Source organism: Pseudoxanthomonas sp. (genome assembly GCF_002863005.1).
Lineage (GTDB): Bacteria > Pseudomonadota > Gammaproteobacteria > Xanthomonadales > Xanthomonadaceae > Pseudoxanthomonas_A.
Window position 1 is genome coordinate 54,617 of record NZ_PKDG01000008.1, and the last position, 57,353, is coordinate 111,969.

50 protein-coding genes, 2 pseudogenes and 1 riboswitch (2 of these 53 running past the window's edge) are annotated in these 57,353 nt (G+C 67.4%); of the genes and pseudogenes, 32 read left to right on the top strand and 20 right to left on the bottom strand.

What is annotated here, in order from left to right; all coding sequences use genetic code 11:
* Positions 1–406, bottom strand: the 5' portion of a protein-coding gene (gene pdxH, locus CYU89_RS01385) for a pyridoxamine 5'-phosphate oxidase (protein WP_296278427.1). Its footprint begins 197 nt before the window's first position; the window shows 406 of its 603 coding nt (coding positions 1–406); its start codon is at positions 404–406; its stop codon lies off the left edge, out of view.
* A gap of 32 nt (positions 407–438) precedes the next feature.
* Between pdxH and CYU89_RS01390 the strand changes: the two genes are divergently transcribed.
* Positions 439–1,269 (top strand): kinase, encoded by an 831-nt coding sequence (locus tag CYU89_RS01390; RefSeq protein WP_296278428.1) that lies wholly within the window; start codon positions 439–441, stop codon positions 1,267–1,269.
* Between the two features lie 141 nt (positions 1,270–1,410).
* Here the strand turns inward: CYU89_RS01390 and CYU89_RS01395 are convergent, their stop codons facing one another.
* Positions 1,411–1,614, bottom strand: coding sequence for a dodecin family protein (locus tag CYU89_RS01395; protein WP_267791749.1), 204 nt, complete (start codon positions 1,612–1,614; stop codon positions 1,411–1,413).
* A 102-nt stretch (positions 1,615–1,716) separates the two neighbouring features.
* Here CYU89_RS01395 and CYU89_RS01400 point away from each other — a divergent pair, with 102 nt between their 5' ends.
* The 6 genes from CYU89_RS01400 to CYU89_RS01425 are packed head-to-tail and all read left to right on the top strand — an operon-like array spanning position 1,717 to position 5,869.
* Positions 1,717–2,259, top strand: a complete 543-nt coding sequence (locus CYU89_RS01400) for a shikimate kinase (protein ID WP_296278429.1) — start codon at positions 1,717–1,719, stop codon at positions 2,257–2,259.
* Positions 2,256–3,359 carry a 3-dehydroquinate synthase gene (aroB, locus tag CYU89_RS01405; RefSeq protein ID WP_296278430.1) on the top strand — a complete coding sequence of 368 codons (1,104 nt, stop codon included), beginning with the start codon at positions 2,256–2,258 and terminating at the stop codon, positions 3,357–3,359. The genes CYU89_RS01400 and aroB overlap by 4 nt, the downstream gene beginning before the upstream one ends.
* Before the next feature lie 9 nt (positions 3,360–3,368).
* Entirely contained in the window at positions 3,369–3,623 is a 255-nt protein-coding gene (locus CYU89_RS01410; protein WP_093300856.1) for a WGR domain-containing protein, read from the top strand.
* 18 nt (positions 3,624–3,641) lie between these two features.
* Entirely contained in the window at positions 3,642–4,712 is a 1,071-nt protein-coding gene (gene hemE / locus CYU89_RS01415; RefSeq protein WP_296278431.1) for a uroporphyrinogen decarboxylase, read from the top strand.
* 31 nt (positions 4,713–4,743) lie between these two features.
* Positions 4,744–5,382 carry a hypothetical protein gene (locus tag CYU89_RS01420; protein WP_296278432.1) on the top strand — a complete coding sequence of 213 codons (639 nt, stop codon included), beginning with the start codon at positions 4,744–4,746 and terminating at the stop codon, positions 5,380–5,382.
* A gap of 4 nt (positions 5,383–5,386) precedes the next feature.
* Complete coding sequence (locus CYU89_RS01425) at positions 5,387–5,869, top strand: hypothetical protein (protein WP_296278433.1); 483 nt, start codon at positions 5,387–5,389, stop codon at positions 5,867–5,869.
* Between the two features lie 6 nt (positions 5,870–5,875).
* On the opposite strand, the gene CYU89_RS01430 is transcribed toward CYU89_RS01425, so the two are convergent.
* Together CYU89_RS01430 and CYU89_RS01435 are read right to left on the bottom strand one after the other, a co-directional pair.
* On the bottom strand, positions 5,876–6,838 hold the full coding sequence (locus CYU89_RS01430; protein WP_296278434.1) for a hypothetical protein: 963 nt from the start codon (positions 6,836–6,838) through the stop codon (positions 5,876–5,878).
* Positions 6,835–10,410 carry a hybrid sensor histidine kinase/response regulator gene (locus CYU89_RS01435; RefSeq protein ID WP_296278435.1) on the bottom strand — a complete coding sequence of 1,192 codons (3,576 nt, stop codon included), beginning with the start codon at positions 10,408–10,410 and terminating at the stop codon, positions 6,835–6,837. The genes CYU89_RS01430 and CYU89_RS01435 overlap by 4 nt, the downstream gene beginning before the upstream one ends.
* A 144-nt stretch (positions 10,411–10,554) precedes the next feature.
* Between CYU89_RS01435 and CYU89_RS01440 the strand changes: the two genes are divergently transcribed.
* The 3 genes and pseudogenes from CYU89_RS01440 to CYU89_RS01450 all read left to right on the top strand — a co-directional run bounded on the left by CYU89_RS01440 (position 10,555) and on the right by CYU89_RS01450 (position 12,357).
* On the top strand, positions 10,555–11,187 hold the full coding sequence (locus CYU89_RS01440) for a YceI family protein (RefSeq protein ID WP_296278566.1): 633 nt from the start codon (positions 10,555–10,557) through the stop codon (positions 11,185–11,187).
* Positions 11,184–11,750: pseudogene (locus CYU89_RS01445) on the top strand (cytochrome b); the annotation flags it as partial. The gene CYU89_RS01440 and the pseudogene CYU89_RS01445, both read left to right, overlap by 4 nt.
* Before the next feature lie 46 nt (positions 11,751–11,796).
* Complete coding sequence (locus CYU89_RS01450) at positions 11,797–12,357, top strand: YceI family protein (RefSeq protein ID WP_296278436.1); 561 nt, start codon at positions 11,797–11,799, stop codon at positions 12,355–12,357.
* Here CYU89_RS01450 and CYU89_RS01455 read toward each other — a convergent pair.
* Both CYU89_RS01455 and CYU89_RS01460 read right to left on the bottom strand, forming a co-directional pair.
* Positions 12,326–12,940, bottom strand: coding sequence for a hypothetical protein (locus CYU89_RS01455; RefSeq protein WP_296278437.1), 615 nt, complete (start codon positions 12,938–12,940; stop codon positions 12,326–12,328). The genes CYU89_RS01450 and CYU89_RS01455 overlap by 32 nt on opposite strands.
* Positions 12,941–13,041: 101 nt before the next feature.
* Positions 13,042–13,269 (bottom strand): glutaredoxin family protein, encoded by a 228-nt coding sequence (locus CYU89_RS01460; protein WP_296278438.1) that lies wholly within the window; start codon positions 13,267–13,269, stop codon positions 13,042–13,044.
* A gap of 71 nt (positions 13,270–13,340) precedes the next feature.
* Here CYU89_RS01460 and CYU89_RS01465 point away from each other — a divergent pair, with 71 nt between their 5' ends.
* The 4 genes from CYU89_RS01465 (at position 13,341) to CYU89_RS01480 (ending at position 19,723) form a co-directional block, all read left to right on the top strand.
* Positions 13,341–14,723, top strand: a complete 1,383-nt coding sequence (locus CYU89_RS01465) for an L-serine ammonia-lyase (protein WP_296278439.1) — start codon at positions 13,341–13,343, stop codon at positions 14,721–14,723.
* A 5-nt stretch (positions 14,724–14,728) separates the two neighbouring features.
* Positions 14,729–15,136: a DUF4279 domain-containing protein gene (locus CYU89_RS01470; RefSeq protein WP_296278440.1), complete on the top strand. Its 408-nt coding sequence runs from the start codon at positions 14,729–14,731 to the stop codon at positions 15,134–15,136.
* 450 nt (positions 15,137–15,586) lie between these two features.
* Positions 15,587–18,664, top strand: coding sequence for a ligand-binding sensor domain-containing diguanylate cyclase (locus CYU89_RS01475; RefSeq protein ID WP_296278441.1), 3,078 nt, complete (start codon positions 15,587–15,589; stop codon positions 18,662–18,664).
* A 90-nt stretch (positions 18,665–18,754) separates the two neighbouring features.
* The gene (locus CYU89_RS01480) at positions 18,755–19,723 is read left to right on the top strand and encodes an alpha/beta hydrolase (protein ID WP_296278567.1); all 969 of its coding nucleotides are present in this window, start codon (positions 18,755–18,757) and stop codon (positions 19,721–19,723) included.
* 6 nt (positions 19,724–19,729) lie between these two features.
* Here the strand turns inward: CYU89_RS01480 and CYU89_RS01485 are convergent, their stop codons facing one another.
* From CYU89_RS01485 to CYU89_RS01495, 3 genes are read right to left on the bottom strand one after another with little or no spacing between them, the layout of a single operon-like run.
* Positions 19,730–20,806, bottom strand: coding sequence for a homoserine dehydrogenase (locus CYU89_RS01485; RefSeq protein WP_296278442.1), 1,077 nt, complete (start codon positions 20,804–20,806; stop codon positions 19,730–19,732).
* Entirely contained in the window at positions 20,803–22,026 is a 1,224-nt protein-coding gene (locus CYU89_RS01490; RefSeq protein WP_296278443.1) for an O-succinylhomoserine (thiol)-lyase, read from the bottom strand. The genes CYU89_RS01485 and CYU89_RS01490 overlap by 4 nt, the downstream gene beginning before the upstream one ends.
* Positions 22,023–23,024 (bottom strand): homoserine O-succinyltransferase, encoded by a 1,002-nt coding sequence (locus CYU89_RS01495; RefSeq protein WP_296278568.1) that lies wholly within the window; start codon positions 23,022–23,024, stop codon positions 22,023–22,025. Before CYU89_RS01495 ends, CYU89_RS01490 begins: the two co-directional genes overlap by 4 nt.
* A 132-nt stretch (positions 23,025–23,156) precedes the next feature.
* Positions 23,157–23,273, bottom strand: a riboswitch (SAM riboswitch).
* A 114-nt stretch (positions 23,274–23,387) separates the two neighbouring features.
* On the opposite strand from CYU89_RS01495, the gene CYU89_RS01500 reads away from it, so the two are divergent.
* The 6 genes from CYU89_RS01500 to CYU89_RS01525 all read left to right on the top strand — a co-directional run bounded on the left by CYU89_RS01500 (position 23,388) and on the right by CYU89_RS01525 (position 30,314).
* The gene (locus CYU89_RS01500) at positions 23,388–24,482 is read left to right on the top strand and encodes a phytase (protein ID WP_296278444.1); all 1,095 of its coding nucleotides are present in this window, start codon (positions 23,388–23,390) and stop codon (positions 24,480–24,482) included.
* A 2-nt stretch (positions 24,483–24,484) separates the two neighbouring features.
* Entirely contained in the window at positions 24,485–25,405 is a 921-nt protein-coding gene (locus tag CYU89_RS01505) for a M23 family metallopeptidase (protein WP_296278445.1), read from the top strand.
* Between the two features lie 73 nt (positions 25,406–25,478).
* Positions 25,479–27,095, top strand: a complete 1,617-nt coding sequence (locus CYU89_RS01510) for a peptide chain release factor 3 (protein WP_296278446.1) — start codon at positions 25,479–25,481, stop codon at positions 27,093–27,095.
* Positions 27,096–27,283: 188 nt separating this feature from the next.
* Complete coding sequence (locus CYU89_RS01515) at positions 27,284–27,481, top strand: hypothetical protein (RefSeq protein WP_296278447.1); 198 nt, start codon at positions 27,284–27,286, stop codon at positions 27,479–27,481.
* 103 nt (positions 27,482–27,584) lie between these two features.
* Positions 27,585–28,277 (top strand): hemolysin III family protein, encoded by a 693-nt coding sequence (locus CYU89_RS01520; RefSeq protein ID WP_296278448.1) that lies wholly within the window; start codon positions 27,585–27,587, stop codon positions 28,275–28,277.
* Between the two features lie 87 nt (positions 28,278–28,364).
* Positions 28,365–30,314 (top strand): AsmA family protein, encoded by a 1,950-nt coding sequence (locus CYU89_RS01525; protein ID WP_296278449.1) that lies wholly within the window; start codon positions 28,365–28,367, stop codon positions 30,312–30,314.
* A 6-nt stretch (positions 30,315–30,320) separates the two neighbouring features.
* Here the strand turns inward: CYU89_RS01525 and CYU89_RS01530 are convergent, their stop codons facing one another.
* The 3 genes from CYU89_RS01530 to mtgA are packed head-to-tail and all read right to left on the bottom strand — an operon-like array spanning position 30,321 to position 32,522.
* Complete coding sequence (locus CYU89_RS01530) at positions 30,321–30,749, bottom strand: CBS domain-containing protein (RefSeq protein WP_296278450.1); 429 nt, start codon at positions 30,747–30,749, stop codon at positions 30,321–30,323.
* Complete coding sequence (locus CYU89_RS01535) at positions 30,709–31,746, bottom strand: glycosyltransferase family 2 protein (RefSeq protein ID WP_296278451.1); 1,038 nt, start codon at positions 31,744–31,746, stop codon at positions 30,709–30,711. Before CYU89_RS01535 ends, CYU89_RS01530 begins: the two co-directional genes overlap by 41 nt.
* Entirely contained in the window at positions 31,743–32,522 is a 780-nt protein-coding gene (gene mtgA, locus CYU89_RS01540) for a monofunctional biosynthetic peptidoglycan transglycosylase (protein WP_296278452.1), read from the bottom strand. The genes CYU89_RS01535 and mtgA overlap by 4 nt, the downstream gene beginning before the upstream one ends.
* 51 nt (positions 32,523–32,573) lie before the next feature.
* Between mtgA and CYU89_RS01545 the strand changes: the two genes are divergently transcribed.
* The 4 genes from CYU89_RS01545 (at position 32,574) to CYU89_RS01560 (ending at position 37,339) form a co-directional block, all read left to right on the top strand.
* Entirely contained in the window at positions 32,574–33,866 is a 1,293-nt protein-coding gene (locus CYU89_RS01545) for an aspartyl/asparaginyl beta-hydroxylase domain-containing protein (RefSeq protein ID WP_296278453.1), read from the top strand.
* Positions 33,863–34,744: an Hsp33 family molecular chaperone HslO gene (locus tag CYU89_RS01550; RefSeq protein WP_296278454.1), complete on the top strand. Its 882-nt coding sequence runs from the start codon at positions 33,863–33,865 to the stop codon at positions 34,742–34,744. The genes CYU89_RS01545 and CYU89_RS01550 overlap by 4 nt, the downstream gene beginning before the upstream one ends.
* Positions 34,745–34,863: 119 nt before the next feature.
* Positions 34,864–35,727 carry a hypothetical protein gene (locus CYU89_RS01555; protein ID WP_296278569.1) on the top strand — a complete coding sequence of 288 codons (864 nt, stop codon included), beginning with the start codon at positions 34,864–34,866 and terminating at the stop codon, positions 35,725–35,727.
* Between the two features lies 1 nt (position 35,728).
* Positions 35,729–37,339, top strand: coding sequence for a tetratricopeptide repeat-containing sulfotransferase family protein (locus CYU89_RS01560; protein ID WP_296278455.1), 1,611 nt, complete (start codon positions 35,729–35,731; stop codon positions 37,337–37,339).
* Here CYU89_RS01560 and CYU89_RS01565 read toward each other — a convergent pair.
* From CYU89_RS01565 to sucC, 8 genes are all read right to left on the bottom strand, one after another.
* The gene (locus tag CYU89_RS01565) at positions 37,333–38,931 is read right to left on the bottom strand and encodes a methyltransferase regulatory domain-containing protein (RefSeq protein WP_296278456.1); all 1,599 of its coding nucleotides are present in this window, start codon (positions 38,929–38,931) and stop codon (positions 37,333–37,335) included. The genes CYU89_RS01560 and CYU89_RS01565 overlap by 7 nt on opposite strands.
* Before the next feature lie 22 nt (positions 38,932–38,953).
* Positions 38,954–40,498 (bottom strand): tetratricopeptide repeat-containing sulfotransferase family protein, encoded by a 1,545-nt coding sequence (locus tag CYU89_RS01570; protein WP_296278570.1) that lies wholly within the window; start codon positions 40,496–40,498, stop codon positions 38,954–38,956.
* A 100-nt stretch (positions 40,499–40,598) separates the two neighbouring features.
* Positions 40,599–43,220 carry a TonB-dependent receptor gene (locus CYU89_RS01575; protein ID WP_296278457.1) on the bottom strand — a complete coding sequence of 874 codons (2,622 nt, stop codon included), beginning with the start codon at positions 43,218–43,220 and terminating at the stop codon, positions 40,599–40,601.
* Between the two features lie 314 nt (positions 43,221–43,534).
* A complete protein-coding gene (locus CYU89_RS01580; RefSeq protein WP_296278458.1) occupies positions 43,535–44,428 on the bottom strand; it encodes a DUF4097 family beta strand repeat-containing protein in 894 nt (297 codons plus the stop codon).
* 10 nt (positions 44,429–44,438) lie between these two features.
* Positions 44,439–44,921 (bottom strand): hypothetical protein, encoded by a 483-nt coding sequence (locus CYU89_RS01585; protein WP_296278459.1) that lies wholly within the window; start codon positions 44,919–44,921, stop codon positions 44,439–44,441.
* Positions 44,918–45,496, bottom strand: a complete 579-nt coding sequence (locus tag CYU89_RS01590; protein ID WP_296278460.1) for a sigma-70 family RNA polymerase sigma factor — start codon at positions 45,494–45,496, stop codon at positions 44,918–44,920. The genes CYU89_RS01585 and CYU89_RS01590 overlap by 4 nt, the downstream gene beginning before the upstream one ends.
* Positions 45,497–45,605: 109 nt before the next feature.
* Positions 45,606–46,484, bottom strand: a complete 879-nt coding sequence (sucD, locus tag CYU89_RS01595; RefSeq protein ID WP_056878046.1) for a succinate--CoA ligase subunit alpha — start codon at positions 46,482–46,484, stop codon at positions 45,606–45,608.
* A 27-nt stretch (positions 46,485–46,511) separates the two neighbouring features.
* Entirely contained in the window at positions 46,512–47,681 is a 1,170-nt protein-coding gene (gene sucC, locus CYU89_RS01600; protein ID WP_296278461.1) for an ADP-forming succinate--CoA ligase subunit beta, read from the bottom strand.
* Positions 47,682–47,881: 200 nt separating this feature from the next.
* Here sucC and CYU89_RS01605 point away from each other — a divergent pair, with 200 nt between their 5' ends.
* The 8 genes and pseudogenes from CYU89_RS01605 to coaE all read left to right on the top strand — a co-directional run.
* Positions 47,882–49,504, top strand: coding sequence for a HAMP domain-containing sensor histidine kinase (locus CYU89_RS01605; protein ID WP_296278462.1), 1,623 nt, complete (start codon positions 47,882–47,884; stop codon positions 49,502–49,504).
* A 201-nt stretch (positions 49,505–49,705) separates the two neighbouring features.
* On the top strand, positions 49,706–51,109 hold the full coding sequence (locus CYU89_RS01610; RefSeq protein ID WP_296278463.1) for a sigma-54 dependent transcriptional regulator: 1,404 nt from the start codon (positions 49,706–49,708) through the stop codon (positions 51,107–51,109).
* A 682-nt stretch (positions 51,110–51,791) separates the two neighbouring features.
* Positions 51,792–51,905: pseudogene (locus CYU89_RS01615) on the top strand (prepilin-type N-terminal cleavage/methylation domain-containing protein); the annotation flags it as partial.
* Between the two features lie 434 nt (positions 51,906–52,339).
* Positions 52,340–52,687 carry a prepilin-type N-terminal cleavage/methylation domain-containing protein gene (locus CYU89_RS01620; RefSeq protein WP_296278464.1) on the top strand — a complete coding sequence of 116 codons (348 nt, stop codon included), beginning with the start codon at positions 52,340–52,342 and terminating at the stop codon, positions 52,685–52,687.
* Positions 52,688–52,786: 99 nt separating this feature from the next.
* Positions 52,787–54,526 carry a type IV-A pilus assembly ATPase PilB gene (gene pilB, locus CYU89_RS01625; RefSeq protein ID WP_296278465.1) on the top strand — a complete coding sequence of 580 codons (1,740 nt, stop codon included), beginning with the start codon at positions 52,787–52,789 and terminating at the stop codon, positions 54,524–54,526.
* Positions 54,527–54,805: 279 nt separating this feature from the next.
* Positions 54,806–56,065 carry a type II secretion system F family protein gene (locus tag CYU89_RS01630; protein ID WP_296278466.1) on the top strand — a complete coding sequence of 420 codons (1,260 nt, stop codon included), beginning with the start codon at positions 54,806–54,808 and terminating at the stop codon, positions 56,063–56,065.
* A gap of 3 nt (positions 56,066–56,068) precedes the next feature.
* On the top strand, positions 56,069–56,932 hold the full coding sequence (locus CYU89_RS01635; protein ID WP_296278467.1) for an A24 family peptidase: 864 nt from the start codon (positions 56,069–56,071) through the stop codon (positions 56,930–56,932).
* 50 nt (positions 56,933–56,982) lie between these two features.
* A protein-coding gene (gene coaE / locus CYU89_RS01640) for a dephospho-CoA kinase (protein ID WP_296278468.1) crosses the window boundary here: on the top strand, positions 56,983–57,353 show its 5' portion. Its footprint extends 247 nt past the window's final position; 371 of the gene's 618 nt are visible here — the first part of the coding sequence; it begins with the start codon at positions 56,983–56,985; its stop codon lies beyond the right edge, outside the window.

The window sequence follows — 57,353 nt, forward strand, 5'->3', positions numbered from 1 at the left end:
CCTCGCGCGAATCCAGCGTCTCGGACTGGATCGATGCCCAGGCACCGAGCTGGCTCTGGCGTGGACGCGAGGCGAAGTATGCGTCGGCCTCTGCGTCGTCGACCGGCTTCACCCCGCCCTCCACGCGCACTTGGATGCCGGCCTCACGCAGGCTGCGCCACAGGAACAACAGCGCGGCGCGCGGATTGTCGTGCAGTTCGCGGCCCTTCTGGCTGTGCGTGTGTGTGTAGAAGACGAAGCCGCGTTCGTCGAACGCCTTCAGCAACACCGTGCGCGCGGACGGGCGGCCGTCCGGCGTGGCGGTGGCCACCGTCATTGCATTGGGTTCGACTTCGGTGCCTGCGGTTTTCGCTTCACCGAACAGCGTGGCGAACGTGGACAGGGCCTCGGCGTACAGATCGGTCATGGCATCGCAACGGCAGCGCCCGCATCCCGGGCATGCGCTATTGTCGCGCGATGACGACACCCGTGCATCCCGAGGGTTTCCCAGCGCTGCTCGTCGACGACGCGCTGCGGACGGCATGCGCATCGCGGGCGAGCCCTCCGGTGTTCGCCATCACCGGTCTGCAGGGCAGCGGCAAGTCGACGCTGGCGGAGCAGGTCGCGGCCCGGGCGCGCGGCGAAGGCCTGCGCGTGGCGGTGCTGTCGCTGGACGACCTGTACCTGACCCGCGCGCAGCGGCAGCGGCTCGCGGCCGAGGTGCATCCCTTGTTCGCCACGCGTGGCCCGCCCGGCACCCACGATGTGGCGCTGGGGTGTAGCATGCTGGATGCGTTGCGCCATGGCGAAGAGGTGATGCTGCCGCGCTTCGACAAGCTGGCCGACGACCGCGCGTCCGACGACGCCTGGATACGGATCGACGGCCGCGTCGACTTGGTGCTGTTCGAGGGCTGGTGCCTGAAGGCGGTGCCCGAGGACGACGCGGCGCTGGCCACGCCGATCAATGCGCTGGAGCGCGAAGAGGACGCGGGCGGCCGCTGGCGCCGCCATTGCAACGACGCCTTGCGCAACGATTACCCGGCGCTGTGGTCACGCATCGATGCGCTGTGGTTCCTGCAGCCGCCCGGCTTCGAGATCGTGCGGACCTGGCGCTGGGAACAGGAGCAGGCCCTCGTTGCGCGCGACCCGCAGCGGACCGGCATGGACCGCGCGCAACTGGACCGCTTCATCCAGCACTACGAACGCACCAGCCGGCACCTGCTGGCGACGCTGCCGGCGATCGCCGAACGCACGATCGCGCTGGACGAAAGCCGCTACCCGCTGTTGTAGGAGCGACGTCAGTCGCGACCGCAAGGCTTGGCGAACAGAAGAACCCAACGTTGGGCGCGTGCGTAGGCTGCCGATGAACTCCAGAACCCCGCAGGTCAGCGGTCGCGACTGACGTCGCTCCTACAGGAGATCCGCGCCCCCTCACTCCACCACAAAGCTGATCCGCAGGTTCACGCGCCACTCGGTGACGTTGCCGCCGTCGTCGGTGACGACCTTGATCTCGTTCACCCAGGCGCCCTTGATGTTCTTCACGGTCTCGGAGGTCTTCTTCAGCCCTACCTTGACCGCGTCTTCCATGCTGGTCTTCGATGATGCGTTGACTTCGATGATCTTGGCGACGGACATGGCTTGCTCCTCGATGGCCGGCACGGTGCCGGAGGGCCACCCTAGTCCCGGCCGTGTTAAGTCCACGCCACGTGTGCGGGCGGTGCTAGCATCTGGGGCATCATGAATCCGGCCCCCAACCTGATCCTGGTCGGCCCCACGGGGGCCGGCAAGACGTCCATCGGCAAGCGCGTCGCCGAGCGCTTCGGGCTGGTGTTCGTGGATGCCGACCAGGCCATCGTCGAACGCACCGGCGCCAGCATCGCGACGCTGTTCGAGCATGTCGGTGAGGTCGGCTTCCGCGAGCGCGAGAAAGCCACGTTGCATGAACTGCTGGCGGGCCACGGCCAGCTGATCTCCACCGGCGGCGGTGCCGTGCTTGACGCCGACAACCGGGCGCTGATGAAACAGCGCGGCTATGTGGTCTACCTGCAGGTCAGCGTGGACGCCCAGCTGAAGCGCCTCGGCCGCTGCGCGAACCGTCCGCTGCTGCAGCGCCCGGACCGCGAGCAGGTGCTGCAGGAGATGGCCACGCTGCGCGAACCGCTGTACCGCGAGATCGCCGATCTGGCCCTGGACACCGACGGGCTGACCCCCCCGGACGCCACCGCCCGCCTGACCCAGCTGCTGGCGCACCGCTGGCAGCCCATCGAAGAGAACGCATGAACCACGCACGCACCGTCGATGTCGGCGGCGAGATTCCCTACACCATCACCATCGGGCCGGGCCTGCTGGGCGACGGCGCCGCGCTTGCGCGCCATGTGCGCGGCCGGCACCTGCTGCTCGTCAGCGATTCGCTGGTGGCGCCGCTGTACGCCGGCACAGTACGCGAGGCCCTGCATGCCGCGCGTCCGGACCTGGCCATCGGCACCTTCATTCTGCCGGCGGGCGAAGAGTCGAAGACGCTGGCCCACTTCGGCCATGCCATCGAGGCGCTGGCGACGCTGGGCGCGACGCGCGACGCGTGTGTGGTGGCGCTGGGCGGCGGCGTGGTCGGCGATCTGGCCGGGTTCGCGGCGGCGTGCTGGATGCGCGGCGTGGATTGCGTGCAGGTGCCCACGACGCTGCTGTCGATGGTGGATTCGTCGGTGGGCGGCAAGACCGCGGTCGACATCCCGCAGGGCAAGAACCTGGTGGGCGCGTTCCACCCGCCGCGCGCGGTGTTCGCCGACACGGCGGCGCTGGCCACGCTGCCCCCGCGCGAACTGCGCGCCGGCCTGGCCGAAGTGATCAAGTACGGCGCGATCCGCGATGCGCGCTTCTTCCAGTGGCTGGAACAGGAACGCGCAGCGCTGCTGGCGATGGATAGCGAGGCGCTGGCCCTGGCGATCGCCGCCAGTTGCGAACACAAGGCGGAGATCGTGGCGCGTGACCCGCTGGAGAAGGGCGAACGCGCCCTGCTGAATTTCGGCCACACCTTCGGCCATGCCATCGAGACCGAACAGGGCTACGGCGGCCTGGGCAACGACAACCTCAACCATGGCGAGGCGGTGGCGGTGGGCATGGTGCTGGCGGCGCGGCTGTCCGCGGAGCTGGGCCTGGCGCCCGCCGCGGACACGGACCGCCTGGAAGCCTTGCTGGCGGGCTACGGCCTGCCGGTCCGGATGCCGGCCGGCCTGGCGCCCGAGGCCCTGTTGGCCCGCATGCGCCTGGACAAGAAGAATCTCGCCGGACGCCTGCGGCTGGTGCTGTGGCGCGGGCTCGGCCAGGCCGAGGTGGTGCCGGACGTGGACGAAAGCCGCGTGCTGGCCGTGCTGTCCGGCTAAAATGCCGCCATGCGCGTCTTCCTCCAGCAACGCCCCGACGCGGGCGAAGCGCCCCGCTACGTCCAGCTGACCCTGCAGCCCGATCTTTTCGGGGGATGGGAGCTGTTGCGCGAAACGGGGCAGATCGGCGGCCGCGCCACGCTCAAGCGCGAGCAGTACCTGCTGCAGGACGAGGCCAATGCGGCTTTCGAGAAGGCTCGCGACAGCCATCTCAAGCGCGGCTTCCAGTTGATGTTCGCCCGCGGCGCCGACGCGCCCAAGTAACCCTTCCCCGGAACCACGATGACCGCTTCGAAGAACGATCGCTTCCTGCGCGCGCTGCGCCGCGAACCCGTGGATTGCACGCCCGTCTGGCTGATGCGCCAGGCCGGCCGCTACCTGCCGGAGTACCGCGCCACGCGCAAGGACGCCGGCAGCTTCCTGGCGATGGCGAAGAACCCGGAGATCGCCTGCGAGGTGACGCTGCAGCCGCTGCGCCGCTACGACCTGGATGCGGCGATCCTGTTCTCGGACATCCTGACCGTACCGGACGCGATGGGACTGGGGCTGTACTTCGTCGAGGGTGAGGGCCCGAAGTTCGAACGCACCGTGCGCAGTGCCGCCGACGCCGCCAAGCTCGGCGTGCCGGACATGGAAACCGAACTGCGCTACGTGATGGATGCCGTGCGCGTCATCCGCCGCGAGCTGGACGGCAAGGTGCCGCTGATCGGCTTCTCCGGCAGTCCGTGGACGCTGGCCTGCTACATGGTGGAAGGCGGCGGCAGCAAGGACTTCGCCCGCATCAAGGCGATGGCGCTGAACGAACCGGCCGCGCTGCACCGCCTGCTGTCGGTCAACACCGATGCCGTGATCGCGTACCTGGCCGCGCAACGCGCTGCCGGCGCGCAGGCGCTGCAGGTGTTCGACACCTGGGGCGGCGTGCTGAGCCCGGCGATGTACCGCGAGTTCTCCCTGCCCTACCTTCAGCGCATCGCGCATGAACTCGACCGTGGCGAAGGCGCGGAGCGCACCCCGCTGATCCTGTTCGGCAAGGGCACCGCGGCCTACCTGGAAGACCTGGCCGCCACCGGCGCCGAAGGCGTGGGCGTGGACTGGCTGGTCGAACTCGGCGATGCCGCTCGCCGCACCGGCGGTAAGGTCGCGCTGCAGGGCAACCTGGACCCGGCCACGCTGTATGGCTCGCCCGAGGCGATCCGCCACGAGGTCCGCCGCGCGCTGGACAGCTACCGCGACGGCAACGGCGGTTCGCGCGACGGTCACGTCTTCAACCTCGGTCACGGCATGTCGCCGGACATGAACCCCGATCACGTCGCTGTGCTGGTGGACGAAGTCCACGCCTACAGCGCGCGCTGACGCCGTCCTGCCCCACCCGTGGAGTGACGCAATGGAGCGCCGCCCCCTGCTCGCCTTCACCGCCGGCCTGTTGCTGGCGGTCAGCGCCCACGCCCATACGGACGAAAGCGGCGCGGCGCGCGTCCTGCACGTCGCCGGTGGCGACTTCCCTGCCCTGGTGATGGTGGTGCCGCCGGACGAACACGCCGCGCGCAGCGTGGCGGACGCCATGCCCGGCTGCGACCGCATCCGCGCCCGCCGCCTCGACGAACTTGCGCCGGGATGGCGGCAGCGGGTGGCACGGATCGACCTGGACTGCGAAGACACCCTGGCCGACGACGCGCAGGACATGCTGACCGCCGTGGCCGCACGCGCGCTGCTGCATCCCGGACGCGTGCAACTCGCCGGCCAGCCGGTGGTGGAGGTCCGGCTGATGGATTCGCAGCGTTGGGGCGACCACCAGTATGTGGTCGCGTCGACCTACACCGAGGCCGCCCCGGTGCTGAAGGCCTTCGTGGAGGACGCCTGTCGTGCGCGTGTGCTCGCGGAGGAATCGGCTCCGGCCACCTGCACCATGCTGCAGGCCGACGACGGGTACTTCCTGCCTGCCGGCGATGCCGGCGGCATCTGGATCCATGCCGACAGCGACGACGCCACGCGCACGCTGTACGTCGAAGCCTGGGCGGACTGAGCCGGTGCGCCGCCTCTTGCTGCTGGCGCTGTCGGCGTGCCCCGCCATCGTGATCGCGGGGGATGCGGATCGCTTTGCCGGTGACTACGGTCATGACGCCACCGCCACGGCGGATGAGGTCGTGTGGACGGTGGTCGCGGTCGGCGACCAGTGGCGGATCGTGCGCACGGCCGATGGCGAGGCACAGGCGGCGCACCGCCTGCAGGCGCGTGGGCGCGCGACGTTCTGGGACCGCATGGGGTGGCCCGCGGACACGGCCACCGACGCGGACTGCCTGAGCTGGGGGGAGAAGCCGGCATCGCTGGCCGACCTGCTGGCCGACCCGCCCACCTCGGCGACGGCACCCGGCGACGAGGCCGGACTCGGCGTGCTCTGCCACGTGCCGCCCGCGAGCCGGGCGCGCATCGAATGGCTGGCCAGCCATGCGGGCGACTGGTTCTATTACGACCCTGTCGCGGGGGTCATGGACGTTCGCCGCCTGCGCTGAACGCCCTCACCCCAGACCCGACCGCGGACTCCGCAGGCGCGGCGTGGTGCCGTCGGTACGATCGGCCGGCAGGCGGTATTCGAAGCGGATCTCGCGCATGCCGTCGGGCACGGTGATCTCCATCGCGTCGGGCGCCACGCAGCGGCCGCGCAACAGGTCGCGGACCGCTTGTGCTTCCTGCCGCAGCGTCTCCGCCTGGTCCTTCCGCGCGATGACGGCCGGACGCAGGTAGACCGCATCGTCGGCGATCCACATCTCGTCCTCGCGCCCCTCATGGGTGCTGGCCAGGACGGTATCGGGCCGGGCGTCGCCATTCGGCATGCCGCGCACCTGCAGCACCTGTCGGCAGCGCCCCGTATTGAGCACGCGGACGTCCGCCGCGAAGCCGGCGAGGAACGCCTCGGCCTGGCGCTGGACCTCGTCGTCCGACGTACTGTCGGCTTCGACGCTGTAGCGCACCTTGATGAAGTAGAGGTCGCGGACGGTCATCGCGAGCGCCGAGCGATAGCGCTTCTCGCGCATCGGGACTTCCATCGCGAACGAGCGCGCCTTCACCGCCATGGCGCCGAGCATGTCCTGTCCGCCCACCGGCGCGGTTTCGAAGGTACGGCTTTCGCCGAGCCGCACCTCGCCCGCGTTGCGACCCCGCGCGATCTGCACGATCTCGTCGACCCCCTGCTGGAACGCACGCTCGAACACCGGATCGAACACGACGCCGGCGGGATACAGGTACAGATCCATCCAGCGGTCCGGCTGGCGCGAGTCCTGGTAGCGCACCGACACGCCCAGTTCCTGCTGCTCGTAACGCTTCTCGCCGATCGCCTCCCAGCCCTGCACGCGCAGCGGATACAACGCGCGGGTCGCGGTGATGTAGTCGCCCAGCAATGGCGGTTCGGGCATTTCCGCACGCGCCGTCGCGGCCAGCAGGCCGAACGCGAGCACACCCAGGCAGCGGCTGAACGCCCTCACGGCATGTCCTCCTGTACTCCGGATGCCCCGCGCGCGACCTGCGCCGCGATCACGGCAGCCAGCATGTCGCCGGTGACGGGCTTGCGCACGAAGTCGTCGAACCCGGCCTGTCGCGCCAGCGGCTCGGCTTCCGCATCGGTGCGTGCGGTCAGGGCGATCAAGGGCGTGGTCATGCCGTGCAGCCGCAACTGGCGGGCCAGCGCCATGCCGTCCAGGCCCGGCAGGTCCAGATCGAGGAAGGCCACGTCGAATACCGTGGTCACCACCTCCGTCAGCGCGGCCAATCCATGCGGCGCATGCGTCACGCGGTGGCCGCGCGCGCGCAGCAGCCCCGCCACCACCTCGGACACGGTCACATCGTCTTCGACCAGCAGGATGTCCAGCGTGCCGACATCGACCGGGGCCGATACCGCTTCGGCCGGCGTCGCGTCCCCGGCCGGGTCGGTCGCGAGCGGCTGCAGCGCGGGCAGGTCGACCGAGAAGCGCGTGCCCTTGCCCGGAGCGCTGTCCACGTCGATGCGCCCCCCCATGGCGACCGCCAGTTCCTGGCAGATCGCCAGGCCCAGCCCGCTGCCGCCGTAACGCGCCGTGGTCTGCGCGCCTTCCGCCTGTTCGAACCGACGGAACAGCCGCGCCTGCTGTTCGGCGTTGATGCCGGGGCCGGTATCGCCCACCGTCAGCCGCACCCCGTGCGGCGACAGCGGCACCGCGTGCAGGGACACATGGCCGGCCTCGGTGAACTTGATCGCATTGCCCAGCAGGTTGAGCAGGATCTGCCGCAGCCGCAGCGGATCGCCACGCACCAGCCGCGGCACGCCCGCGGCGACGCCGTCATGGAACGCGAGCCCGCGCTTGCCCGCCACCGGCCCCATCAGCGCGACCACGTCGGCGAGCAGCGCATGCAGGTCGAACTCCACCTGCTGCAGCTCCAGCTTGCCCGCTTCGATCTTCGCCAGGTCCAGCGCATCGTTGACCAGCCGCAGCAGGTGCGTGCCCGCCCGCTGGATTGCATCGGCATAGCCGCGCTGGCGTTCGTCCAGCGGCGTGGCCTGCAGCAGCTCGGTCATGCCCAGCACGCCCGTCATCGGCGTGCGGATCTCGTGGCCCAGCGTGGCGAGGAAGCGGGTCTTGGCCAGCGAGGCCTGTTCGGCCAGTTCGCGCTTGTGTTCGGCCAGCTGCCACGCACTGCGGCGACGCACGCGCCGGCGATACGCCGCCGCGGCGAAAAGCAGCAGCAGCACGCCGACCACGGCAAACATCGCCATGCCCCACGCACTGCGCCACCACGGTGGCAGTACGTGCAGGGACAGCACCAGTTCGCGCGATGCATTGCCGGCGGCGTCGTAGGCCTGGACGCGCAGCCGGTAGCGGCCGGGCGTCAGCGCGGAGAACACGCGCTCGCCGCTGGCGCCCTGGTCCATCCAGCCGCTGTCGAAGCCCTCCAGCAGCGAACGGTAGCGGTTGCCCAGCGGATTCTCGTAGCTCAGCAGTCTCGTGCCGACGAGCAGTTCGTGGTCTTCGGGCTGCAGTTCCAGTGGCTGGTCTATCCGCAGGTGGACCACGTCGTCGCCGCGGCTCACCTGCAGGCTGTCCAGCACCAGGTTGGGAGTCACCGGTTTCGGATCCGGCAGCTGCGTGTCCAGCAGCGCGACCGAACCGTCCGCTGCGGTGGTGGCCAACAGGCCGTCGGCGGTCATCAGCAGGCCGCGGTCGTTGAGCTCCTGGCTCAGCAGCCCTTCGCGCACGCCGAAGTTGCGCAGCAACGCGCGCGATCCCTGCAGGTTGGGATCGATGCGGAACAGGCCACGCCGGGTGCCCAGCCAGACCCGTCGCTGCGGATCCACGGCCAGCCCCGTCGACTCGACCGCCGGCAATCCCTGTTCGGCCCCGATCAGCCGTTCGCGTACCCAGCGGCCGCCCTCGCGGCGCCACGCCTCCACGCCCGAGAGGCGATGCAGCCACAGCCGATCGGCATGCTCGAACGCGAATGCGTACACCCGCTCGCGACCCATCGCGCCCTGCGTCACGAACCGGCCTGCCGCCGCATCCCAGACCATCATGCCGGCGGCGCCGCCGAGCCAGACGTGGCCGTCGGGCGCCACCGCGATGCCTTCGATGTCCGGCAACCCGCCGCCGTCCTCCTGCTTGGCGACCGTGCGAAGCACGCGACCGCTGGCGATGTCGCGCTGCTGCACGCTGCCCATCTGCGAGACCAGCCACAACGTGTCGTCCGGTGCCTCGACCAGCCAGTCGATGGAGGTATTGTCGGGAACGGCGTCCTCGCCCTCCTGCCCCCACTGCCGCGAGGCGCCGGTGCGGGGATCGATCCGGATCAGGCCGCTGCGATGGCCGATCCACAGGTGCCCCCGGCGATCCTGCCGCAACGAGGTGAGCCGCAGTTCCCCCAGTGCCGCGGCATGGTGCGGCAACGGCACGACATGGCCGCTGCGCGTGTCCAGGCGTTCGACCTTGCCCGTGCTGCTGGCGATCCAGAGGCCGTCGGCGCCCGCCTGCGACAGGCCGCGGTAGAGTCCGCCGCCCAGTCCCTGCGCCGACGAGAAGGCCGCGATGCGTCGCCAGTCCGAACGCAGGTAAGCCAGCCCGCGCGTGGGTACCGGCACCCACAGTCCACCGTCCGGCAGCGCCAGCACGGTCTGCAGCACGCGGCCGATGCCCACGTTCTGCGCGTCGTAGTTCACCGGCGCCGGCGCACGATCGCCTTCGGTGCGCCAAAGGCCGCCCTGGCTGGCCAGCCAGTACTCGCCCTGGCCGTCGCTGGTCATCGCGATCAGCGCATTGGGGCGCGCGAACATGGGCGACCACGGCGGCGACACCCAGCGCCCATCAGGCGTCCAGCGATGCACGCCGTCGGCCGCGCCGACCCACATCGCACCGCCGTCGGCGGTCACCGAGTAGATGATCAGGCCCTCGCCGCCCGGCAGCGCCAACCGACGCAGCCGGCCATCTTCAAGACGCGCCAGGCCGCCCATGGTGCCGACCCACAGCGTGCCCCGCGCGTCGAAGGCCAGCGACAGCACGTTGTCGGACGGCAGGCCATCGCTTCCCTCGGCCGCCGCCGCGAAGCGGGTGATGCGACCGTCGGCGGCGAGCCGGTGCAGGCCGCCGCCGAACGTGCCGAACCAGAGTTCGGCGCCGCGGCTGGTGATGGCGAACACGTCATCGCTGCCCATCTGCGGGTACTGCGCCTGGCGGTAATGGCGGAACCCGCGACGGTCGACATCCATCATGCTGAGTCCGCCGTTCTCGGTCGCCACCCAGATGCGGTCCGCGGCGTCGATGTGCAGCGCCTGCACCACGTTGCCGGGCAGCGATGCCGGATCGGCGGGATCATGCCGCCAGACCTTGAAGCTGACGCCGTCGTAGCGCGCCAGGCCATCCCACGTGGCGACCCACAGGTGGCCCGCGCGATCGCGGGCGAGCGCTGGAATGGTGGTGGACGGCAGGCCATCGCCCGCACCCAGCAGGCGGAAGCGGGGAATCTCGGGTACCGCAGCCGGCGCGAGCACGGGCGCGCACAACAGGCAGAACAGCAGCCACCAGCACGCACGCATCGCCATTCCTGCCCGCCCCTCGTTCCCTGGTCACCCCTGCCGGGCATCGTCGCAACGGACCGTTGCAGGCGCAAGCGGGGTATCTTCATGGGCCGGCCCCTAGAATCCGTCCCCATGCCCGGATCGACCCCCCGCCGCCTGCTGGTGCGCAGCCTCTGCCTGCTGGCGCTGCTGCCCGCACTGGCCTCCGCGCGCGACGCGCGCGCGGAATACCGGCTGGACCCGGTGCACACACGAGTGATGTTCGCGATTTCGCATGCCGGCTTCTCCCATGCGCTCGGCACCGTGTCGGGGAGCACCGGCACGGTGGTGTTCGACCCCGATGACTGGACGCACGCGCGTGTCGATGTGCGCGTGCCGATCGCGCGCATCGACCTGGGCGATGCCGACTGGAACAAGGCGACGCTGGCGAAGTCGTTGCTGGACGCGGAAGCGCACCCCGACGCGCGCTTCGTCTCCACGCGAATCGAGCCCGTCGATGCGACGCATGCGAAGGTGCATGGCGACCTCAGCCTGCGCGGCGTGACGCGCGAGATCGCCCTCGACGTCACCCTCAACGCCGCCAAGCGCCATCCCATGCCGCCGTTCCGTCGCACGGTCGGCTTCTCCGCCACCACCACGCTCAGCCGCGCCGATTTCGGCATCACCGCGTGGAAGTCGGTGATAGGCGACGAAGTGACGCTGCGCATCGAAGCGGAAGCGACCTACGATGGCAAGGCCGACGACGCCGATGCCGCGCCGCCCCCTTCCCCCTCGCCACAGGAGCCGACGCGATGACCCTCAAGAACACCGACGAGCGCTGGGGCGCCGTCAGCCAGCTGTTCCATTGGGTGATCGTGGTGCTGATCCTGGTGATGGCCTACCTGGGCCTGACCATGGGCGACCTGCCCAACGGGCCGCGCAAGATCGACATCTATGCGCTGCACAAGTCGATCGGCCTGACCATCCTGGCGCTGGTCGTGCTGCGCGTGCTGTGGCGCATGTATGCCGGCACGCCCTCCCCGGTCGCCGGCACGCCGACGTGGCAGCAGCGCGTGGCATCGGTGACACACTTCCTGTTGTACGCGCTGCTGTTCGCCATCCCGCTGTCGGGCTGGGTGCTGAACTCGTCCGCGGGCTATCCGCTGCAGTGGTTCAAGCTCTTCAACCTGCCGGCGATCACGGGCCGCAACGACGGCGTGCACGAAGCGGCCGAAGGCGCGCACGAGCTGCTGTTCTGGGTGCTCGTGGCGCTGGTGCTGGCGCACGCCGGCGCCGCGCTGTACCACCACCTGTTCCAAGGCGATGCCACGCTCACCCGCATGCTGCCAGGGCGCCGCAGGGCCCTTGCGCCGGCACCGGCGGCAGTGCCTGCTCCCTCTTCCCCCACTCCGCAGGATTCTCCCGATGAAAACCCCTGATCGTGCACGCCTCGCGCTCGTCTCCCTGTTGCTCGCCACCGCAGGACACGCGGCAGCGGCCGACTACGTACAGGCCCCCGGCTCGACGCTGGTGTTCGCCAGCAACTACCAGGGCGAAACCTTCACCGGCAAGTTCGGCAGCTTCGCCACCACGCTGAGCTTCGACCCCAAGCAGCTGGCCACCAGCAAGCTGGACGTCGCCATCCAGCTGGCCGGCACGCAGACCGGAAACAAGGACCGCGACGACACGCTGGTGTCGAGCGATTTCTTCAACGTGGGCAAGTTCGCGCAGGCGCGCTACACGGCGACCAAGTTCCGCGCGCTGGGCGGCAACCAGTACGCGGCCGACGGCACCCTCACGCTGCGCGGCGCCAGCAAGCCGGTGACGCTGACGTTCACCTGGACCCCCGGTGCGCAGCCGGTGCTGACCGGAAAGGCGACGGTGAAGCGGCTCGACTTCGGCGTCGGCGGCGGCGACTGGGCGGACACCTCGACCATCCCGAACGACGTCGCGATCAGTACGAAGGTCGTGCTGAAGCCGCGTTGATCCCTTGGGGCCGGCAGTCGCGCCGGTCCGTCGCATCCGGCGCCAAGGTGATGCGGCCCAGCCCGTAACTGAGGGCGCCCAATACATCGCCCTCGCGGTGATTGCGATGGCACGCCAGGCAATCCGGGCGGGCGCGGATAGGTCCCATCGCGCGCTCGCCGCCTGGCCCTGCCTGCACCACGATATCGGTGCCACCGATCAACCGGGCCAGGGCCTCGCGTTCCCATGCCTGCAGCGTACGGGTCGATGTGGGTAATGCGGGCATGGCGGCATCGTCGTCGCGATGCTGGAAGCCCATGAATCCCGCGCGATGGACGACGGGAGGATCGTGCCGGGCGACGCCGACCAGTTCGACGTCGAACACGCAGCGCCCTTTCTCGCCTACGCCTTCGAACTGGTAGTGGCGCATGCGCGCCATCATCGGCGTGACCCGCCGCTTGCCGAATCCCTGGCTGTCGATGAAGGCCTCGACGAAGGCGTCGTGCATGCGGCGCAAGGCCGCGTCGTCTTCGCCCGGGGTTTGGCCGCGGGCGTTCTGCGCGCAGATCGCGACTACGGCCAGCGCCAGCAACGCCCATCGCATCCGACCCATCGGTGAACCCCCGTGCACAGACGACGCCAGCCTAGCCCGCCACGCTCAAGCCGGGATGTCGCGTGCAGCGACCGTTTCGCGGACGGACAGCTTCAGCGCTGCAGGAATGCCACCAAGGCCTCGATGCCGAAAGGCCAGTCCAACTCCGCACCCGTGTCGCTGCGATGCAGCACGGGCACGCGGATGCCGTAGCGCACTTCCAGCGCGTCGTCACCGTCGATGAAAACGCTTTCGAACTCGGGAATGCGTGCATGGGCGAGCGTATCGAGTGCAAGGTCGCACAGGTGGCAATCGTCGCGCTGGTAGAGGATCAGGGACATCGTGGCCGGGAATGACGGGCGGCGCGCGTCTACCCGCTTAGAATAGCGGCCTTTCCGAAGCGGCCCGCAACATGGCAGTCAGCACGTTCGACCTGTTCAAGATCGGCATTGGTCCGAGTTCCTCGCATACGGTCGGGCCGATGCGCGCCGCGGCGCGCTTCGTCGCGCGCTGGCTGGTCGACGCCGGGCGCCTGCAGGACGTGGTGCGGATCCGTGCCGAAGTGTTCGGCTCACTCGCCCTGACCGGTCGCGGGCACGGCACCGACAAGGCGGTGCTGATGGGCCTGGAAGGCCACTATCCCAACGAGATCGATCCGGACATCATCCCGCCGGCGCTGGAGCGCATCCGCACCGGCAAGCGCATCCTGCTGGGCGGTACGCACGAGGTCGCCTTCGACGAGAAGCGCGATCTGCTGATGAACAAGCGGCAGAAGCTGCCGTACCACACCAACGGCATGCGTTTCACCGCCTTCGATGTGAACGACGAAGTGATCGCCACGCGCGACTACTACTCGGTCGGAGGCGGTTTCGTCGTCAATCAGGACGACGCGGCGGTGGACCGCATCGTCGCTGACGAGACGCCATTGCCGTACCCGTTCAAGAGTGGCGACGAGTTGCTGGCGCAGTGCCAGCGCAGCGGTCTGAGCATCGCGGCGTTGATGTTCGAGAACGAGAAGGCCTGGCGCAGCGAGGACGAGATCCGCGACGGCCTGCGCGCGATCTGGAACGCGATGCAGTCGTGCATGGCGCGTGGTATCCGAGAGGAAGGCACGCTGCCCGGCGGCCTGCACGTGTCACGCCGTGCACCGACGCTGCATCGCGAGTTGTCCAGCAAGCCGGAAGCCGCGATGCGCGATCCGCTGACCGTGCTGGACTGGGTGAACCTGTATGCGCTGGCGGTGAACGAAGAGAATGCCGCCGGCGGCCGCGTGGTCACCGCGCCCACCAACGGTGCGGCCGGCATCATTCCGGCGGTGCTGCACTACTACGATCGTTTCTGCCCCGGCAACAGCGAGCAGCGCGTGTTCGACTTCCTGCTCACCGCGGCGGCCATCGGCATCCTCTACAAGGAGAACGCCAGCATCAGCGGCGCCGAAGTCGGCTGCCAGGGCGAGGTGGGCGTGGCCTGTTCGATGGCGGCCGGCGGATTGGTCGCCGCACTGGGAGGCAGCCCGAGCCAGGTCGAGAACGCGGCGGAAATCGGCATGGAACACAACCTGGGCCTGACCTGCGACCCGATCGGCGGCCTGGTGCAGATCCCGTGCATCGAGCGCAACGCGATGGGCGCGGTGAAGGCGATCAACGCCAGCCGCATGGCGATGCGTGGCGACGGCAAGCACAAGGTCTCGCTCGACAAGGTGATCAAGACCATGCGCGACACCGGGCGCGACATGCAGGACAAGTACAAGGAAACCAGCCGCGGCGGGCTGGCGGTGAACGTCATCGAGTGCTAGATCCGATGGGCACGCTCCACCACTCGGAGGCGACGCTTCGATTCTTCGGGGAAGATCTCGTACCCGAGGAAATCACCGCACTGCTGGGCGTCGCCCCAACCGAGTCCTGCCGCAAGGGCGATGACATCAGTCGCAGAGCCGGTGTCGTGCGCCTAGCCAAGCGAGGAAGCTGGAGACTCCACGCCGAGCGTCGCGAACCCGAGAATCTCGAGGCGCAGATCGTCGAACTCTTGGAGCAGCTCCCCTCCGATTCAGGCATTTGGGCGTCTTTGTCCCGCTACAAGCCAGACGTGTTCTGCGGCATCTTCATGGAGAGTTTCAATGATGGCTTGCCGCTTTCGGCGAAAGTGCTCCTCGCTCTGGGAGAGAGGGGTATTTCATTGGATTTCGACATCTACAACCCGAATGGATGAGAGGTTGGCCGGCACTCAGGCGATCCATTCGCGCTCACGCCAGGGTAGTCCAAGCAAGCGGAGCGCATCCGGGGTCCGATAGACCCGCGAACGTGCGGGGCATGGCCTTCCGAATTGCAGTTCACGTGGCTCACCGGGTGGGGCCTTCGGCCTTACCCGGGCTACGACGTCCCTGCCAACTCCTCACAAAGAGGTTGGTTCGACAGGCTCACCACGAACGGATCCGGCTCCCATGCAGTCCGGGTAGGACACAGCGCGACCGGGGTACTGGATCTCGGCCAGGCTGGCCACGCAGCGGCACCCACCGCGTTTTCACGACCACGAGGCGACCCTAGTTGGGCGGGGATTCCCGGCCCTTTAGCGCGGCCGCCCCGCGCCGATACCGTTCTTGGTAAACCCACTTACCGGAGACGCGTCCTGTCCGACCCCGTCGACAAGACCCGCCGCGGCATGCCCTCGTGGCGGCGCCGACTGGCGGCCTGGTGCCTGCCCCTGCTGGGCGGGATGGCCGCGCTTTGTCCGACGGCGCATGCGCTGGACCCGTCCAAGTCGTTCCATCACTACGTCCGCAACCATTGGAGCCTGGAACAGGGCCTGCCCCAGCTCAGCGTGCTGGCCATCGCCCAGGACAAGCCCGGCTACCTCTGGTTCGGCACGCAGGCGGGCCTGAGCCGTTTCGATGGCGTGCGCTTCACCAATTTCGACCTGGATAACACCCCCGAACTGCCCAGCACCTGGATCCAGGCGCTGCAAACCGACCGCGAGGGCCGGCTGTGGATCGGCACGCCGCAGGGTCTGGCGGTGCGCGAAGGCAACCGCATCCGCACGATCGCGCTGGCTCCCGGCGAGGCGCCGGGCGTGGTCGACGTACGCGCACTGGCGCGCGATGGCCGCGGCCGCCTAATCGTCGCCACGAACCGCGGCGTCATGACGGTGGCGGCCGATCGCCTGCGGATGCTCCATCCGCTCGATGATGGCGGCGCGTTGGCCGTGCACGTGGATGACGACGACGCGCTCTGGGTCGGCGGCCGCGGCCGGGTGCACGTATTCGACGGCGCGGGCGAGCGGATCCTGGCCTTGCCTGCGCGTGCGGCGCTGGCCACCGTCACGTCGCTGGCGCGCCACGATGGCCGACTGTGGGCCGGCTGCGATGCCGGCCTGTTCGCGCTCGTGGGCCAGCACTGGCAGCCGCAGCGCGACGTGGCACCGGCCAGCGGAGGCGTACAGGCGCTCTACGGGGACCGCGACGGCATCCTGTGGGCGAGCACCCGCGACACGCTCTACCGCCTGCAGGCAGGACGGCTGCTGGAACGGATCGCGGCCGACGGTCCGTTGGCGGAAATCCGGGCGTTCTACGAGGACCGCGAGTCCAACCTGTGGCTCGGCAGCAACAACGAAGGCGCCAGCCGCGCGTGGAATGGCTGGACGCGCAGATACAGCCGCGCCGAGGGCCTGCACCAGCCGTTGCTGTGGTCGGCTGCGCAGGCCCCCGATGGCCGCGTGTGGGTCGGTAGCGACGACGGCGTGAGCGTGCTGGACGCCGGGCGCTTCCGCACGGTGGTGCCCGGCCGGGCGCTTCCGCATCCCGCCGCTTACAGCCTGTTGCCCGAGAACGGGCAGACGTGGATCGGTACCCGCGACGGCGCGGCGCTGTATCGCGATGGCCGCGTGCAACGCCCGGCAATGCTGGCCGCCATGGATGCCGCCCAGGTCAACGGCATCGTGCGCGACCGCCGCGGTCGCCTGTGGTTCGCCACCAGCACGGGCCTGTACCGCGAACAGGATGGACGCCTGAAGCACTACGGCGAATCCGCAGGCCTGCGCGACGTGCGCGTGCGCGTGCTGATGGAGACGCGCGACGAACGCCTGCTGGTCGGCACGCAGAGCGGCCTTTACGAATTCGTTGACGAGCGCCTGATCGCCGTGCCGTTCACCGGCACCGGCCTGGACGCGCCGCACGTCGTTTCGCTGCACGAACTCGCCGGCGGCCAGTGGCTGGTGGGGGCGCTGTCGGAAGAACTGCTGCTGCTGTTCGACGGCCAGCGCTGGACGCGCCTCGACAAGAAGCGCGGCATCCCGGCGAACGCGCCGTTCTTCTTCGCCGAAGACGCCCGCGGATTCCTCTGGGCGGCGGGCCTGCGCGGCATCTACCGCGTGCCGGTGGCGGACCTGCTGTCCGCCGCCGACGACCCGGCCTTCCGCGTGACGGCGCGGACATTGCTCAACGAGCGCGGCGATCGCCATGGTGGACAGAAGGGCGACTGCTGCAACGGCGCCGGCAACAGCCGCGGTTTCATGGTCGACAACGCACTGTGGTTGCCGACGCGCGACGGCGTGGTGGTGATGGCGACCGACCAGTCGCTCGCGAACGACTACGTACCCGAATCGGTGATCGAGCGCATACAGGTCCAGGGCGAGTGGCGGCCGGCGGAACGCGCCACCGAATGGTCGCTGCCGAGTGGCGCGCGCGACCTGCGCTTCGAGTTCACCACCCTCAGTTTCCAGGCCTCGGACCATATCGACATCCGGTACCGCCTGAAGGGCTACGATGACGCGTGGAAGCTGCTCGACGATCCGCACCAGCGCAGCGCCACCTACACCAACCTGCCGGCGGGGCGCTACGTCTTCGAAGTGCTCGGCACCAACAACAGTGGCGTGTCGGGGCGAGCCGCCGCCACCCAGGCGTTCTCCATCGCCCCGTACTTCTACGAAAGCCCGTGGTTCTACCTGCTGCTCGCGCTCGCACTCGCGATCCTCGTGCTGCTGTCCAACCGCTGGGTGCTGCGGCGCCACCACAACCGGCGTGTCGCGCTGGAACGCCTCGTGCAGCAGCGCACGCGCGACCTGCAGCAGGCGAACCGCCAGCTGGAAGCGATCAGCCTGACCGATCCGCTGACCGGCCTGCACAACCGTCGCTACCTGACCCGCCAGTTGCCGGCCGACATCGCCTATTACCAGCGCATGCCCGGCTTCGCGGCGGGCGTGGACGTGCTGGCGTTCGCGCTGCTCGACATCGACCATTTCAAGTCGATCAACGATGGCCACGGCCACCAGGCGGGCGACCACGTACTGCAGACCGTCGCGCACCGGCTGCGCACGCTGTCGCGCGACGGCGACTACGTCATCCGCTGGGGCGGCGAGGAATTCCTCATGGTCTTCCGCCCCATGCCACGCCACGAACTGCATGCGCTGGGGCGCCGCATCTGCCTGGCGATCGCCGCAGAGCCCGTCGACGTGGCGGGCGCGCGCCTCCAGGTGACGGCATCGCTCGGCGTGATCGGGTATCCGCCTTTCCCGGATGCCCCCGACCTGCTGGGGTGGGAGCAACTCGTCTCGCTGGCGGACCGTGCGCTGTACGAGGTGAAGGCGCAGGGCCGCAACGGGTGGGCGCTGTACGAAGCCGCGGCTTCGGTCTCGCCGCTGCCCGATGCCGACCACGTGCGTCGCGATCCCGGCGAACTCGTCCGGCGCGGACACTTGGTCCTGCGGGGCCCGCATCATCCGGCGTCGCCGACGCGCGGCGATTGACGGCATCGCAACGCGTCCGCGCTACGCTGTCGCGCCAGGTTGCGGATGCTCTCCATGAAGATGGTACTCCCGATGTTCGCCCTCGCGGCGATGTCCTTCGCCAACGTGTCCTTCGCGCAGACGACATCGACGCCACGCTACGGCGCGCGGCTCGAAGGCTTCGACTACCCGCATCCGGTGCGGACCTTCGCGTTCGCCTCGCAGGACCAACCGCTGGAGATGGCCTACCTGGATGTCGCCCCCGCCAGACCGAACGGTCGCACCGTCGTGCTGCTGCATGGCAAGAACTTCTGTGCGGCTACGTGGGACGCGACGATCACAGCACTGACCGGTGCGGGTTATCGGGTGATCGCGCCGGACCAGATCGGCTTCTGCAAGTCGAGCAAGCCGCCGCGCTACCAGTATTCCTTCGCCCAGCTCGCCGGCAACACCCACGCCCTGCTCGAGCAACTCGGCATCGAACGCGCGACGATCGTCGGCCATTCGATGGGCGGCATGCTGGCGGCACGCTTCGCCCTGCAATATCCACAGGCCACCGAACGCCTGCTGCTGGTCAATCCGATCGGCCTCGAGGACTGGAAGGCCGAAGGCGTGCCCTGGCGCAGCTTGGATGCCTGGTACGCGCGCGAGCAGAAGACGACCTTCGACAGCATCCGCGACTACCAGCGCACCGTGTACTACGGCGGCGACTGGAAGCCCGCCTACGAGCGGTGGGTGCAGATGCTCGGCGGCATGTACGCCGGCGACGGTGGAAAGGCCGTGGCGTGGAGCCAGGCGCTGACCTCGGACATGGTGTTCAACCAGCCGGTGGTGTACGAGTTCCCGTGCATCGCCGCAGCGACCACGCTGTTCATCGGCCAGAAGGATCGCACCGCGATCGGCAAGGATCTGGCCCCGCCGGACGTCGCCCAGCGGCTGGGCGATTATCCGACGCTGGGCAAGCGCGCCGCGGACGCGATTCCCGGTGCGACGCTGGTGGAATTCGCCGACCTGGGGCATTCGCCGCAAGTGGAAGCGCCGGCGCGCTTCAACGCAGCGCTGCTGTCCGCATTGCAGTAACTGCGGTTAGCGCATGGAGGCGATCGCCAGCACGTCGTCCAGCAAGGCCGCCGCGGTGACATCGGCACCGGCCCCCGGTCCCTGGATGACGAGCGGCTGTTCGGGATAGCGATCGCTGTAGATCGCGACGCGGTTGTCGGTGCCGCCGCCGCCACACAGCGGATGATCCAGCGGCAGCGCTTGCAGACCCACGCTGGCGCGCGCATGGTCGAAACGGCCGAGGAAGCGCAGTCGCGCGCCATGGCGGTAGGCCTCCTTGAAGCGCGCTGCCAGCGGCGCATCCAGCTGGCTGAGCGCGGCATCGAGCGCGGGCAGCGGCAGGGCGGCGAGTTCCTTGGGTACCAGCGAATCCACGCGCACGTCATCGGACTGCAGCGGAAGTCCTGCCGCCCGCGCGAGGATCAGCAGCTTGCGGCGGACGTCTTCGCCGGACAGGTCGAGTCGCGGATCGGGTTCGGTGTAGCCGGCCTGGCGCGCCTGGCGCACGAACCCGGAAAAAGGGCGCATGCCGTCGTACTGGTTGAACAGCCACGCCAGCGAGCCCGACAGCACGCCTTCGACGCGATGGATGCGGTCGCCTCCGTCCACCAGCGCGCGCAGGCTGCGCAGCAGTGGCAACCCCGCACCGACCGTGGCGGCGTCGCCGTACCGCGCACCGGAACCCGCGCGTGCGCGGGCGATCGCGTCGGCGCGCAGCCATGCGCCCCCGAGGCCGAGCTTGTTGGCGGTCACCACGTGCACGCCGCGCGACAGCCATTCGGCGTGCCAGTCGGCCACCGAATCGCTGGCCGTGGCATCGACCACGATGTCGCCCGGCCGCAGTGCTTCGCCCTCGGCCCACGGCGGAATGGCGTCCTCGCGGGATGCCGCTTGGTTCGCCTCCTGCAGGGCGCGCTGTGCCGACGTCCCGCACGCATGCAGGGCGCGGGAATTGGCCAGCCAGGCCAAGGCCGGCACCGGCAGTGCGCGTTCCTGCAGGCGCTGGTAACGCGCGACGAAGGCGCTGCCGACGACGCCGGTGCCGAGCAGCGCCAGCTTCGGCGCGGTACGCGGTGCCGTCGCAAGCCGGACGACCGTACTCATGCGTCGGCGAGCTTGCGCTTGGATTCGGTGGCGACGGCTTCGGCACGCGCGAGTGCGGCGGTGATGTCCGCCAGCAGGTCGTCGGTCGCTTCGATGCCGACCGACAGGCGCAGCAGGCCGTCGGAGACGCCGGCCTTGGCGCGCGCTTCCGGCGTCATCGCGGCGTGCGTCATGGTGGCCGGATGCGCCACCAGGCTTTCTACGCCGCCCAGTGATTCGGCCAGGGTGAAGTAGCGCAGGCCCTCGACGAAGGCGCGCACGGCTTCTTCGCCACCTTCTAGCTCCAGGCTCAGCATCGCGCCGAAGCCCTTCTGCTGGCGCGCCGCTACCGCATGTCCGGGATGCGTGGCCAGGCCCGGGAAGTAGACCTTCGACACCGCAGGGTGCGTCTCCAGCAACGCGGCGATGGCGTTGGCGTTCTCCTGGTGCGCGCGCAGGCGGGCGTCCAGCGTGCGCAAGCCGCGCAGCGTCAGGAAGCTGTCGAACGGCGAGCCGGTCAGGCCCAGCGCATTCGCCCACCACACCAACTGCTGATGGGTCTCCGCATCGCGCGCGATCACCGCGCCACCGACCACGTCGCTGTGGCCGTTGATGTACTTGGTGGTGGAGTGCAGCACGAGATCGGCACCGAACGCGATCGGCGTCTGCAGCGCCGGCGACAGGAAGGTGTTGTCCACCACCGTGCGCGCTCCCACCTTGTGTGCGGCCTCGATGACGAAGCGCAGGTCGGTGATCCGCAGCAGCGGGTTGGACGGCGTTTCGATCAGCACCAGCTTCGGCGACTGCGCCAGCGCATCGGCCAGCGAACGTGGATCGGTCAGGTCGGCAGTGATGAGTTCGAAATGCCCCTTCTTCGCCAGCGCGTTGAACAGGCGCCAGCTGCCGCCGTACGCGTCGTGCGGCACGACCAGGCGGTCGCCCGGCTCCAGCAGCGCATTCAACACCAGCGTGATGGCGCCCATGCCGGTCGCGGTGACGACGGCGCCGGCGCCGCCTTCCAGGTCGGCCAGCGCTTCGGCCAGCAGGTCGCGCGTGGGATTACCGCTGCGGGTGTAGTCGTATTCGCGCTTCTGCGCGAAGCCGGCGAAGCTGAAGTTGGACGACAACACGATCGGCGGCGTCACCGCGCCATAGGCGGTGTCGCGGTCGATGCCGGCGCGCACGGCGGCGGTGGCGGGACGACAGGGCGCGTCGCCATCGGTGGGGACGTAGCTGCTCATGCGGAATCTCCGGCGGCGCGCAGGGCCGAGGTCAGGATGGAATCGATGCGGTCGGTTTCTTTCAGGAAGGCGTCGTGGCCGTAGGGCGAGCGCAGCACGCGGAGCTGGCCCAGCGTGCCGAGGCCTTCGACCAGCGAGACGGAGTCGGACAGCGGCACCAGGCGGTCGCCTTCCACGGCGACCACCAGGGTGGGCACGCGCACGTCGGCGGGGTCGACGCGGTGCAGGTCGATGGATTCGGACAGGCGCACATAAGCGGTCACCGGCGTGCGCGCGACGTACTGCGCGCCGGCGGCGTCCAGATAGTCCTCGGCAGCCACGCGCACGCGGCCATTGACGATCTCGGGCGCCGCGTCGAAACGCTCGCCGAATTCCTCCGGTGTGCGGTAGCTCAGCATCGCGAACTGGCGTGCCAGCGACAGGCCCTGCGCATCGGCGCACTGCAGCTGGCCCAGCGTCACCGCGCGACGCTGCAGCGCGCGCCAGGCAGCGGCATAGGGATGGGCGCGGTGCGCGCCGCTGACGGCGATGAGCTTCTCCAGCCGTTCCGGATGGCGCACGGCGAACTGCAGGCCCACCAGTGCCCCGTAGGAATAGCCGACGAAGGCCTGCAGGCGCGCGATGCCCAGCGCCGACAGCAGCTTGGCGATGGCATCGGCCTGGTCGGCGGTATCGATGGGCGCGTCGAGGCGCCCGTCGGCGCCGACGAAGTCGAACGCGAGCAACTGGCGTTGCGAAGGATCCAGCGCGCGGTCCGCGCCGACCAGTTCGTTCAACCATCCGCTTTCGGCGAACACGTCGCTGGCGGCGAGGTGGCGATGCGCGGAGATGCCGCCGGCGACGAACACGACCGGGGCGCCCGTCGCGCCCTGGAGTTCGTAGCGCAAGGTCACCGCCCGCGTGCCGGCATGGCGCATGGCCAGCTCGACCACCACTTCACCCCGCAGCGCGCGCGGACCTGCGTCCTGCGGGGAAGACAGCGGAAACGCCTCGATCAGCGAGGGTTCGGGCAAGCGGTTCAGCGCGGGACTGGCGTAACTCATGGCGGCTTCCGGTGGGCATCCCTCGCGGGACGGGACTGCACCACCGAGCTTCGCGGAGCTCGCGTTCGCCGTGCGAGGGCACGGTACGAACCATCTTCCGGCAGACGCTGAGGTCCCCGCAGGATTTGGCACCACCACGGCGCTTGCGCGTCGCTGGCTGCCCCGGCTTCTTCGGGCCTGTCCCTCTGCCGGTCTCGATGGTGGAGCTACTTTGCCCCCGGCTCCGACCGATGTCAATCGCTTTATTCGGATGAAGCGATGGATTCTTGACCGCGATCCCGCTGCCGGCGGGTGCGGCAATGCCGCATAATCCCTGACATGACCTTGAAACCCCTTCTGGGCGGCCTGTTCGCGGCCTTGCTGGCCGGCTGTTCCACTGCCCCCCTGCACACCTCGACCCCGCCTGCGCCGCCGCCCAAGACCGCCGCCGACGCCATCCTTCCGGAAGCGTGGGTGTCCGCGCCGGTCGCCGGCGACGAACTGGATTCGCTGGTGGCGTGGCCGACCGAAGACGGCCCGGTGTGGCTGATCGCCACCGCCAAGGCGACCCACCACCTGGCCATCTACGATGCCGACACCGGTCAGCGACTGCGTACGGTCGGCACCCCGGGCGACGCGGTGGGCCAGTTCAACCGGCCGAACGGCATCGCCGTGTTCGGCGACCTGTTGTTCGTGGCCGAACGCGACAACCACCGCGTGCAGGCCTTCCGCCTGCCGGAGTTCGCGCCACTGGGCGCGTTCGGGGCCGATGTGCTGCGCTCGCCCTACGGCCTGTGGGTGCACGAGACCGCGCCGGGCGAGCTGGAGCTGTTCGTCACCGACAGCTTCATGGCCGATTTCCGCACGATGACCCTGCCACCGATGGCCGACCTGGATGGTCGCGTGAAGCGGTTCCAGGTGCGCGTCGAGGAGGGCGGGAAGCTGGAAACCCGACTGCTCGGGCAATTCGGCGATACCGGCGCGGCCGGCGCGCTGCGCATGGTCGAATCCATCGCCGGAGATCCGGCGCACGACCGCTTGCTGATCGCCGAGGAAGACCGCCGCGTCGGATCCACCCTGCGGGACTATCGGCTGGCGACCGGCGCCTACCGTGGCCACAGCCTGCCAACATTCGACGCCGATGCCGAAGGCATCGCGCTGTGGTCGTGCACCACCGAGGCCGGTTACTGGATCGCCGTGGACCAGCTGACCCCGACGCGCTTCCGCGTCTTCGACCGCGCCACGCTGGCGCCGTCCGGTGTGTTCTCAGGCAAGGTGGCGTCCAACACCGACGGCGAGACCGTCTACGCCATGCCGACCAAGCGGTTCCCGGCCGGCGCGCTGTTCGCGCTCCACAACGACGTCTCGCTGGCCGCCTTCGACCTGCGCGACATCGCCCGCGCGCTCGACCTGCAGGGCGATTGCCCGCGGTGAGCATGCGCGGGCTGGCCCTGGCCTGCGGCATCGTCATGCTGGTCGGCAGCGTGGGCGACCTCGCGGCTGCCCGCCTGTATCGATGGAAGGACAAGCAGGGCTATACGCAGTACGGCGACCAGCCGCCTCCGCCGGAGCAGTTGGCCGGCAGCGGCCTGGACGTCATGCGGTTCCGCAATCCGCCCAGTGCGCTGGTGCGGCTGCGGCTGGAGAAGCAGGGCACGCGCTACCAGGCGTGGGCCGACAACCTGATGCACGGGCCGGTGCAGGTGCAGTTGGGGTTCCGTCGGCAGCGCGACGTGCGCAGCGCCCCCGCCCTGCCCGCCCGTGCGGTGGTGCCTGCGCGCAGCAGCGTGCTGGTGGCCGACATCAGCGTGACCGATCCGCTGCGCGGCGGCGATTTCGAACTGACCCTCGACGGCATGCCGGGTGACCCCGCCAGCCAACCGCAGGATTACGAGTACCGCCTGCCGTTCGACTACGGCCGCGTGCGCGTGGACCAGGGCCCCGGCGGTCGCTTCAGCCACAGCGATGCGCAGAACCTGCACGCGGTGGATTTCGCGGTGCCGGAGGGCACCCGGATCGTCGCCGCGCGCGAGGGCCTGGTGATGCAGGTCGAGTCGGACTTCGACAAGGCCGGCCTGAACCGCGAGAAGTACGGTGGCCGCGCCAACTTCATCCGCATCCTGCATCCCGACGGCACCATGGCGCTGTACGCGCACCTGAAGGCCGAAGGCGCGCAGGTGCGCGTGGGCCAGTACGTGCGCAAGGGGCAGTACATCGGGCTGTCCGGCAACACCGGCTTCTCCACCGCCCCCCACCTGCACTTCGTGGTGCAGGCCAACCGCGGCATGCGGCTGGAGTCGGTGCCATTCCGTATGTTCGGCCCGCTTGGCCAGCTGCAGTTCCCCTCGGGCCGCTGAGACGGCTGACCCGCCGCGGCCGGTATAATCGCCGCCTTCCCGCTCCTTCAGCGCCCGTCCGGGCGCCCGCCCCATGTCCAATCCGACCAGCGCCGTGGCCGATGAAGCCGCGCGCCGCCGCACCTTCGCCATCATTTCCCACCCCGACGCGGGCAAGACCACGCTGACGGAGAAGCTGCTGCTGTTCGGCGGCGCGATCCAGATGGCCGGCTCGGTGAAGGGCCGCAAGGCGGCGCGCCATGCGACCTCCGACTGGATGGCGCTGGAAAAGGAGCGCGGCATCTCGGTCACCTCGTCGGTCATGCAGTTCCCGTACGAAGGCAAGATCGTCAACCTGCTCGATACCCCGGGCCACGCCGACTTCGGCGAGGACACCTACCGGGTGCTGACCGCGGTCGACAGCGCGCTGATGGTCATCGACGTGGCCAAGGGCGTGGAAGAGCGGACCATCAAGCTGATGGAAGTCTGCCGCCTGCGCGACACGCCCATCATGACCTTCATCAACAAGCTGGACCGCGAAGGCAAGGACCCGGTCGAGCTGCTGGACGAGGTCGAAAGCGTGCTGGGCATCCAGTGCGCACCGGTCACCTGGCCGATCGGCATGGGCCAGCGCCTGAAGGGCGTGGTTCACCTGCTCACCGGCGAAGTGCACCTGTACGAACCGGGCCGCAACTTCACCCGCCAGGACTCGACGATTTTCCCGTCGCTCGACGCGCCCGGCCTTGCCGACAAGATCGGCGCCGAAATGCTGGCGCAACTGCGCGACGAACTGGAACTGGTGCAGGGCGCCAGCCATCCCTTCGACAAGCAGGCCTACCTCGACGGCAAGCAGACGCCGGTATTCTTCGGCTCCGGCGTCAACAACTTCGGCGTGCAGCCGCTGCTCGATTTCTTCGTCGAGCACGCGCCATCGCCCCAGCCACGCGAAACCACCGGCCGCGAAGTGCAGCCTGCGGAGAACAAGCTGACCGGCTTCGTCTTCAAGATCCAGGCCAACATGGACCCGCAGCACCGCGACCGCGTGGCGTTCATGCGCGTGTGCTCGGGCCGCTTCGAGGCCGGCATGAAGACCTTCCACGTGCGCAGCGGCAAGGAGATGAAGCTGGCCAACGCGCTGACCTTCATGGCCAGCGACCGCGAGATCGCCGCCGAGGCCTATCCCGGCGACGTGATCGGCATCCACAACCACGGCACGATCTCCATCGGCGACACCTTCACCGAGGGCGAGGCGCTGTCGTTCACCGGCATCCCGAACTTCGCGCCGGAGCTGTTCCGCCGCGCGCGCCTGCGGGATCCGCTCAAGCTCAAGCAGCTGCAGAAGGGCCTGGCGCAGCTGAGCGAGGAAGGCGCGACGCAGTTCTTCCGTCCCCTGATGAGCAACGACCTGATCCTGGGTGCGGTGGGCGTGCTGCAGTTCGACGTGGTGGCCTACCGGCTTAAGGACGAGTACGGCGTCGACGCCTCGTTCGAGAACGTCAGCGTGGCCACGGCGCGCTGGATCCGCTGCGACAACGCGAAGAAGCTCGAGGAATTCCGCGACAAGAACGCCATGAACCTGGCGCTGGACGCGGCCGGCGAGCTGGTCTACCTGGCCCCGACGCGGGTGAACCTGCAGCTCGCCCAGGAACGCGCGCCCGACGTGCAGTTCCTCGCCACGCGGGAGCATGCGCACAGCGTTGATCCGGGATGAACCCCTCTCGCCCCGGCACGACGGTGAGTCCGTGTCTTGCAGGTTACGTTCGGCGGACACGGGCCGCCCCGGGATGCCGACCGGCGCGTTGATCCATTAGGCTTTCCCTGGCCGCCATCCGGCGGCGTCATGGGGAGATGTCGATGTATTTTCTCGGGATAGTCCTGCTGTTGGCAGGGGCGATCTGGATGACGGTGAATGCTGCGAAGAAGGACGGCGCGCTGGCTGCCGTCTTCTGCTTCATCTGCGGTATCTACACGATCTACTACGGCATCAAGAACTTCGCCGAGAACAAGATTCCGCTGATCCTGTTCCTGGCCGGATTCGCGCTGTGCCTGGTCTTCCGCCCCGACATGGCGGCACTGAGCGGCGCGGCAGTGATCTGATCCGCCTCGAGGCGGGCTGCCGGACCCTTCGGCAGCCCGCCGCAGGCTGACTGGACGGCCGCGGAGGCATGCACCTCATGCTGCATTGCGGTAACGTTGCGACATGAACGAGCCGACCTCTTTCGAAACCCTTCGTGCACGGAAACGCGCCGACCATCTGGTCGATCTGCGCGACGAGATCGCAAGCGCGCTGACGCACGGCCTCGGCGCCGTGGCGGCACTGGCGGGAGGCGCGGTGCTGATCACGCTCGCCGCCATCTACGGGGACGGCTGGCAGCTAGGCGCGTCGATCGTCTTCGGCATCACGCTGCTCCTGCTCTATACCGCGTCCACGCTCTATCACGCCATCCAGCATCCGGTCGCCAAGGGCCGCCTGAAGGTTTTCGATCACTGCGCGATCTACCTGCTGATCGCGGGCACCTACACGCCCTTCACGCTGATCGGCCTGCGCGGGCCGTGGGGCTGGGGACTGTTCACCGCGATCTGGACGATCGCCATCGCCGGCGTGATCTTCAAGCTGTTCTATACCGGCCGCTTCAAGCTGCTGTCGACGATCCTCTACATCGCGATGGGCTGGCTGGTGGTGGTGGCGATCAAGCCGTTGCTGACCTCGGTGGATCCGTGGACGCTCGGCTGGCTGCTGGCCGGCGGCCTGTTCTATACGCTGGGCACCTTCTTCTACCATCGCGAATCGATCCGCTATTCGCATGCGATCTGGCACCTGTTCGTGATCGCCGGCAGTGTGTGTCACTTCGTCGCCGTCACCCAGCAGGTGCTGATGCCGCGGCTGGCGTGAAACGCGCGTCGACGTTCGTGTCCCGCACATGAACCGCCTAGCCTGCGTTTCGCAACCCGTGAACACGCGGTTGCCAACCATGGGCCCATGACCGCGACTTCCACTCCTCGTCGTCGTTTCGCCTTGCGCCCCCTGTCGCGTACCGGCGCGATCGTGATCGGCGTGCTGGCGGCGATCATCGTGGTCATCGCCGTGCTGTTCGAATGGAACTGGCTGCGTCGCCCCATCGAACGCATCGTCGAATGGCAGACCGGCCGCAGCTTCCACATCGCCGGCAATCTCGACGTGGATCTCGGGCGTGTGACCACGGCGCGCGCGGAGGGGCTGACGTTCGGCAATGCCTCGTGGTCCCGTGTGCCGACCATGGCGGCAGCGGATCGCGCCGAGGTGAGCGTGGAAGTCTTCCCGTTTCTCTTCAGGCGCGAGACACGGATCCCGCGCGTGCGCCTGACCCATCCCCGGCTGCGCCTGGAGACAGGGCCCGAAGGCGTGGGCAACTGGGTCTTCGGTGACCGCTCTGGCGAAAACCGGACGCGCTTTCGCGAGCTGTGGATCGATGACGGTCGCTTGCTGTTTCTCGACCCCGTGCGCAAGACCGATCTGGACATCCAGCTTTCCAGCATCCGGCAGGCGACACCGGATGCACCGGCGGCAGTCGACCTGAAGGGCAAGGGCCGCTGGGCAGGCAATGCGCTCACGCTGCAGGGCCAGGTGGCCTCACCGCTCGCGCTGCGCGACACCGACAAGCCCTACCGTATCGACCTGCGCGCCAGGGCCGGGGCGACACGCGCGCATGCACGCGGCACGCTGCTCGATCCGTTCCGCTTGCGCGACTTCGACCTGCGCTTGATGCTTGCGGGGCAGGACATGGAGGATCTGTTCCCCCTGATCGGCATCGCGACCCCTTCCACGCCCCCCTATCGCCTGGACGGGCGATTCACGCGCGACGGCAACACATGGCGCTACGACGATTTCACCGGCGTGGTCGGCGACAGCGACCTTGCCGGTACGGCCAGCGTCACCGTGGGGCGCGAACGCCCGCTGTTCAAGGCGAACCTGGTGTCCAAGCGCCTGGATTTCGACGACCTGGCCGGGTTCGTCGGCGCGCCTCCGCAGACCGACGCCCGCGAAGCCAGCAACGCAGAGCAGCGTGCGGAAGCGGCGGCGTTGGCGGCGGATGCACGCGTGCTGCCGGACACGCCCTACAACCTCGCCAAGCTGCGCGCGATGGATGCCGACGTCCGCTGGAAGGCGCACCGCATCAACGCGCCGGGCCTTCCCATCGACGACATGGACGCGCACCTGCTGCTGGATGCCGGCCTGTTGCGGCTGGAGCCGTTGAACTTCGGCGTCGCGCAGGGCGATATCCGGTCGCAGATCCGCATGGATGCCCGCAGCGACACCATCCGGACACAGGCGACGATCGCCGCGCGCCGGCTGGACCTGGGTGAGCTGTTTCCGCAGGCCGAACTGACGAAGACCGCCATCGGCCGCATCGGCGGCGACATCAAGATCACCGGGACCGGCAACTCGGTCGCCGGCATCCTGGGCACGGCCGATGGCGACATCGCGCTCGGCATGGGCCGTGGGCAGATCAGCAACCTGCTGATGGAACTCGCCGGCCTGGACATCGCGGAGTCATTGAAGTTCCTGGTCACCCGGGACAAGACCGTGCCGGTACGCTGTGCCTTCGGCGACTTCGCGGTCAAGGACGGCGTGATGGACGCCCGGTCGCTCGCCTTCGATACCAGCGACACGATCATCGTCGGCACCGGCCGCATCAGCCTGAAGGACGAAACACTGGATCTGGAAATGAGGCCGCGTCCGAAGGATCGCAGCATCCTCGCGTTGCGCTCGCCGCTGGTCGTCGGCGGCACGTTCAAGGACCCTTCGTTCCGTCCCGACTTCAAACGCCTGGGCCTGCGCGGCGCGGTCGCGGTGGCGCTGGGCAGCATCGCCCCGCCTGCGGCGCTGCTGGCGACGATCGAGGTGGGGCCGGGCGAAGACAGCGCGTGCGGCGGCCAGTACGCGAAGTGATGCGGCTCAGCTGGCGATGTAGCGCTGCAGCTGGTCCAGTTCCACCTGCTGGTCTTCGATCACCGCCTTCACCAGATCGCCGATCGAGATGACGCCGACGATGGCGTCCCCGTCGGCCACCGGCAGGTGGCGGATCCGGTGCTCGGTGACGACCTTCATGCAATGGTCGACGCTGTCGTCGGGCCGAACGGTGACGACTTTCGCCGTCATGATGTCGCGCACCGGCGTGTTGGAAGACGAGCGCCCCTGCAACACCACCTTGCGGGCGTAATCGCGCTCCGACACGATGCCGCACAACCGTGGCCCCTGCATGGCGAGCACGGCGCCGACGCCTTTTTCGGCCATCAGCCTGATGGCGTCGAGGACGGAGGCGTCGGGGGATACGGCGAAGACTTCAGGGGCCTTGGCCCCCAGCAACTGACGAACCGTGCGCATGGCGATCTCCGGGATAGGGAGCGGGTCGATCTGGCCCGGCCAAGGATACTCCTGCCGACGCGGGTTGCCACGCATCCACCAGGTACAGGGGTCGCTGCTTGGATTCCTCGTACAGGCGCCCCAGGTACTCGCCGATCAGTCCCAGTGCCACCAGCTGCGTGCCGCCGAGGAACAGGATCACCGTCATCATCGTCGGCCAGCCGGCCACCGGATCGCCGAACAGCAGCGCCTTCCCGACGATGTAGATCGCAAAGGCGAAGGCGAGCAGCGCGGTCAGCACGCCGATGTAGGTCGCCACGCGCAACGGCGCGGTGCTGAAGCTGGTGATGCCCTCCAGCGCGAAGTTCCACAGCTTCCAGAAGCCGAAACTGCTGCTGCCCGCCACGCGCGCATCGCGATGGTACGGCACCGATTTCTGGTTGAAGCCCACCCAGCCGAACAACCCCTTCATGAAACGGTGGCGCTCGCGCAGTTCGCGCAGCGCCGCCAGGGCACGCGGCGACAGCAGGCGGAAGTCGCCGGTGTCGGCCGGGATGGGCGTCTTCGACAGGCGACCGATCACGCGATAGAACGCATGCGCGGTGGCGCGCTTCAGCCAGCTTTCGCCCTCCCGCTCGACGCGCGTGCCGTGCACGTTGTCGTAGCCGGCCTGCCAGGCGCGCACGAAGTCCAGGATCAACTCCGGCGGGTCCTGCCCGTCCGCATCGAGGATTACGGCCGCACCGGTGTCCACGCGGTCCAGGCCGGCGGTCAGCGCCGCTTCCTTGCCGAAGTTGCGCGACAGCCGCAACAGCGACACCCGCGGATCGTCCGCCGCCAGCGCGCGCATCACCGCCCATGTGTCGTCGCGGCTGCCGTCATCGACGTAGAGCACGCGACCCTGCACGCCCTCCAGCGCGTCCAGCGACGCCAGGATGCGCGGGTGCAGCAGCGGCAGCGCTTGCGCTTCGTTGTACGCCGCCACCACGACGGTGACCTGAGGCGCCGCGCCGATCATGGCAGCGCCTCGAGATAGGTGGTGCCGCCGATCTGCCGCACCTGGCGTTCGATGCGTGTCGCGCGCCGCTGCACGTACGGCCCGGGACGAGGGGCGCTGTAGCGGCGGGGGGACGGCAGCACGGCGGCCAGACGCGCGCTTTCGTTGGACGTCAGGCGCGCGGCGTCCTTGCCCCAGTAACGTCGTGCCGCCGCCTGCCCGCCATAGACGCCGTCGCCGAACTCGGCGACGTTGGCATAGACCTCCAGGATGCGGCGCTTCGACCACAGGGTTTCGATCAGCAGCGTGTACCAGGCCTCCAGCCCCTTGCGCGTCCATCGGCTCACGCGGTTGCTGCCCTGCCAGAGGAAGAGGTTCTTCGCGACCTGCTGGCTGATCGTGCTTGCGCCGCGCAGGCGCGTCACCGGCCTGCCGCGCTTCTCCGCGCGCTCGACCATCTTGCGGTTGTGCACGCGCGCCTTCTCGATCGCCGCCAAGTCGAAGCCGCGGTGCGTGGCGAAGTTCTGGTCCTCCGCCGCGACCATCGACAACGGCAGGCTTGGCGCCATCTCGTCCAGATCGCGCCAGTCGTAGGCCAGCCGGAAACCGACGTCTCCCTTGCCCCAGGCCTCGACCAGGCGCGCCGCCATGAAGGCGGTGAACGGCGGGTCGACGAAACGCAGCACGACGACCTGCAGCACGCTGGCAGCAGCGAACAGGAAAGGCAGGGCGAGCAGCCAGCGGAGCCAGCGGCGACGGGCTACGCGGGGAATGGAACCGTCCGATTTTGAGCGCATGGCATCCAAATGCGAGAATGGGGTCTCAACAGTCCGCTGGTCATCCGCCTTATGAACGCACGCACCGAGACGCTGGTAGCCGACTTGATGAGAGAGGGCGACCAGCTGGCCCAAAGCGGCCAGTCCGTCTCCGCAGCGGTCCGTTGGCACAAGGTGCTCGAGCTCGAGCCGGAGTTTCCGCCAGCGCTCAACCACCTGGCCATGCAGGCCATGCAGCGGGGCGACCTGTCCGTCGCGCGCGACCTGTTGCAACGCGCCGTGGCAGCGGCACCGGACTATACGATGGCGCACGCCAATCTGTCCCGGGTCTACTCCGCCATGGGCGACGCGGATGCCGCCCTGGCCCAGATCAATGCCGCCCTCAAGGCAGAACCGGTCGCATGGGGCGTGCACATCGAAAAGGCACGCCTGCTGGAGGAACGCGGCAAGGACCGCGCGGCCGCGTCCTCCTACGGCGCAGCGATGGCCTACATGCCCGAGGCGCTCCAGCAGGCGCCCGAACTGCAGCCGTTGATCCAGCATGCTCGCCGCAAGGTGGCGGAGAACCAGGCGCAGATGCGCGAGTTCCTGCTCGCCCGGATGGGGGACCAGTTGCGCACCGGCTCGCCGCGCCAGCTCGAGCGCTTCCAGCACAGCCTGGATGTGGTGACCGGACGTCGCGACATGGCGCTGTCCCGGCCGCTGACGCTGCCGTTCCCTCGCTTGCCGTCGATACCGATCTTCCATCGCGAGGATTTCGACTGGGCGCCCGCCGTCGAAGCCGCTTTCCCCGACATGCTCCGTGAGCTCCAGTCATTGCTGGAGGAAAACGCAGAGTTCGTCCCCTACGTGGAAATGTCGGACTACGAGCCCAAGGGACAGTTCGCGCCGCTCGATCGCAATCTGGACTGGGGCGCCTACTATTTCTGGAAAAGCGGCAAACTGGACGAAGACCACGCCAGGCGCTGTCCCAAGACCGTTGCCGCATTGTCCGACCACGCCCCCATGTGCAGGGTGCCGGACCGCGCGCCGGTGACGTTCTTCTCCGCGCTCAAGCCGGGCACGCATATCGCGCCCCATCACGGGGCAACGAACACCCGCCTGACCGTCCACATGCCGCTGATCATCCCCCCCGACTGCGCACTTCGCGTCGGCGGCGAAACGCATGTCTGGAAGCCCGGCGAGTTGGTGATGTTCGACGACACCATCCTGCACGAAGCCTGGAACAACAGCGATCGCCTGCGCGTGGTGCTCATCTTCGACGTATGGCATCCCATGTTGACGTCAGTCGAACGGGAACTGGTCTGCACGACCATCCAGGGAATGCTGGATTACAACGGCCACGACGCCATGGGTGAGCTGTGAACGACGGGGTGACCCGCTTCCTGCTGCCCGCCGCCGGCGTCCGCGGCGTGGCGGTGCGTCTCGAAGACACCTGGCAGACCGTCGGTGGCCGCGCCGACTACCCGCCGTCGGCCCGCGAGCTGCTCGGCGAAGCCAGTGCGGCGGCGGTGCTGTTCACGGGTCATACCAAGGTCGACGGGCGCCTGTCGATCCAGCTCCGCAGCCAGGGCACCTTGCGGAGCCTGTTTGCCGAATGCACCGCGGCGGGTACGGTGCGCGGCATCGCGCAGTTGTCCACGGCCGGAGACGCGCCGCGCGACCTCCGCGACCTGGGCGAGGACGCCCTGCTGGCGATCACCGTTGAAAACCCCGGCCTGGACCCGCGCGAGCCGCAGCGCTACCAGAGCCTGGTCGGCCTGCAGGCCAGCCGCCTGGCAGAAGCCTTCGAAGACTACTTCCGCCAGTCCGAGCAGCTGCCGACGCGCCTGCTGCTGGCCGCCGACGGTGACCGGGCCTGCGGCCTGATGCTGCAGAAGCTGCCCGGCGACGAAGGCGATGACGATGGCTGGAGCCGGGCGGGCGCCCTGTTCGATACGCTGAGCGAGGCCGAGCTGCTGGCCACGCCCGTGCCGGTGCTGCTGCACCGCCTGTTCCATGAGGAAGCCCCGCAAATCCTGACGGAGCGCGCAGTTCGCTTCGGCTGCTCTTGTTCGCGGGAACGGGTCGAGAGCATGCTGCAGTCGTTGGGAGAAGAGGAAGCGACCGCGGCGCTGGCCGATGGGGTGGCGGAAGTGCGTTGCGAGTTCTGTGGGCAGGAGTATCGGTTCTCCGCCCCGCAGATCGCGGAACTATTCAGCCAGCTGCGGGTCGACATGGAAGCGCCCAGCCGCCTTCAGTAGTTCCGGCGGTCGGCGGGCAGCGTCGGGGACTTGTTAAAGAAACATAAACGGCATAGCATCGGTTCCCCTTCGGGAGGGGAACTCCGGGTCGACCCAGGAGTCTGAAGCCAGCCATGAACCTGCGTAGCCTTTCACTGCCGCTCGCCCTGCTGCTCGCCCTTGGCGGGGCGGCGGATGCGCATGCGCAGAAAAGCACGCGCAAGCCGGCCGCGGACCCGCAGGCGACCGCCCTTCCCATCTGGAACAACGACGGCAAGGTCGAGGCAGTGCTGCTGCTCGAGCCGACCGGCCAGGCCGAGGCCGGCGCGCGTTGGCGCCTGGGGCGCAACTCACTGACCACCGCATTCGGCCTGGACAGCGGCGACGCCCTGGGCCTGGTGTGCAACCGCAAGGCGGGTGTCGTCGGCAACATCGGCAACCTGGCGAGCCACTGCATGCTGGCCACGCTCGGCGACGATGATCAGGACACGGCAAGCCAGCGCGTGAGCGCATCCGCCGTCCTGAGCCGTCCCGGGGGCAAGCTGGGACTGTCGGCCGGCACCGGCCGCGACACCCTGCCGGCCTGGCTGTCCTCGGGCCGCGGCGGAAGCCGGGTTGAGCAGAACGACCTGGCCGTGTTCGGGCAGAAGAACATCGGACGCGAAGGGTTCGTGTCGATCGGCGGCGCCGTGGCCAAGGCCACGCTGGTGCCCGTCTCCGACCTGCCGGCTCTCGCCGATCGCTGGAACAGCCGCAGCCTGACCGTCGGCGGTGGCTACGGCCCCTTCAGCGCCAATATCGTCGGCCGCGTCATCGACGTGCCCGGCCAGCCTGGCAAGTTCGAAGGCTTGGGCCTCGGCCTGACCTGGCGCACTCCCTGGAGTGGGCAGCTGACGGTCGGGGCCGAAAACGTCATCACCCGCGGCAAGAATCCCTTCTCGTTGACCAACGAGAACGCCGACGAAGGCACCGTGCCGTACGTGCGTTACGAGCAGGACCTCTAGTTTGTCCAGCAGCAGTGACCGTTCGTCCGCCGCGCGCGGACCTCGTCTCGATGTCGAAAACAAGCTCCTCAGGGTGCGGAGCCTGATCACGGCAGGCGATCTGGTGGGAGCGCGCAGCATCAGCGACGCCATCCTGGCCGAGCATCCGACCGATGCCGGCGCCCTCATCCAGCGGTCGCGCCTGGAGTCCATCGACGACAACTACCGGCGCGCGCGCGAGTACGCGCTTTCCGCCTATCGCGTCGGCGTGCAGAACAAGCGCCAATGCATGTTCCTGTTGCGCCGCCTGAAGACCTTCAACCTCATTCCGGAGTTGCACGGGTTCATTCCGCGCATTCCCGAGGGATTGCGGCACGATGTGGATGTCGCCCAGCTGGTGGCCTTGTTCCTGCAGACCTTGAACCACCCCCAGCAGGCTCTCCAGCATCTGCAACTGGCGGCGGCGCACCATTCCTCCTCTGCGCCCCTGACGTCGGATATCGGGCTGGCGCTACTCAACCTCGGAAGGTTCGAAGAGGCGGAACAGCATTTCCGCGAATCCCTGGTGCTCCAGCCGGACCACGCCCCCGCCTGGTGGCACCTTTCACGCTTGCGCTCGGAAAGCGGCACCGACGCGGGCCACGTCGACGCACTGAAACGCGCGGTGGCGCGCGCCACGGAACCGGGCAATGCGGCGCTGCTGGCCTACGCGCTGCATCGGGAGCTCGACCGCCTCGAGGACTATGCAGCCGCAACGGACGCGCTCGAACTGGCCTGCACCTCCATGCGGAAAGTGGTCGCCTATTCCGGCGAAGAAGACGAGCGGCTGTTCGGACTGCTGAAATCGCTGGACGTCGGCGCCGCCGAGCGCCCGTCGTCGATGGACGCGCCGTTCACGCCCGTCTTCATCGTCGGCATGCATCGCTCCGGTACGACGCTGCTGGAACAACTGCTTTCGGCACACACCGACATCTGCTCGGGGGGCGAACTCTACGACTTCACCAGCCAGCTACGACTGGCCGCGGATCACCACTGCAGCACCGAGCTCGATTCGGCCATCGTCCAGGCTTCGGCGGACTTCGACTATGGCGCCATCGGCAGGGGCTACCTGGAATCGGTGGACTGGCGTCGCGCGGGGCAGCGATTCGTCACCGACAAGTTGCCGTCCAACTTCCTCAACCTCGGTTTCATCCTCACCGCGTTGCCTGGCGCGAAGATCCTGCACATGTCGCGCGATCCGATGGAAACCTGCTTCTCCAACCTGAGGGAGCCGTTCTCGGCCACCACCTGCCGCTATTCGTACGACCAGGCCGAACTCGCCAACCACTATCGCCACTACTTCAGCCTGATGCAGCACTGGCGCCAGCGCTTCCCGGGGCGCATCCATGACGTGACCTACGCTGCGCTCGCCACCGATCCGGCGGCGGAACTGAAGCGCGTGACCACGTTCCTGGGCACGGGCTTCCAGCCGACGATGCTGGATCCGGCGTCCGCCACTGGCAACGTCAACACCGCGAGCGCGGTGCAGGTACGGCAGAAGCCGGGCCTGCCGCTGCGGCCCAAGTGGCACGCATACCGCGACTACCTTACGCCGCTGGCGTGGCGCCTCTCGGAACTCGGCCAGCGTTACTGACCCGCTGGTCGCACTAGTATCGCGGCGCCGGCAAGACGCTGCAGCATCTCCGCCACGCGTGCCTCCGCCTGCGACTCCGTGTCATCCGCTGCCGCCTGCGGCAGGGCAGGTAGCCGTCCCTCGCGCAGGGCGGCGGCGGCGGCGGCCACCAGGCCATCCCTGTCCAGCGAACCGTCCATCAACGGGATCAGCAACCGGTCGATATCCCCCATTTCGATGCTGTCGTGCCAGAGATTGGCCACGTGCCTGCGCGGCGGCACGAGCGCGACGACCTGGCGCCTGACCGCCGGATCCACGACCGGACGATCACCTACGCCCGTGGCCTCCACGGCTGCCAGACGAACCTGCGCCATGCCGCGCAGGGTCAGGCGCTCGCATAGTTCATCCACGGCCTCGCTCAGGATCTCCGGCGAAACCGCGTCCTTGTCGCCCTGCGTGAGCATCGCGTGGCGGAGCATATCGTCTCGCGTCACCGTGCCCGGCCACGCTCGCGCGAGCGCATCGATCGCCTGCTTGATACCGCTCAGGCTGGCGCCGATGCTAGCCGTATTCGGGAGCGCGACGAACTCCTGGTGCTGTCCGTCCAGGCGGATCGGTCCGTCGGTGGCGGACAGGTTCGCCGCGAAATGCATCCGATGCAGGGTCGCGCGATCCAGCTCCCAGCGGAGGTCTTCGGCGCGTTTCGCGTGCACCAGCAGGGTCTGGCGGAAGACACGGCTCACGGCGAAGTCCAGATACTGTTCGACGCGCACCTGATCGCCACCGAGCGCGCCGTACAGCTGCTGCGAGAGCTCCTGGCTGTAGTTGGACGGCAGCATGGTCGACGGCTGCGCTTCGCCCAGGTAAGCCAGGCCATGGCGACCTGTCCGCTCCACGAATTCATGGAAGTAGCAGGGCCGGTTGTTCGGGGCGAGATACTCGTGCGCCACGTAATCGGTGGGGCCGTTCATGATCGACGGCATGCATTCGTCGACCGCGGCGGCGGTCAGCCCCCCCGGCAGCGCCGTCTGCTTGAGGAAGTTGAGCATGGAGCGGCCGTAGCCCACCTGCTCGTCGACGGTTGGTCGCGCACCGCCATGCATCAGCATCGCATCGCGGACGATCTCCTTGGTCTTCCAGCCCGGATAGGTGTTGTAGCTGACGTAGGCGACGCCGTCCGCCGCAAGACAGCGGGCGATCAGGCGCAGGACAGCGTCCTGCACCTCGGCGGGCACCCAGCTGTAGACGCCATGGGCGATGATGTAATCGAACTCGCCGAGCGAATCCGTATCGAGATCGAGCAGGTCCGCTTCGACAAGGGAGGCATTGCCGATGCCCAGGCGATCGATGGACGCCTTCCCCTCGGCGATCTGCACTCCCGAGATATCCACGCCCACCACCCTCGCTTGCGGATAGCGCAACGCGATGGGAATCAGATTGCCGCCCGACCCGCATCCGAGCTCCAGGACGCGCGCCGTCGATACCTGTCCCGACGGCAACCCGAACAGGCTCGCAACGGCGGCCAGCTGTTCCGGGGCGCTGTACTGGTAGGCGTATGAGCTGTACGGCATGTCGTCGTAACGCGCCCGCGTATCTTGGTTGACGGGATTCATGGCTCTCCGGAATACGTTGGCGTCAGCGCAGCTCGTTGAGGAGCGGCTGCAGATAGGTTTCGTAGGGCGCCCACTTGGGCACGTCGCGCGCGATCACTTTGTCGCGCACCTGCACGGCACTGGCAGTTGCCACACTCTTGCCCTGCGAATTGGGCTGCAGCAGCTTGTCGGTGAACGGGAAGCCGCAGAAGGCCGCCACCTCGCGCATGGTGGCTTCCGTGTTCCGAGTCAGGTCCGTATAGGTGATGTCCAGGATCCGGCCAGGGAACGCCTGGTGCCAGTGCTCCATGAGGTCGCGGTACTGGTTGCTGTAGTCCGCCAGCTCCACCTGGTCGTAGGAATACGGCGCGGCGTGGGCAAACAATTCGCGCAGGTTGGAGAAGCAGGTCTCCCGGGGGTCGCGCGACATGTGGATGATCTTCGCGTGCGGCATCGCCTGGCAGATGAAGCCCACGTTCATGTGGTTGGGCGGCCACTTGTCCGTGATGTGTGTGTGCCCGTTCAAGCGCCAGGCGACGCCTTCCATGTAGTTCCGGCCCAACTCGGTGTAATCGATCCCCGACGCACGCGCCACCGCGACCGGATCCGTGGCGCTGGGAAAATAATGATCGGTCGCATAGCGGACGCGCGCCGCCATGTCGTGGAGTTCGCCTGCGTTGAACACGCCGGGATCACCACCCATCAGCTGCTCCAGCAGCGTCGTGCCGGAGCGGTACATGCCGACGACGAAGATCGGCGTGATGTCCGACACGTAGCCCGATGCGTCGACCTTCAAGGGCATCTGCTTCAACTGTGCGAACAGGCGGCGCGTCGACTCGCGGTCGTACTTGTTCGCCGCGCGATGGATGCGGTTGGCCGTGTCGAGCGCCTGGAAAGCACCCGCGACATCGCCGATGTCGTCGAGCTCCTTGTGCAGGGCGTAGTAGAGCCTCGTCTTGTCGACCAGGCCAAGGGAAGGCTTCTGCAGCGCGCGTCGGATGCCATCGACATGGTGCGTGTCCGCACTCCACTTGCGCATCCACGCTAGCACCCAGTAGGCGTTCGCGAACCCGGGATCCATGCGCAGGCATTCCATGATGTCCGCTTCAGCATCGTCGAAACGGCCCAGGAACAACTCCATCGTCGCTCGCGCCAGGCGAAGCGACGGCATCTGTGGCTGCAGCTGCATGGCACGGGTGACGAACTCGATCGCCTGCGCTTGGTCGCCCAGCCAGCTGAGCTGTGCGGACACCAGGTGCAGCGTCTTGGGGTCGGCCATGCTGCGGAGGAACGGCGAGGCATCGATGTAGCGGCGCATGGCGGCCGACTCTTCGAAATGCCTCAGGCAAAGCAGGACGCTGGGCACCAGCGCCGGGTTGCCTACCGCGGAAGACAGCGCGCGTATCGCGTACTCGCGTCCCTTCCGGTAGTTGTCGTTCGCCCGCGCCTCGAAACTGGACAGGTGCAGCAATGCTTCCGCGTTGTCGCCTGCGTCCAGGACCTTGCGGTAGTGCACGGTGGCGCCGGCCATGTCCTTCGCTGCGACCGCACGCCGCGCATGCGACAGCGCTTCCTCGATTTGCGGCATACCCACGTGTGTCTTGCCCTGCTCAATTCGTCACACATTCTACACGCAAAAAAAAGGGGCCCCTTGCGGGGCCCCTCCAAGACTTACTGCAAGCTGTGGATTACCAGCTCTGGGTGTAGCGGAAGTAGATCTCGCGACCGATACCGTAGTACAGGGCGCTCTGGTAGTACGGCGGGGTGAAGCCCAGCTGGTCCAGACGCGGCTTCTTGTCGGTCACGTTGATCGCACCGATGGTGAAGCGGCCGTTCCAGGGCGTCTTGTAGCTCGCCGCCAGGTCGTGGGTGATGTACGGCTTGTTGTCGCCGCAGTTCGAGACCAGGTAACCGAAGTCGACCACGTCCTGGCAGGTGTAGCCCAGGTCGTTGACCAGGTAGTCCTCGGTGTACGACACGGTCTGGTCCATCGCGTTGATGGTCCACGCCAGCGAGAAGTCGCCCTTCTCCCACTCGTTCACCAGGTTCGCACGCCACTGCGGGTTATCGGTGGTGTTGACTTGGTCCGTCGTGTCCGAGTTCGGGCCACCGGTTTCGAACTTGTTGATCCAGCTCAGGCTGAGGTTGTTGCGCAGCGAACCGAAGCTGCCCAGGTCGAAGCGGGTGGTCGCGTTGAAGTCGAAACCGTCGGTCTTGATGAAACCTTCGTTGGCGTAGCCAGCGCGGACCTGCAGCAGGGCACCGTTGGCCGGGTCACGAACGCTGTACAGGCTCGACGGCAGGTAGGTGCCGTTGCGTTCGCGGTTGATGACCGTCTGTGCCGAGAAGAACCGGATCGAATTGGTCAGCTCGATGTTGTAGTAATCCAGCTTCATGCTGGCCCAGTCGGTCGGGTCCCACACCACGCCGGCGCTCCACTGCTTGGAGTCTTCCGCCTGCAGGTCGGGGGTGGCGACGCGCAGACCGTCGATCTGCAGGGTCGATCCCGGCGGCTGGCCGTAGGCGATCGCGGTGGGCGCGTCGACGACGCTGTCGGCCGAGAACGCATCCTTGGAGTTCAGGATGGTCAGCGGCGGCGCACGGAAACCTTCACCGTAGCTGGCGCGCAGGGTCAGGCTGTCGATCGGGTGGTAGCGGAACGAGATCTTCGGCACGAACGAGGTGCCGAAGTCGGAGTACGTGTCGTAACGAGCCGCCAGGTCGACCTCGAAGCTGCTGGTGAACGGCATCAGCCACTCGAAGTAGGCCGACGAGAAGTTGCGGCTGCCCGAGCTCGAGTTGCCCGACGAACCACCGATGTTGCCGGCTTCGGACTGCGCGTCGTACAGATCGGCGAATTCCTGCTTGTGGTGCTCGGCACCGACGACCAGGCCCGAAGTACCACCCGACAGTTCGAACAGGTCGAACGTGGCGCTGCCGTAGACTTCTTCTTCCTTGAAGATGCCGTCGCGGCCGATGGTGGCGCGAACGCGGTTCAGCACGTCCGGGTCGTTGGCGAGCGGATCGAAGATGCTGTACTCGCCGCTCTGGATCAGCGCGGTCGCGATCGGGATGTTGACGTAGTTGCGGCCCAGCGAGATGTACTTCGATTCGGCGCGACGCAGGCCGAAGTCCACGGCCACCGTGTCGCTGACCTGCCAGTTGAAGCCCAGGTTGGTGTCGTAGGTGTTGGTGTCGTCGTAGTTGTCGCGCGGACCGACGGCGGCGAAGCGGTGCTTCAGCACGACGTTCTGGGCGGTGGTGTTGTTCGGGCTACCGACCGGGATGAAGATGCCGGAATCCGCGAGCGTCGGCGCGAAGCGGCCGAAGCTGCTGACGCGGGTGACGCTGGAGTTCAGGTAGACGGTCCAGTCATCGTTGATCTGGTAGTCGCCACGCAGGAACAGGCCCTTCTGTTCCAGCGACGCGGTGTCCGCCGCGACCAGGTTGTAGTCGTAACGGCAAACCGCGCCGTCCTGCCAGAAGCCCGGGTTGGTGCAGCCGCCGGGGACGGACTGGATGAACTTGCCGGGCGAGACGCGGCCGGTGATCGGGTTGGTCGCCGGGACGTAGTAGTTGTTCGCGTTGGACGACGGACCACGACGGCCTTCCATCCACGGCAGGTCGCGGATGTAGGAGATGTCGCGGTTCGCGTACGACACGCCACCCAGCATGCGGCCACGGTCGCCGGAGATGCCGAACACGACGGAACCGGACTCGGTGTCGCCGCCGTTCTGGGCCTGGCCCACGCCGATGCTGGCTTCAACGCCGTTGAAGTCCTTGCGGGTGATGATGTTGACCACGCCGCCGATCGCGTCGGCGCCGTAGATGGCCGACGCGCCGTCGGTCAGGATTTCGACGCGCTCGACCGAAGCCAGCGGGATCGAGTTGAGGTCGGAGCCGGCTTCGCTGAACTGCGGCGACAGCGGCAGACGGCGACCGTCGATCAGGATCAGGCTGCGACCGCCGCCGAGGCCACGCAGGCTGAGCTCGGACATCGACTGGGCCGAGGAGCCGGACGCCGGCTTGTTCGAACCGAAGGAGTTGAAGGTGGAGTTCTGCAGCAGGTCCGCGACCGTGGTCTTGCCGCTGACCTCGATGGCCTCACGGGAAATGACGGTGACGGGCAGCGCGCCTTCGATTTCCGCACGCTTGATGCGCGAACCCGTGACTTCGATGCGGTCGAGGGTCTTGGCTTCCGAATCGGGGCTCGCGGCTTCCTGGGCGAATGCATTGCCCGCTGCCAGCGATGTTGCGCTGGCGAACAACGCAAACTGGATTGCGTTGGGCAGCTTCTTGAGGTTGGTCATTAGAGGCTCTCTCTCCAAATGTTCACTGAAAAGCCAAAGCCTCGCGGCCCGGGCCAATGGTTCAGACGCATGAATGCTGCGCGACTGGTGCCCAGAGCATAACGTAAATTTTACGGCGATGAAAAGAACCCGATGATTTATCGGAAGAATTTCGTTTTTTTCAGCCCCATCAGTTACTTACGAAACCTTTTTCTCGCGTACGTGCGACCATCCGTCGGATTGCGGCGCAACGAAGAAGGGCGCCCGATGGCGCCCTCCCTGTTCAGCTTCGACAACGCGACGCCATCGCGTGGGGTTGCGTCAGACGCCCGCGGCTATTCGACGCGGACCTCTGCACTGCCGGAAAACGTCTCGACGGTGACCCGACCGCTGCCGCTGCCGTAGCGGGTACTGAAGCTGCTGCCGGGGCCACGCCGTTTCTCGATGCTCACGCCGGTCGCCTTCAGCGAACCACTGAAACTTTCGCCGCTGACCTGCGCGGACACGTCCTGGGGAAGGCGCAGCATCAGATTGCCGCTGACCGATTCCATGCTGATTTCGCCGCCCGGTGCCAGGCCGGTGCGCACGTCCACGCGACCGCTGACGGTGCTGGCGCTCAAGTCACGCACCTGCTGCTCGTTGACGATCACTTCGATGCGACCGGACACCGTTTCCGCATCGATCTCGCCGCCGAGGCGCCCCCGCAACACGATCGCACCGCTGACAGTGGCCACGCCCACGTCATCGCTGTTGAGCGTCAGGTTGGCGTTGCCGCTGACGGTTTCGACATCCGCCTTGCGGGGCGCCGCCGCGGCTGAAACGCTGCCGCTCACGGTGCTGATGGACAGCTCGCCGGACGCGACCCCCGTGACGTCCACGTCGGCGGCGACCGATTCGATGTCGAGGTCGGCGCGCAGCGGCACCATCACCACCAGCCGGGTGGGTCCGCTGTCGTCGCTCCCCCAGCTGCGCTTGGGATAGCGCACCTCGATGTTCACCTGCGATCCCGATCCGTCCACCTCCAGCCGCTCCACGCCCTTGCCCAGCGTGCCGGTGATCTGCACCTCGTTGCGCTCCCAGCCACGCACGTCGATGCGGCCCTTGAGATTACTGATGTCGACGCGCCCGCGGGCATCGAGCGGTCGGGTTTCGTTGATGGCGGTCTGCGCCAGGACGGCGGGCGCCCACAGGGCGGTGGCCAGCAACAGGGAAAGGGAAGCGATGCGCATGGGGAACTCCTCAGGTCATGGCCGCGCGCTGGGTCAGCTCCAGGCGGCGGGCGTAGGTACGGCGCAACTGGTCGAGCAGGAAGTGCGCATTGGGTTCGGTCGCGATGGCATGGCGGATCTGGGCGGCACTCTCATCCAGCGTATGCAACGCCGGCGCGATCTCCGGCGACGCGGTCACCTGGCGGTCGAGCTGCGCCAGCGCGCCGGTGTAGTCGCGGGTCAGTGCGGCCGCTTCGCGCTGGATGAGCGCATCCCCGGTCGGCGCGCGCTGCAGCTGCCACGTCACCGTCACCGCAAGCAGCACCGACGCCGCCAGTGCGAACGGCGCCAGCCGCGTGCGGCGCGGACGGGCGGCCGCGTGCTGCGGCACGGTAGCGATCCGGGCAGCGATGTCCGGCCACAGGTCGCGCGACGGCGGCAGGTCCTGGCGCATCGCGCGCAGCTGCCAACGCAGCGCGTCGTCGGTCGACGGGGGAAGATCATGCGGGTTCATGCGGCAACTCCTAGACGCTCGCGCAGCAACTGGCGCGCTCGGTGCAACTGGGCTTTCGAACTGCCGACCGCCATGCCCAGCTCGGCGGCGATCTCTTCGTGCTTGAAGCCTTCCACGTCGTACAGCACCAGCACGGCGCGTGCGCGCGGCGGTAGCGTGGCGACGGCGCGCTCCAGGTCCATCGACAACGCCGTGCCATGGCCCGCACTGTCGGCCAGCCCCAGGCTGTCCAGCGCTTCATCATCGTCGTCGAAGCGCGGACCGTTGCGGCGGCTGCGCAGTTCCATCAGTGCCGTGTTGACGGCCAGGCGGTGCAACCAGGTGCCGACGGCACTTTCGAAACGGAAACCCGGCAGCGCCTGCCATGCCCGCACGAACGCCTCCTGCGCAAGATCCTCGGCACGCACGCCATGGCTGCCCACCAGCCGGACGATGACGCCATGCACGCGGCCGGCGTGGCGGCGGTACAACGCTTCGAATGCCTTGGCGTCGCCTCCGGCGGCGGCCCGCGCCAGCGCAGTGTCCAGCGCGGCACCGTCATCGGCGGCGTTTGTCTCGGCGAGGGATTCGATCACGGCGGTCAGCATACGGAATGGGATGCCGGGAGAAGCGAAAGGGTTTAGGCGGCCCCAAAAAAGAAAGCCGCCCCCAGGGCGGCTTTCCGATCGGCCCGGAGGGCGCGACTTACTTCTTCAGGCGGGCCGCGATGGCGGCACCCAGGTCGCCCGGCGAACGGACGGTGGTGACGCCGGCGGCTTCCATCGCCGCGAACTTGCCTTCCGCCGTGCCCTTGCCGCCGCTGGCGATCGCACCGGCGTGGCCCATGCGCTTGCCGGCCGGGGCCGACGCGCCGGCGATGAAACCCACGACCGGCTTCTTGACGAATTGCTTGATGTACTCGGCGCCGGCTTCCTCGGCGTCGCCGCCGATCTCGCCGACCATGATGATGCCTTCGGTCTGCGGGTCTTCGTTGAACAGCTTCAGGCAGTCGACGAAGTTCAGGCCGTTGATCGGGTCGCCGCCGATGCCGATGCAGGTCGACTGGCCCAGGCCCACTTCGGTGGTCTGCTTGACCGCTTCATAGGTCAGCGTGCCCGAGCGCGAGACGATGCCGATCTTGCCCGGCATGTGGATGTGGCCCGGCATGATGCCGATCTTGCACTCGCCCGGGGTGATCACGCCGGGGCAGTTCGGGCCGACCAGCACGGTGTCCGGATGGGCGCGGGTCAGCACGTTCTTGACGCGCAGCATGTCCAGCACCGGGATGCCCTCGGTGATGCAGACGATGACCTTGATGCCGGCCGCGGCCGCTTCGAGGATCGCATCGGCCGCGAACGGCGGCGGCACGTAGATGACAGACGCATCGGCGCCGGTGCTCTTGACGGCATCGGCGACGGTGTCGAACACCGGCAGGTCGATGTGGGTCGTGCCGCCCTTGCCCGGGGTCACGCCGCCGACCACCTGGGTGCCGTACTCGATCATCTGGGTGGCGTGGAAGGTGCCCTGCTGGCCGGTGAAGCCCTGCACGATCACCTTCGTGTTCTTGTTGATCAAAACGCTCATGGAAGATTCCTGGTTCGGTGACGTGGATTAGGCGGCGGCCTTGACCGCTTCAACGACCTTCTTGGCGCCGTCGTTGATGTTGTCGGCCGGGATGATGGCCATGCCGCTGTCGCGCAGCAGCTGCTTGCCTTCTTCCACGTTCGTGCCTTCCAGGCGGACCACCACGGGCACCTTGACGCCCACTTCCTTCACCGCGGCGATGATGCCCTCGGCGATCATGTCGCAGCGGACGATGCCGCCGAAGATGTTCACGAAGATGCCCTCGACCTTGTCCGAGGACAGGATCAGCTTGAAGGCCTCGATCACGCGCTGCTTGTTGGCGCCGCCGCCGACGTCGAGGAAGTTCGCCGGCTCGCCGCCGTTGAGCTTGATGACGTCCATGGTGGCCATCGCCAGGCCGGCGCCGTTGACCATGCAGCCGATGTTGCCGTCCATGGTCACGTAGTTGATGTCCATCTCGGACGCCAGCACTTCGGTCTCGTCTTCTTGGCTCTTGTCGCGCATGGCGACCAGGTCCTTGTGGCGGAACGCGGCGTTGTCGTCGCTGTTGAACTTGCCGTCCAGCGCGTACAGGTTGCCGTCGTCCAGGATCGCCAGCGGGTTGATCTCGACCAGCGCCAGGTCCTTCTCGTTGAAGATGCGGTACAGGTTCACCATGATGTTGGCGAACTGGCCCGCCTGCTTGGCGGTCAGGCCCATCTTGAAGCCGAACTCGCGGCCCTGGTACGGCTGCACGCCTTCGACGAAGTCGACGTTGAGCGTGTGGATCTTCTCCGGCGTCTCGGCCGCGACCTGCTCGATCTCCACGCCGCCTTCGGACGAGGCGATGTAAGTGATGGTGCGCGTGCCGCGGTCGACCAGCACCGACAGGTACAGCTCCTTGACGATCTCGCCGGCGGTGGTCACCAGCACCAGGTTGACCGGCAGTTCCACGCCGGCGGTCTGGTAGGTGGCCATCTTGGTGCCCAGCATCTTGCCGGCGGCCGCCTTCACGTCATCGACGGTCTTGCAGAACTTGACGCCGCCGGCCTTGCCGCGACCGCCCGCGTGGATCTGGGCCTTGACCATCCAGGGGCCGTTGCCGAGGGACTGTGCGGCCGCGACCGCTTCGTCCGCCGTGGCGGCGACTTTGCCGGCCGGGACCGGGATGCCGTACTCGGCCAGCAGCTGCTTGGCCTGATATTCGTGGAAATTCATGCGTCACCGTGGGTAGGGAACAGAAGACACCGCCCGGGCCGGGGCCGTGACGGCGGCGGCTGGGCGAGCCCCCTATTGTCGCTGACCGGAGCGGGGGGCGCAAAACCTCGGGCCTAAGCCTTTGGTGGAAAAGGACTCGCTGGGCCACGCGGGGGCCGTCATGCCTATACTGTGGGCCTCGCTACAGGGGAAGTACGCGTTTGCGCCAGGCCCAGTCGCTCCTGTCCCGCATCGAATCGGTTCCGCGCCGCGAACTGTATTTCTTCGCCCTGTACCGCGTGCTGGAAGCCGGCATCCTGGCCGCGCTGATGTTCAGCCCGCTGGGCGAAGTACTTGGCCAGCCCCGCCACGAAGTGCTGGGCATGGGCGTCGCGATTGCCTATCTGGTGCTGGCCCTGGTGTTGCTTTTCATCGGCCGCAGCGTGCGCTGGCTGGTGTGGATCGTCTTCGCGAGCGTCTGCGTGGACATCGCGGTCGCCGCGCTCATCACCCATGCCCTGCCCACCGCCACGGCCGGCGTGGCGATGATGCTGCTGTTCAACGTGTCGGCCGCGGCCCTGCTGCTGCCCAACACCCGGATGGCGCTGGTAGTGGCGCTGATGGCCATCGCCGGGCTGTTCGGCGAGTACCTTTTCACCCTGTTCCACGACCAGAACGCCAGCCGCTCGCTGGCGGAAGTCATCATGTTCGCGGTGAGCTACCTGGCGCTGGCCTACCTGGCGCACCAGGCCGGCCAGAAGGCGCGCAACAGCCAGGCGCTGGCCGACAAGCGCGGCGAAGAGGTCGCGAACCTGTTCGAAGTCAACGAACTGATCATCCGCCGCATGCGCACCGGCGTGCTGGTGGTCGATGCCGAAAACCACATCAAGCTGGCCAACGAAGCCGCCAGCCTGCTGCTCGGCGATGGCGGCGACGGCGCAGGCGCCGATGGCAAGGGCGTGTCGCTGCTGCACGCCGCGCCGGAGCTGGCCCGCCGCCTGCAGCGCTGGCGCAACGGCTGGCAGACCGACGAAACCCCGATGCAGCTGACCCCCGACCAGCCGGAAGTGCAGCCGCGCTTCGCCCGCCTGCTGGCCGACAGCGAGACCTCGCTGATCTTCCTGGACGACGCCACGGTGGTGTCGCGCCGCGCCGAATCGCTGACGCTGGCCGCGCTGGGCCGCTTCTCCGCCAGCCTGGCGCACGAGATCCGCAACCCGCTGGCCGCGATCAACTACGCGGTGCAGCTGCTGGAGGAATCCCCGCACGTCAACGACGGCGATCGCCGCCTGCTGCAGATCATCCACCAGCAATGCCAGCGCACCAACGGCATCGTCGAGAGCGTGCTGGGCCTGGCCCGGCGCGAGCGCGCCACGCCCGAGCACGTGGACCTCAACACCTTCGTACGCCGCTTCGTCGACGACTACCAGCAGACCCTTTCCATCGAGACCGACACGCTGGAAACCATCATCGGCGCCAAGCCGGTGCCGGCGCTGGTCGACCCGCGCCACCTGCAGCAGGTGGTGACGGTCCTGGTGCAGAACGCGCTGAACTACGGCCGCCTGCCGGGCGAATCCGCGCGCATCCGCGTGCGCGTGTTCAATGCCGAAGGCCGGCCGACGCTGGACGTGATGGACCGCGGCCCGGGCATCCCGGACGCCGTGGCGGCACAGCTGTTCCGACCGTTCTTCACCACGTCCGAGCACGGCACCGGCCTGGGCCTCTACATCGCCCGCGAACTGTGCCGCGCCAACCAGGCCACGCTGGAATATGTCCCGGTCCCCGGCGGCGGCGCCTGCTTCCGCGTCACCCTGCCGGGTCCGCACGCCCTGTTGCCCGCCTAGCCGAGAGGACGCTTGTCTTTGTAGGAGCGGGCCATGCCCGCGATGCTCTTGCTTGTTGGGGCCATCCGTGAAAAGCATCGCGAGCATGGCCCGCTCCTACAAAGACAAGCGCTCATGTGGCGGGCATCCTGTAGGGGCGTCGCCTACCATGTTTAACATTCACTCGGTACACTGCCGGCACAGGGGCATGAGGGGGAATGCATGAATCAAAGCCGTAGCGCCCTGATCGTCGATGACGAACGCGACATCCGAGAACTGCTGACACTGACGCTGGGCCGCATGGGCCTGCGCATCGATACCGCCGCCAATCTCGGCGAGGCCCGCGAGCTGCTGGGCCGCAACACCTACGACCTCTGCTTCACCGACATGCGGCTGCCCGACGGCAACGGCATCGACCTGGTGGGCGAGATCTCGCGCAACTACCCCTCCACGCCGGTCGCCATGATCACCGCGTTCGGCAACATCGAACTAGCGGTGGAGGCCCTGAAGGCCGGCGCATTCGACTTCGTCAGCAAGCCGGTCGACCTGACCGTACTGCGCGGGCTGGTGAAGCACGCGCTGGAATTGAACAACAGCGAACGCGCCCCGCCGCCCCCGCCACCGCCGGAACAGGCCAGCCGCCTGCTCGGGGGGTCAGCCGCGATGGATGGCCTGCGCGAGACCATCGGCAAGGTCGCCCGCAGCCAGGCGCCGGTCTACATCATGGGCGAGTCCGGCACGGGCAAGGAGCTGGTCGCCCGCACCATCCACGAACAGGGTGCGCGCGCGGCCGGTCCCTTCATTCCGGTCAACTGCGGCGCCATCCCGGCCGAGCTGATGGAAAGCGAATTTTTCGGCCACAAGAAGGGCAGTTTCACCGGGGCCCACGCCGACAAGCAGGGTCTGTTCCAGGCCGCCAACGGGGGCACGCTGTTCCTCGACGAAGTGGCCGAGCTGCCACTGCCGATGCAGGTGAAGCTGCTCCGCGCGATCCAGGAAAAGGCGGTGCGCCCGGTGGGTGCGTCCGGCGAGGTGCTGGTCGACGTGCGCATCCTGTCGGCCACCCACAAGGACCTGGGCGAACTGGCGGCGGACGGCCGCTTCCGCCACGACCTGTACTACCGCATCAATGTGATCGAGCTTCGCGTGCCGCCGCTGCGCGAACGCACCGGCGACCTGGCGCAGCTGACCAGCGCCATCCTCGATCGGCTGGCCGCCCAGCACGGACGCATGGCGCCATCGGTGTCGCCGGAAGCGATGGAGGCCCTGGGCCGTTACCCGTTCCCGGGCAACGTGCGCGAACTGGAGAACATCCTGGAACGCGCGCTGGCCATGTCCGAGGGCCACAGCATCGAGATCGACGACCTGTACCTGCCGCAGGCTCCCGCCGGCAAGAAGTTCGGCGGCGAGTTCAGTCCCGGCGAGGTAATCGGTGACGCGCCCGGCGCGATGGACGTGGATCCGGCCGCCGGTGGCGCCCTGCCCGACTACATCGAGCAGCTGGAGCGCGCGGCCATCCAGAAGGCGCTGGAAGAGAACCGCTGGAACAAGACCAAGGCCGCAGCCCAGTTGGGCATCACCTTCCGGGCCCTGCGCTACAAGCTCAAGAAGCTGGGGATGGAGTAGGCCGTGCCGGGCGACAGCCCGGCCACGCGCGCGCCATCCGCGGGATGACACAGCGGCCAACGCCCCGCGCCGTCTTGCAGGAGCGCGCCATGCCCGCGATGCCTTCGATACCGGACCGGAAAGCATCGCGCCCGAGGGCGCTCCTGCCGAGCACTTCCGTCTGGCTTCGTAGGAGCGGCCATGCCCGCGATGCGCTTGCCCGATGGCGCCAGAAAAGCATCGCGGGCATGGCCCGCTCTTGCAGGGCATGGAGCGACGATTGAGGCCGTCACACGCTATATATATGTATGTACCCTCAAATGTGCGCCGCATCCCACAGTGACCCGGGTGACGCAACGCGTCACTTGCTGACGCAGCGGGTCATCTCACCAAGGGGGCGTCAGCTATTTGGCGGTCGCCCCTTTCCCGGCCAATCGCGCAATCTGTGATCCGCGCCGGCATTGGCCGCACTTCCCGATACACAACGCAAAGGAATGATGCGATAGTCCCGCCCGACTTCGGTGTCAGGGGTTTCCTCCCGGGGACGTGTGGGGGAATCACTGGGGGTATCAGAAGTTGGCACGCATCCTGCTCTACATCCCTGCACGCGTCGTAAGCAGTTGTACGCGGCGCCCACGGTCCATGTAGGGACACGGGGCTTGTGTCCCTAAACCATCAAGCCAATCCTGAAAGGGGAAATACCATGAAGAAGAACGCCCAGGGCTTCACCCTGATCGAACTGATGATCGTCGTCGCCATCATCGCAATCCTGGCCGCTATCGCGCTGCCGGCTTACCAGAACTACACCCGCAAGTCGGCCAACCGCGCCTGCTTGGCCGAAGCGAAGGCCTACTCGAACACGGTCCTCGCTGACCTTAACGACGGCAAGGTCCCGGTCGCTCCCAACTCCGGCGCGACCACTGCCTGCACCGCCCTCACCGATGCTTCGGCATTCACCCTTGCCACGCTGGGCACCATCACCGGCACCCCGCGCGCGCCTGGCGATGCCACCAACATCACGTGCAACCTCGCCACTGGCGGCAATTGCGTGATCAACGGCGGCACCAACTGATTTGCAAGCATCATCAGTATTGACCTACAAACCCCGCGAAAGCGGGGTTTGTAGTTTCTGAAAACAGCCGCTAAACCGGACCTCGGTCACATCCCCTAAGACACGTACAAGCATCCAAGCACTGTTGGCCTGCAATTTGCATTAGCCAAACCCGATCACCCCTTATTCTGAGAACTCTCATGGCTAGGCGCGCCGACGGATTCACGCTAATCGAGCTGATGATTGTCGTGGCGATCATCGCGATCCTTTCGGCCATAGCGTTGCCTGCATACCAGAACTACTCCATCCGCTCCGCCAATCGCGCCTGCATGATGGAGGCAAAGACCTACGCCAACGTCGCGCTTGCCAATCTCAATATCAACGACCCGGTGCCCGCACCGCAGAACGGCGCGTGTAGTGGCACAACCACTCCCGCATCTCAAGCCGATACGATCACTGCCAATGCAATCGGGAACGGTGATGCCGTCGTGTCTTGTCCGCTAGCGGCAGGCGCAACCTGCAGCTATACCTCAGCATCGGGCAACTGAGGCTATGCCCAATCGCCCCGCCCGCATCGAAGGCGGGCAACACGTTTGCATTGGCGTGCGTGCCGTGCGGACGAGTTCAGCCATCGGTATGCTAAAGCCATGAACACAGCCACCTCCGTCTCCGCCAACCTCGTCGGCATCACCGGTCTGGCCCGACGCCTAGTCCAGGATGGCGCGCTTGATGAGGCGTCTGCGCGTACCGCGATGGCGAATGCCGCGGACGCGAAAGTTCCGTTGCCACAATGGATTGCCGAGAAGCGGCTTGTAACTGCCCCCCAGCTGGCGGCGGCCAACGCCATGGAATTCGGCATGCCGTTGCTGGACGCACAAGCCTTCGATCCAACGCAGAATGCATTGAAGTTGGTAAGCGAAGAACTGGTCCAGAAACATCAGGTCCTCCCGCTTTTCAAGCGCGGCAACAAACTTTTCGTGGGTGTGGCCGACCCGACGCGCAGCCATGGCGCGCTAGACGAGATCAAATTCCACACCAACCTGATCATCGAACCAGTACTGGTCGATGAAGATCAGCTTCGTCGCACGCTCGACCAATGGCAGAGTGCCGCCAATGCCCTCTCGGGCAGCTTCGGTGAGGATGACGACGGGCTCGAAAGCCTGGATGTAGAGGCTGGCGACGAGGATGGAGGCAGCGAAAGCGCGGTCGATGCGAAGGGAGACGATACCCCGGTCGTCAAGTTCGTCAACAAAGTCCTCGTGGACGCAATCAAGCGAGGCGCTTCGGATATTCATTTCGAACCCTACGAAGCGGACTATCGCGTACGCCTGCGCGTCGACGGCATCCTCAAACAGGTAGCAAAAGCCCCCACCAAGCTGAAGGATCGCATTGCCGCGCGTATCAAGGTGATGGCGCAACTCGACATCGCCGAGAAGCGAGTCCCTCAGGACGGTCGCATAAAGTTGAACCTGTCGAAAACCAAGCAGATGGATTTCCGTGTCAGCACCCTGCCCACGTTGTTCGGCGAGAAAGTGGTGCTGCGAATTTTGGATGGCAGCGCGGCGAAGCTGGGCATCGACAAGTTGGGCTATGAGCCCGATCAGCAGAAGCTGTTCGAAGACGCCATCCACAAGCCATATGGCATGGTGCTCGTCACGGGGCCCACTGGCTCCGGCAAGACGGTCAGCCTGTACACGGCTCTAGGCATCCTGAATGATGAGACCCGGAATATTTCCACCGCGGAAGATCCAGTGGAAATTCGGCTTCCCGGCGTCAACCAGGTACAGCAGAACACTCGGCGAGGCATGACGTTCGCTGCGGCGCTGCGCAGCTTCCTTCGCCAGGATCCCGACATCATCATGGTCGGCGAAATCCGCGACCTGGAAACAGCGGAGATCGCCATCAAGGCCGCACAGACCGGACACATGGTCCTGTCCACGTTGCACACCAACGACGCGCCGCAGACCATCGCGCGCCTGATGAACATGGGTATCGCGCCCTACAACATCACCAGCTCCGTGACCCTGGTAATCGCGCAGCGACTCGCTCGCCGGTTGTGCAACAAGTGCAAGCGACCCGTCGACTTGCCACCCAACGCACTGGTTGCGGAGGGCTTCACGGAGGCTGAAGTGCAGGCGGGCTTCACGACATACGAAGCGGTCGGTTGCGATGAATGCACCAGTGGCTACAAAGGCCGCACGGGCATTTATCAAGTGATGCCGATGAGCGAGGCGATTCAGGAAATCGTGCTGGAGGGCGGCAACGCTCTCCAAATCGCCGAAGCTGCTCAGAAAGTGGGTATTCGCGACCTGCGCCAGTCGGCGCTGCTGAAAGTCCGCAACGGCATCACCAGCCTGGCAGAGATTAACCGCGTGACCAAGGACTGAGCCCTCAGCCCCGCACTTCAAGCATTCCCCGATAGTGGGCAGATGTTGCAGGGGCTCTCTTTGGAATGGCAGGGGAGAGCGGACGGCTTCTTCCGAGCTTCTCTACCGGCCCCAGAGGGGCGCAGTGCGCCGCGTGTGAGGCAGGCTGGCAGACGGCGGGCCTTCCCGTATTACCGAAACCCGGCCGCCGTCACAGGCGGGACGCTTCCATTGAGCCCATAACCCGCTACCATGCGGCATTGACAGTCCGGGTGGGGAAATCCGGACAGGGGACTACCGATGGCCGTGACCCGTTCCGCTGCGAAGACCGCCACCGCGCCTGTGCGCGAGAATCCGCTCAATCTGTTTGTCTGGGAAGGCACTGACAAGCGTGGCGTGAAGATGAAGGGCGAGCAATCGTCCAAGAACGCCAACTTCCTGCGGGCGGAGTTACGCAAGCAGGGCATCAATCCGACCGTGGTCAAGGTAAAGCCCAAACCGTTGTTCGGCGCGGCAGGGAAGACCATATCCGCAAAGGAGATCGCGTTCTTCAGCCGCCAGTTGGCGACGATGATGAAGTCCGGGGTGCCGATGGTGTCCTCCCTCGAGATTATTGAAGGAGGTCAGAAGAACCCGCGAATGAGCAAGATGGTGCAGCAAATACGCTTCGACATCGAAGGCGGCTCCTCTCTGCATGAAGCCATTAGCAAGCATCCCGTGCAGTTCGACGAGCTTTATCGCAATTTGGTGCGTGCAGGCGAGTCCGCTGGCGTGCTCGAAACGGTTCTCGACACCATCGCTAGCTACAAGGAAAACCTGGAAGCGCTGAAGGGTAAGATCAAGAAGGCACTTTTCTACCCCACCGCCGTCATGGCGGTTGCGATTCTGGTGTGCGCCGTAATCCTCATCTACGTTGTTCCCGTCTTTGAAGACACCTTCAAGGGCTTCGGCACTGAGCTCCCCGCATTCACGCAGCTCGTCGTCAACATGTCGCGCTTTATGGTCAGCTGGTGGTGGGCGCTTCTCATTCTTGTGGTGGGTGCCGGCTTCCTGGGTGTGTCGCTGTTCAAGCGCTCTCCAGCATTCCAGCACGCGGTCGATCGACTGATCTTGAAGGTCCCGGTGATCGGCCAAATCATGCACAACTCGTCGATCGCCCGTTTCGCCCGTACAACGGCGGTTACCTTTAAAGCAGGTGTTCCGTTGGTGGAAGCGTTGGACACAGTAGCCGGAGCCACCGGCAATACTGTTTACGAGAAAGCAGTTCACCGCATGCGTGATGACGTTTCCGTCGGCTATCCGCTGAACATGGCTATGAAGCAGACGCAGCAATTCCCCCACATGGTGGTGCAGATGACCGCTATCGGTGAAGAAGCCGGTGCACTTGATACCATGCTGTTCAAGGTTGCGGACTACTTCGAGCAGGAGGTCAATAATGCCGTCGATGCGCTCTCCAGCTTGCTTGAACCCTTCATCATGGTAGTGATCGGCGTGTTGGTCGGCGGCATGGTCATCGCCATGTATCTTCCCATCTTCAAAATCGCAGCAACGGCCGGCTGATTCGTGGCATTCCTGGATCAGCACCCCGAACTGGGGTATCCCGTGGTGGCAGGCCTCGGCCTGCTGGTGGGCAGCTTCCTCAACGTGGTCATCCTTCGGCTGCCGCGGCGGCTGGAATGGGAGTGGAAGCGCGACGCGCGCGAGGTGCTGGAGGAGCCGGAACTGTACGACCCGCCGCCACCCGGCATCGTGGTGGAGCGCTCGCACTGTCCGCACTGCAAGACCCCGCTGTCCTGGTACGAGAACATCCCGCTCTTCAGCTGGCTGGCCCTGCGCGGCAAGTGCCGGCACTGCAAGGCACCGATTTCGCCCCAGTATCCCCTCGTCGAACTGCTGACCGCGGTGCTGGCGGTGGCGTCGGTCTGGCGGTTCGGCTTCGGCTGGCAGGGCTTCGGCGCCGCCCTGCTGAGTTGCTACCTGGTGGCCTTGAGCGGCATCGACCTGCGCACGCGTCTGCTGCCGGACCAGTTGACGCTTCCACTGATGTGGCTGGGCCTGATCGGCAGCCTGGACAACCTCTACATGCCCGCCAAGCCCGCCCTGCTGGGCGCGATTGCCGGCTATGTCTCGCTGTGGCTGGTGTGGTGGCTGTTCAAGCAGATCACCGGCAAGGAAGGGATGGGCCGGGGCGACTTCAAGCTGCTGGCCGCGCTGGGCGCATGGGTGGGGCTGAGCGGTGTGCTGCCGATCATCCTGATTTCTTCACTGGTGGGCGCCGTGGTCGGCTCGGTCTGGCTGGCGATGAAGGGGCGCGATCGCGCCACGCCCATTCCGTTCGGCCCTTACCTGGCCATCGCAGGCTGGATCGTCTTCTTCTGGGGCCAGCAGATCGTCGACGCGTACCTGCGCTTCGCCGGGCTGAAGTGAGCCGCCGGCCCTAGGGCACGCGTCGGCGGTCCCTGCCCCATACTTCGCGCATGAGCGATTACTTCATCGGACTGACTGGCGGCATCGCCTCGGGCAAGAGTGCGCTGGAAAAAGCCTTCGCCACCCACGGCATCGTGGTAGCCGACGCCGACCTGCTGGCGCGCGAGGTGGTGCAGCCGGGCGCCCCCGCCCTTGCGGCGGTGGTGGAGCGGTTCGGCCCCGACGTACTGCGGGCCGATGGCCAGCTCGACCGCGCAGCCCTGCGTGCGCGCGTCTTCGGCAACGAGGAAGAGCGCCGTGCGCTGGAAGCGATCCTCCACCCCGCCATCCGGATCCGCCTGCAGGCGATCTGCCAGCAGGCCACCAGCCCGTACGCCATCGCCGTGATTCCCCTGCTCACCGAGGGCGGCGGCCGCGCCAG

Excerpts from the sequence above, each read along its gene's own strand:
- CYU89_RS01435 (WP_296278435.1), bottom strand. The coding sequence starts at position 10,410 with ATGCGTGCGTGCTGGTGGCTGCTGTTCTGCCTGTTGTGCGCGCCCGTG.
- sucD (WP_056878046.1), bottom strand. The coding sequence starts at position 46,484 with ATGAGCGTTTTGATCAACAAGAACACGAAGGTGATCGTGCAGGGCTTC.
- CYU89_RS01395 (WP_267791749.1), bottom strand. The coding sequence starts at position 1,614 with ATGTCCGTCGCCAAGATCATCGAAGTCAACGCATCATCGAAGACCAGC.
- CYU89_RS01460 (WP_296278438.1), bottom strand. The coding sequence starts at position 13,269 with ATGTCCCTGATCCTCTACCAGCGCGACGATTGCCACCTGTGCGACCTT.
- CYU89_RS01470 (WP_296278440.1), top strand. The coding sequence starts at position 14,729 with ATGGGCACGCTCCACCACTCGGAGGCGACGCTTCGATTCTTCGGGGAA.
- hemE (WP_296278431.1), top strand. The coding sequence starts at position 3,642 with ATGACCGCTTCGAAGAACGATCGCTTCCTGCGCGCGCTGCGCCGCGAA.
- CYU89_RS01390 (WP_296278428.1), top strand. The coding sequence starts at position 439 with ATGCGCTATTGTCGCGCGATGACGACACCCGTGCATCCCGAGGGTTTC.
- CYU89_RS01490 (WP_296278443.1), bottom strand. The coding sequence starts at position 22,026 with ATGAGCAGCTACGTCCCCACCGATGGCGACGCGCCCTGTCGTCCCGCC.
- aroB (WP_296278430.1), top strand. The coding sequence starts at position 2,256 with ATGAACCACGCACGCACCGTCGATGTCGGCGGCGAGATTCCCTACACC.
- CYU89_RS01545 (WP_296278453.1), top strand. The coding sequence starts at position 32,574 with ATGAACGCACGCACCGAGACGCTGGTAGCCGACTTGATGAGAGAGGGC.
- CYU89_RS01465 (WP_296278439.1), top strand. The coding sequence starts at position 13,341 with ATGGCAGTCAGCACGTTCGACCTGTTCAAGATCGGCATTGGTCCGAGT.
- CYU89_RS01515 (WP_296278447.1), top strand. The coding sequence starts at position 27,284 with ATGACGGTGAATGCTGCGAAGAAGGACGGCGCGCTGGCTGCCGTCTTC.
- CYU89_RS01400 (WP_296278429.1), top strand. The coding sequence starts at position 1,717 with ATGAATCCGGCCCCCAACCTGATCCTGGTCGGCCCCACGGGGGCCGGC.
- CYU89_RS01480 (WP_296278567.1), top strand. The coding sequence starts at position 18,755 with ATGTCCTTCGCCAACGTGTCCTTCGCGCAGACGACATCGACGCCACGC.
- CYU89_RS01505 (WP_296278445.1), top strand. The coding sequence starts at position 24,485 with ATGCGCGGGCTGGCCCTGGCCTGCGGCATCGTCATGCTGGTCGGCAGC.
- CYU89_RS01510 (WP_296278446.1), top strand. The coding sequence starts at position 25,479 with ATGTCCAATCCGACCAGCGCCGTGGCCGATGAAGCCGCGCGCCGCCGC.
- CYU89_RS01610 (WP_296278463.1), top strand. The coding sequence starts at position 49,706 with ATGAATCAAAGCCGTAGCGCCCTGATCGTCGATGACGAACGCGACATC.
- CYU89_RS01630 (WP_296278466.1), top strand. The coding sequence starts at position 54,806 with ATGGCCGTGACCCGTTCCGCTGCGAAGACCGCCACCGCGCCTGTGCGC.
- CYU89_RS01565 (WP_296278456.1), bottom strand. The coding sequence starts at position 38,931 with ATGAATCCCGTCAACCAAGATACGCGGGCGCGTTACGACGACATGCCG.
- mtgA (WP_296278452.1), bottom strand. The coding sequence starts at position 32,522 with ATGCGCTCAAAATCGGACGGTTCCATTCCCCGCGTAGCCCGTCGCCGC.
- pilB (WP_296278465.1), top strand. The coding sequence starts at position 52,787 with ATGAACACAGCCACCTCCGTCTCCGCCAACCTCGTCGGCATCACCGGT.
- CYU89_RS01500 (WP_296278444.1), top strand. The coding sequence starts at position 23,388 with ATGACCTTGAAACCCCTTCTGGGCGGCCTGTTCGCGGCCTTGCTGGCC.
- CYU89_RS01455 (WP_296278437.1), bottom strand. The coding sequence starts at position 12,940 with ATGCGATGGGCGTTGCTGGCGCTGGCCGTAGTCGCGATCTGCGCGCAG.
- CYU89_RS01485 (WP_296278442.1), bottom strand. The coding sequence starts at position 20,806 with ATGAGTACGGTCGTCCGGCTTGCGACGGCACCGCGTACCGCGCCGAAG.
- CYU89_RS01475 (WP_296278441.1), top strand. The coding sequence starts at position 15,587 with ATGCCCTCGTGGCGGCGCCGACTGGCGGCCTGGTGCCTGCCCCTGCTG.
- CYU89_RS01525 (WP_296278449.1), top strand. The coding sequence starts at position 28,365 with ATGACCGCGACTTCCACTCCTCGTCGTCGTTTCGCCTTGCGCCCCCTG.
- CYU89_RS01520 (WP_296278448.1), top strand. The coding sequence starts at position 27,585 with ATGAACGAGCCGACCTCTTTCGAAACCCTTCGTGCACGGAAACGCGCC.
- CYU89_RS01575 (WP_296278457.1), bottom strand. The coding sequence starts at position 43,220 with ATGACCAACCTCAAGAAGCTGCCCAACGCAATCCAGTTTGCGTTGTTC.
- sucC (WP_296278461.1), bottom strand. The coding sequence starts at position 47,681 with ATGAATTTCCACGAATATCAGGCCAAGCAGCTGCTGGCCGAGTACGGC.
- CYU89_RS01585 (WP_296278459.1), bottom strand. The coding sequence starts at position 44,921 with ATGAACCCGCATGATCTTCCCCCGTCGACCGACGACGCGCTGCGTTGG.
- CYU89_RS01450 (WP_296278436.1), top strand. The coding sequence starts at position 11,797 with ATGAAAACCCCTGATCGTGCACGCCTCGCGCTCGTCTCCCTGTTGCTC.
- CYU89_RS01535 (WP_296278451.1), bottom strand. The coding sequence starts at position 31,746 with ATGATCGGCGCGGCGCCTCAGGTCACCGTCGTGGTGGCGGCGTACAAC.
- CYU89_RS01570 (WP_296278570.1), bottom strand. The coding sequence starts at position 40,498 with ATGCCGCAAATCGAGGAAGCGCTGTCGCATGCGCGGCGTGCGGTCGCA.
- CYU89_RS01420 (WP_296278432.1), top strand. The coding sequence starts at position 4,744 with ATGGAGCGCCGCCCCCTGCTCGCCTTCACCGCCGGCCTGTTGCTGGCG.
- CYU89_RS01530 (WP_296278450.1), bottom strand. The coding sequence starts at position 30,749 with ATGCGCACGGTTCGTCAGTTGCTGGGGGCCAAGGCCCCTGAAGTCTTC.
- CYU89_RS01580 (WP_296278458.1), bottom strand. The coding sequence starts at position 44,428 with ATGCGCATCGCTTCCCTTTCCCTGTTGCTGGCCACCGCCCTGTGGGCG.
- CYU89_RS01410 (WP_093300856.1), top strand. The coding sequence starts at position 3,369 with ATGCGCGTCTTCCTCCAGCAACGCCCCGACGCGGGCGAAGCGCCCCGC.
- CYU89_RS01620 (WP_296278464.1), top strand. The coding sequence starts at position 52,340 with ATGGCTAGGCGCGCCGACGGATTCACGCTAATCGAGCTGATGATTGTC.